The sequence below is a fragment of the Streptomyces sp. NPDC096048 genome (assembly GCF_044763415.1).
GTDB lineage: Bacteria > Actinomycetota > Actinomycetes > Streptomycetales > Streptomycetaceae > Streptomyces.
Window position 1 is genome coordinate 57672 of sequence record NZ_JBIWGG010000017.1, and the last position, 56387, is coordinate 114058.

52 protein-coding genes and 2 pseudogenes (2 of these 54 cut by a window edge) are annotated in these 56387 nt (G+C 70.7%); 20 read left to right on the top strand and 34 right to left on the bottom strand.

All coding sequences use genetic code 11. The features are described from left to right. Positions 1 to 45, top strand: the end of a protein-coding gene (locus tag ACIQ6R_RS35110; RefSeq protein WP_404225911.1) for a tryptophan 2,3-dioxygenase. The gene continues 804 nt to the left of window position 1, outside the view; 45 of the gene's 849 nt are visible here — the last part of the coding sequence; its start codon lies off the left edge, out of view; the stop codon is at positions 43 to 45. Next, complete coding sequence (locus ACIQ6R_RS35115; RefSeq protein WP_404225912.1) at positions 35 to 871, top strand: alpha/beta hydrolase family protein; 837 nt, start codon at positions 35 to 37, stop codon at positions 869 to 871. The genes ACIQ6R_RS35110 and ACIQ6R_RS35115 overlap by 11 nt, the downstream gene beginning before the upstream one ends. A gap of 190 nt (positions 872 to 1061) precedes the next feature. Here the strand turns inward: ACIQ6R_RS35115 and ACIQ6R_RS35120 are convergent, their stop codons facing one another. After that, positions 1062 to 2264, bottom strand: coding sequence for an ABC transporter substrate-binding protein (locus ACIQ6R_RS35120; protein ID WP_404225913.1), 1203 nt, complete (start codon positions 2262 to 2264; stop codon positions 1062 to 1064). Positions 2265 to 2757: 493 nt separating this feature from the next. On the opposite strand from ACIQ6R_RS35120, the gene ACIQ6R_RS35125 reads away from it, so the two are divergent. Beyond that, a complete protein-coding gene (locus tag ACIQ6R_RS35125) occupies positions 2758 to 2979 on the top strand; it encodes a hypothetical protein (protein WP_404225915.1) in 222 nt (73 codons plus the stop codon). A gap of 147 nt (positions 2980 to 3126) precedes the next feature. Here the strand turns inward: ACIQ6R_RS35125 and ACIQ6R_RS35130 are convergent, their stop codons facing one another. Beyond that, positions 3127 to 3693, bottom strand: a complete 567-nt coding sequence (locus ACIQ6R_RS35130; protein ID WP_404225916.1) for a hypothetical protein — start codon at positions 3691 to 3693, stop codon at positions 3127 to 3129. A gap of 471 nt (positions 3694 to 4164) precedes the next feature. On the opposite strand from ACIQ6R_RS35130, the gene ACIQ6R_RS35135 reads away from it, so the two are divergent. The 4 genes from ACIQ6R_RS35135 to ACIQ6R_RS35150 all read left to right on the top strand — a co-directional run bounded on the left by ACIQ6R_RS35135 (position 4165) and on the right by ACIQ6R_RS35150 (position 9172). Continuing rightward, a complete protein-coding gene (locus ACIQ6R_RS35135; protein WP_404186116.1) occupies positions 4165 to 4584 on the top strand; it encodes a PRC-barrel domain-containing protein in 420 nt (139 codons plus the stop codon). Between the two features lie 111 nt (positions 4585 to 4695). Next, positions 4696 to 6171 carry a phosphatase PAP2 family protein gene (locus ACIQ6R_RS35140; RefSeq protein ID WP_404225919.1) on the top strand — a complete coding sequence of 492 codons (1476 nt, stop codon included), beginning with the start codon at positions 4696 to 4698 and terminating at the stop codon, positions 6169 to 6171. Between the two features lie 125 nt (positions 6172 to 6296). Further along, positions 6297 to 6953: an alpha/beta fold hydrolase gene (locus tag ACIQ6R_RS35145; protein ID WP_404225920.1), complete on the top strand. Its 657-nt coding sequence runs from the start codon at positions 6297 to 6299 to the stop codon at positions 6951 to 6953. Positions 6954 to 7339: 386 nt separating this feature from the next. Next, entirely contained in the window at positions 7340 to 9172 is a 1833-nt protein-coding gene (locus ACIQ6R_RS35150) for a cholesterol oxidase substrate-binding domain-containing protein (RefSeq protein WP_404225921.1), read from the top strand. A gap of 235 nt (positions 9173 to 9407) precedes the next feature. On the opposite strand, the gene ACIQ6R_RS35155 is transcribed toward ACIQ6R_RS35150, so the two are convergent. The 6 genes from ACIQ6R_RS35155 to ACIQ6R_RS35180 form a co-directional block, all read right to left on the bottom strand. Beyond that, positions 9408 to 10130 (bottom strand): DJ-1/PfpI family protein, encoded by a 723-nt coding sequence (locus tag ACIQ6R_RS35155; RefSeq protein WP_404186124.1) that lies wholly within the window; start codon positions 10128 to 10130, stop codon positions 9408 to 9410. 40 nt (positions 10131 to 10170) lie between these two features. Next, on the bottom strand, positions 10171 to 10779 hold the full coding sequence (locus tag ACIQ6R_RS35160) for a DJ-1/PfpI family protein (protein WP_404225923.1): 609 nt from the start codon (positions 10777 to 10779) through the stop codon (positions 10171 to 10173). A gap of 82 nt (positions 10780 to 10861) precedes the next feature. Further along, entirely contained in the window at positions 10862 to 11488 is a 627-nt protein-coding gene (locus ACIQ6R_RS35165; protein WP_404225924.1) for a DJ-1/PfpI family protein, read from the bottom strand. 153 nt (positions 11489 to 11641) lie between these two features. Further along, a complete protein-coding gene (locus ACIQ6R_RS35170) occupies positions 11642 to 12589 on the bottom strand; it encodes a GlxA family transcriptional regulator (RefSeq protein WP_404225926.1) in 948 nt (315 codons plus the stop codon). A 632-nt stretch (positions 12590 to 13221) separates the two neighbouring features. After that, positions 13222 to 16461 (bottom strand): glycosyl hydrolase 115 family protein, encoded by a 3240-nt coding sequence (locus ACIQ6R_RS35175; protein ID WP_404225927.1) that lies wholly within the window; start codon positions 16459 to 16461, stop codon positions 13222 to 13224. Between the two features lie 102 nt (positions 16462 to 16563). Beyond that, the gene (locus tag ACIQ6R_RS35180) at positions 16564 to 17874 is read right to left on the bottom strand and encodes an SGNH/GDSL hydrolase family protein (protein ID WP_404225930.1); all 1311 of its coding nucleotides are present in this window, start codon (positions 17872 to 17874) and stop codon (positions 16564 to 16566) included. Between the two features lie 457 nt (positions 17875 to 18331). Here ACIQ6R_RS35180 and ACIQ6R_RS35185 point away from each other — a divergent pair, with 457 nt between their 5' ends. Further along, the gene (locus tag ACIQ6R_RS35185) at positions 18332 to 19468 is read left to right on the top strand and encodes an endo-1,4-beta-xylanase (protein ID WP_404225931.1); all 1137 of its coding nucleotides are present in this window, start codon (positions 18332 to 18334) and stop codon (positions 19466 to 19468) included. A gap of 296 nt (positions 19469 to 19764) precedes the next feature. Here the strand turns inward: ACIQ6R_RS35185 and ACIQ6R_RS35190 are convergent, their stop codons facing one another. Continuing rightward, positions 19765 to 21126 carry an MFS transporter gene (locus tag ACIQ6R_RS35190; protein ID WP_404225933.1) on the bottom strand — a complete coding sequence of 454 codons (1362 nt, stop codon included), beginning with the start codon at positions 21124 to 21126 and terminating at the stop codon, positions 19765 to 19767. 126 nt (positions 21127 to 21252) lie between these two features. Between ACIQ6R_RS35190 and ACIQ6R_RS35195 the strand changes: the two genes are divergently transcribed. Next, positions 21253 to 21867, top strand: a complete 615-nt coding sequence (locus ACIQ6R_RS35195; protein WP_404225935.1) for a helix-turn-helix domain-containing protein — start codon at positions 21253 to 21255, stop codon at positions 21865 to 21867. A gap of 690 nt (positions 21868 to 22557) precedes the next feature. Here ACIQ6R_RS35195 and ACIQ6R_RS35200 read toward each other — a convergent pair. From ACIQ6R_RS35200 to ACIQ6R_RS35245, 10 genes are all read right to left on the bottom strand, one after another. After that, entirely contained in the window at positions 22558 to 24243 is a 1686-nt protein-coding gene (locus ACIQ6R_RS35200) for a ribonuclease J (RefSeq protein ID WP_404225936.1), read from the bottom strand. A 380-nt stretch (positions 24244 to 24623) separates the two neighbouring features. Then, the gene (locus tag ACIQ6R_RS35205) at positions 24624 to 25283 is read right to left on the bottom strand and encodes a DUF5825 family protein (protein ID WP_404225937.1); all 660 of its coding nucleotides are present in this window, start codon (positions 25281 to 25283) and stop codon (positions 24624 to 24626) included. 89 nt (positions 25284 to 25372) lie between these two features. Continuing rightward, complete coding sequence (locus ACIQ6R_RS35210) at positions 25373 to 27322, bottom strand: RiPP maturation radical SAM C-methyltransferase (RefSeq protein WP_404225939.1); 1950 nt, start codon at positions 27320 to 27322, stop codon at positions 25373 to 25375. Between the two features lie 103 nt (positions 27323 to 27425). Next, entirely contained in the window at positions 27426 to 27548 is a 123-nt protein-coding gene (locus ACIQ6R_RS35215; RefSeq protein ID WP_266720057.1) for a hypothetical protein, read from the bottom strand. 77 nt (positions 27549 to 27625) lie between these two features. Further along, the gene (locus ACIQ6R_RS35220) at positions 27626 to 29476 is read right to left on the bottom strand and encodes an alpha/beta fold hydrolase (protein ID WP_404225941.1); all 1851 of its coding nucleotides are present in this window, start codon (positions 29474 to 29476) and stop codon (positions 27626 to 27628) included. Beyond that, positions 29469 to 30731, bottom strand: coding sequence for an MFS transporter (locus tag ACIQ6R_RS35225; RefSeq protein ID WP_404225943.1), 1263 nt, complete (start codon positions 30729 to 30731; stop codon positions 29469 to 29471). Before ACIQ6R_RS35225 ends, ACIQ6R_RS35220 begins: the two co-directional genes overlap by 8 nt. A 1068-nt stretch (positions 30732 to 31799) precedes the next feature. Continuing rightward, positions 31800 to 32447 carry a hypothetical protein gene (locus ACIQ6R_RS35230; RefSeq protein ID WP_404225945.1) on the bottom strand — a complete coding sequence of 216 codons (648 nt, stop codon included), beginning with the start codon at positions 32445 to 32447 and terminating at the stop codon, positions 31800 to 31802. 684 nt (positions 32448 to 33131) lie between these two features. Then, on the bottom strand, positions 33132 to 33569 hold the full coding sequence (locus ACIQ6R_RS35235; RefSeq protein WP_404225946.1) for a cytidine deaminase: 438 nt from the start codon (positions 33567 to 33569) through the stop codon (positions 33132 to 33134). 174 nt (positions 33570 to 33743) lie between these two features. After that, the gene (locus ACIQ6R_RS35240) at positions 33744 to 35132 is read right to left on the bottom strand and encodes a membrane-associated oxidoreductase (protein WP_404225948.1); all 1389 of its coding nucleotides are present in this window, start codon (positions 35130 to 35132) and stop codon (positions 33744 to 33746) included. A gap of 807 nt (positions 35133 to 35939) precedes the next feature. Beyond that, positions 35940 to 36305: a hypothetical protein gene (locus tag ACIQ6R_RS35245; RefSeq protein ID WP_404225949.1), complete on the bottom strand. Its 366-nt coding sequence runs from the start codon at positions 36303 to 36305 to the stop codon at positions 35940 to 35942. A gap of 364 nt (positions 36306 to 36669) precedes the next feature. Here ACIQ6R_RS35245 and ACIQ6R_RS35250 point away from each other — a divergent pair, with 364 nt between their 5' ends. The 5 genes and pseudogenes from ACIQ6R_RS35250 to ACIQ6R_RS35270 all read left to right on the top strand — a co-directional run bounded on the left by ACIQ6R_RS35250 (position 36670) and on the right by ACIQ6R_RS35270 (position 40077). Continuing rightward, positions 36670 to 36936, top strand: coding sequence for a hypothetical protein (locus tag ACIQ6R_RS35250; RefSeq protein WP_404225950.1), 267 nt, complete (start codon positions 36670 to 36672; stop codon positions 36934 to 36936). Between the two features lie 333 nt (positions 36937 to 37269). Continuing rightward, positions 37270 to 37734, top strand: coding sequence for a hypothetical protein (locus ACIQ6R_RS35255; RefSeq protein WP_404225952.1), 465 nt, complete (start codon positions 37270 to 37272; stop codon positions 37732 to 37734). Between the two features lie 547 nt (positions 37735 to 38281). Then, positions 38282 to 38785, top strand: coding sequence for an N-acetyltransferase (locus ACIQ6R_RS35260; protein WP_404225953.1), 504 nt, complete (start codon positions 38282 to 38284; stop codon positions 38783 to 38785). 29 nt (positions 38786 to 38814) lie between these two features. After that, positions 38815 to 39496: pseudogene (locus ACIQ6R_RS35265) on the top strand (lantibiotic dehydratase). A gap of 131 nt (positions 39497 to 39627) precedes the next feature. Further along, on the top strand, positions 39628 to 40077 hold the full coding sequence (locus ACIQ6R_RS35270) for a spore-associated protein (RefSeq protein ID WP_404225955.1): 450 nt from the start codon (positions 39628 to 39630) through the stop codon (positions 40075 to 40077). A gap of 255 nt (positions 40078 to 40332) precedes the next feature. Here the strand turns inward: ACIQ6R_RS35270 and ACIQ6R_RS35275 are convergent, their stop codons facing one another. From ACIQ6R_RS35275 to ACIQ6R_RS35310, 8 genes are all read right to left on the bottom strand, one after another. Continuing rightward, positions 40333 to 40458 carry a hypothetical protein gene (locus ACIQ6R_RS35275; protein WP_404225957.1) on the bottom strand — a complete coding sequence of 42 codons (126 nt, stop codon included), beginning with the start codon at positions 40456 to 40458 and terminating at the stop codon, positions 40333 to 40335. A 714-nt stretch (positions 40459 to 41172) separates the two neighbouring features. Next, positions 41173 to 41607: a DUF3040 domain-containing protein gene (locus ACIQ6R_RS35280; RefSeq protein ID WP_404225959.1), complete on the bottom strand. Its 435-nt coding sequence runs from the start codon at positions 41605 to 41607 to the stop codon at positions 41173 to 41175. 5 nt (positions 41608 to 41612) lie between these two features. Then, complete coding sequence (locus ACIQ6R_RS35285) at positions 41613 to 41903, bottom strand: hypothetical protein (protein ID WP_404225961.1); 291 nt, start codon at positions 41901 to 41903, stop codon at positions 41613 to 41615. A 137-nt stretch (positions 41904 to 42040) separates the two neighbouring features. Next, positions 42041 to 42331, bottom strand: coding sequence for a PRC-barrel domain-containing protein (locus ACIQ6R_RS35290; protein WP_404225963.1), 291 nt, complete (start codon positions 42329 to 42331; stop codon positions 42041 to 42043). 137 nt (positions 42332 to 42468) lie between these two features. Then, positions 42469 to 42966, bottom strand: coding sequence for an Asp23/Gls24 family envelope stress response protein (locus tag ACIQ6R_RS35295; protein WP_404225965.1), 498 nt, complete (start codon positions 42964 to 42966; stop codon positions 42469 to 42471). Between the two features lie 96 nt (positions 42967 to 43062). Beyond that, positions 43063 to 44415 (bottom strand): SGNH/GDSL hydrolase family protein, encoded by a 1353-nt coding sequence (locus tag ACIQ6R_RS35300; protein ID WP_404225967.1) that lies wholly within the window; start codon positions 44413 to 44415, stop codon positions 43063 to 43065. Positions 44416 to 44471: 56 nt separating this feature from the next. Next, a complete protein-coding gene (locus ACIQ6R_RS35305) occupies positions 44472 to 45176 on the bottom strand; it encodes a copper chaperone PCu(A)C (protein ID WP_404225969.1) in 705 nt (234 codons plus the stop codon). A gap of 208 nt (positions 45177 to 45384) precedes the next feature. Continuing rightward, positions 45385 to 46152 (bottom strand): universal stress protein, encoded by a 768-nt coding sequence (locus ACIQ6R_RS35310; protein ID WP_404225971.1) that lies wholly within the window; start codon positions 46150 to 46152, stop codon positions 45385 to 45387. A 72-nt stretch (positions 46153 to 46224) separates the two neighbouring features. Between ACIQ6R_RS35310 and ACIQ6R_RS35315 the strand changes: the two genes are divergently transcribed. Further along, positions 46225 to 46686: a nuclear transport factor 2 family protein gene (locus ACIQ6R_RS35315; RefSeq protein ID WP_404225973.1), complete on the top strand. Its 462-nt coding sequence runs from the start codon at positions 46225 to 46227 to the stop codon at positions 46684 to 46686. 821 nt (positions 46687 to 47507) lie between these two features. Here ACIQ6R_RS35315 and ACIQ6R_RS35320 read toward each other — a convergent pair. From ACIQ6R_RS35320 to ACIQ6R_RS35330, 3 genes and pseudogenes are all read right to left on the bottom strand, one after another. Beyond that, positions 47508 to 47636, bottom strand: coding sequence for a hypothetical protein (locus ACIQ6R_RS35320; RefSeq protein WP_404225975.1), 129 nt, complete (start codon positions 47634 to 47636; stop codon positions 47508 to 47510). 153 nt (positions 47637 to 47789) lie between these two features. Then, a pseudogene (locus ACIQ6R_RS35325) lies at positions 47790 to 47948 on the bottom strand (aminoglycoside phosphotransferase family protein); the annotation flags it as partial. A gap of 346 nt (positions 47949 to 48294) precedes the next feature. Then, on the bottom strand, positions 48295 to 48897 hold the full coding sequence (locus ACIQ6R_RS35330) for a TetR/AcrR family transcriptional regulator (RefSeq protein WP_404225977.1): 603 nt from the start codon (positions 48895 to 48897) through the stop codon (positions 48295 to 48297). A gap of 157 nt (positions 48898 to 49054) precedes the next feature. On the opposite strand from ACIQ6R_RS35330, the gene ACIQ6R_RS35335 reads away from it, so the two are divergent. Both ACIQ6R_RS35335 and ACIQ6R_RS35340 read left to right on the top strand, forming a co-directional pair. After that, complete coding sequence (locus tag ACIQ6R_RS35335) at positions 49055 to 49672, top strand: flavodoxin family protein (RefSeq protein WP_404225979.1); 618 nt, start codon at positions 49055 to 49057, stop codon at positions 49670 to 49672. After that, positions 49669 to 50754 (top strand): NAD(P)H-dependent flavin oxidoreductase, encoded by a 1086-nt coding sequence (locus ACIQ6R_RS35340; protein WP_404225981.1) that lies wholly within the window; start codon positions 49669 to 49671, stop codon positions 50752 to 50754. The genes ACIQ6R_RS35335 and ACIQ6R_RS35340 overlap by 4 nt, the downstream gene beginning before the upstream one ends. Here the strand turns inward: ACIQ6R_RS35340 and ACIQ6R_RS35345 are convergent. The 3 genes from ACIQ6R_RS35345 to ACIQ6R_RS35355 form a co-directional block, all read right to left on the bottom strand. Then, positions 50700 to 51044 carry a hypothetical protein gene (locus ACIQ6R_RS35345; RefSeq protein WP_404225983.1) on the bottom strand — a complete coding sequence of 115 codons (345 nt, stop codon included), beginning with the start codon at positions 51042 to 51044 and terminating at the stop codon, positions 50700 to 50702. The genes ACIQ6R_RS35340 and ACIQ6R_RS35345 overlap by 55 nt on opposite strands. 137 nt (positions 51045 to 51181) lie before the next feature. After that, positions 51182 to 52291 carry a DNA alkylation repair protein gene (locus ACIQ6R_RS35350; protein WP_404225985.1) on the bottom strand — a complete coding sequence of 370 codons (1110 nt, stop codon included), beginning with the start codon at positions 52289 to 52291 and terminating at the stop codon, positions 51182 to 51184. Positions 52292 to 52368: 77 nt separating this feature from the next. Continuing rightward, positions 52369 to 52668, bottom strand: a complete 300-nt coding sequence (locus ACIQ6R_RS35355) for a hypothetical protein (protein ID WP_404225987.1) — start codon at positions 52666 to 52668, stop codon at positions 52369 to 52371. A 106-nt stretch (positions 52669 to 52774) separates the two neighbouring features. On the opposite strand from ACIQ6R_RS35355, the gene ACIQ6R_RS35360 reads away from it, so the two are divergent. Further along, positions 52775 to 53317, top strand: coding sequence for a CGNR zinc finger domain-containing protein (locus ACIQ6R_RS35360; RefSeq protein ID WP_404225989.1), 543 nt, complete (start codon positions 52775 to 52777; stop codon positions 53315 to 53317). A gap of 343 nt (positions 53318 to 53660) precedes the next feature. On the opposite strand, the gene ACIQ6R_RS35365 is transcribed toward ACIQ6R_RS35360, so the two are convergent. Continuing rightward, positions 53661 to 54137 (bottom strand): hypothetical protein, encoded by a 477-nt coding sequence (locus ACIQ6R_RS35365; RefSeq protein WP_404225991.1) that lies wholly within the window; start codon positions 54135 to 54137, stop codon positions 53661 to 53663. 733 nt (positions 54138 to 54870) lie between these two features. Between ACIQ6R_RS35365 and ACIQ6R_RS35370 the strand changes: the two genes are divergently transcribed. Together ACIQ6R_RS35370 and ACIQ6R_RS35375 are read left to right on the top strand one after the other, a co-directional pair. Continuing rightward, positions 54871 to 55668, top strand: coding sequence for a pyridoxal phosphate-dependent aminotransferase (locus tag ACIQ6R_RS35370; protein WP_404225993.1), 798 nt, complete (start codon positions 54871 to 54873; stop codon positions 55666 to 55668). Between the two features lie 108 nt (positions 55669 to 55776). After that, positions 55777 to 56387: the start of an alpha/beta hydrolase family protein gene (locus ACIQ6R_RS35375; RefSeq protein ID WP_404225995.1), read on the top strand. 817 nt of this gene lie beyond the right edge of the window; 611 of the gene's 1428 nt are visible here — the first part of the coding sequence; it begins with the start codon at positions 55777 to 55779; the stop codon falls past the right edge of the window.

The following is a 56387-nucleotide window of genomic DNA, read 5'->3' on the forward strand; positions in this document are numbered from 1 at the left end:
AAACCGGTCTTCCCGGAACTGTGGGAGGTACGCGGTGGTGTCTAGGGAGATCTCCGCCTTCGCGGCGGAGGAGGAGAAGCGGGTCCTGAGCCTGAAACCGGTGCTGGCACCGGTCCACGGCCGCTACGGCGACCACCGGCACCAGTCCTACGACGCCTGGCCGGCCGACGACCCCGGCGCCCCGCTGGTGATCCTGCTGCACGGCGGCTACTGGCGCTACGACCGCATGCACCTGACCCCCTTCGCGGCCTTCCTCGCCCAGCAGGGCTTCGACGTGCTGCTGCCGGGATTCCGCCGCTCCGGCGGGGCCGGGGGCTATCCGGAGACCTTCGACGACGTCGCCCGGATCGTGGACATCCTGCCCGAGGGCCGGCCCTACCTCCTGGCCGGCCACTGCTCCGGCGGCCACCTGGCGTTGTGGTGCGCGGCCCGCGGTCTGCTGCCCGAGGACTCCCGATGGCACACCACCGCCCTCCCCACGGGCGTGCTGGCCCTCGCCCCGATCACCGACCTCGCCGCCACCCGCCGCGACGGCCTCAGCGACGACGCCGCCCTGCAACTCCTCGGCGGACCCGAGGCGTTCGAGCGGCGACTGCCCGGCGTGGACCCGCTGACGATGCTGCGCGGGGCGGGCACCACCGGCGTACCCACGGTGCTGCTGCACGGCGCCGCCGACGAGGAGGTCCCGCTCACCCAGTTCGCCGACTACGCCGCCGTCCACGAGGACCTCAGGACGGTCGTGCTGCCCGGCACCGGCCACTACACGCTCATCGAACCCGGCGCGCCCGGCGCCCACGCGGTCGCCGACACGCTCCGGGAGATGTCCGCCGCCTTCGGCACCGACCCGGGGGGCAGTCACGAGTTCCGCTGACACGGCGTCCTGTCGACGGGCACGCCGGCCCGGTGTGGCGATCTTGGTGTGGCTGGTGTGATCACGGCGACGGAGCTGTCCCGGGCAGCCCCGTTCACCGGACTGAGTGGTCGTCGACCGCCTCGGGCCGACGCTCGCGCTCCGGCCCCGCAAGCGGTTCGTGCGGTGCGCCGGTGTGCGCCGGGCGCGGTCAGGTCGTGACGAGATCGCCGGTGGGGCGGAGTCCTGGTGTCCTGCCCGGGTGGACGACGGCCAGTTCGTAGTCATGGCGTGTGCCGGGCTGCCATTGTCCGCCGGCCAAGGACACGGTGGCGATGTTGGGTACCGGGCCCGTGGTCCAGTCCAGAGGCCCCGCGATGGTCTCCAGGCGGCTGGTGCTCAGGGCTGCGGCGACCGACCGGCGGTCGGTGGGGTCGTCGGCGGTCGTCAGGGCGTGCGCCGCGACCTCGAAGAGGGCGTGGGCGAGACCGAGGGGCTGCAGCCACTGTCGGCCGGTCGTCTGTTCGTACGTCTCGGCGAGCTGCGTGGCAGTGGTGCCGTCGAGGGAGGAGCGGTAGGGGTGCGAGGGCGTCCAGTACACGAGCGTGGCGACGTTGGCCTGGGCGGACCGACTCCCGCCGACGGGAGCGGACGGCGGGTAGGCCAGCCAGCGCGAGCAGGTGATCAGGCGGGGCTGCCAGCCGGCCTCGGCGGCCTGGGCGCGGAAGAGGGCCAGGTCCCGGCCGGTGGCCGCGCTGGTGACGATGTCGGCACCGGCCTCGCGAAAGTGGGCGATGTGCCGGTCGAGACCGACGGCCGGTTCCGGGTAGGGCCCGGGGTCGAGCAACTGGTGCCCCCGTGCGCGGGCGGCCGGTGCGAAACCGTGCTCGGGGTGGCGTGACCAGGCTCCCTGCGGACCGGCGTTCCACAGGCAGCCGACCGTCCGACCTTCCGCACCGCCGACCTGCTCCCACAGGTCGGCGAAGGTTTCGGCGATGTCGTCCAGGCCCCAGCAGAAGTGGTACGTCCAGTCGAAGCCGTGCACCGCGCCCGCGTCTCGCCCGTGGTAGTAGACCTGCCAGGGGAAGGTGCTCGACAGGCACGGCACACCGACGCTCTCGCAGGCGTCCGCGACGGCGGGCAGGACCTGCGTGCCGGCCAGCGTCACGATGATCGACGCGTCCTCGTCCTCGACGAGTTCCTTCACCGCCTCACGGGCCCCGTCGGCGGTGGAACGACTGTCCCGTCCCGCCAGCCTGATCGGAAGGCCGTGACGACCGCGCGCAGCCAGCTTCGGCGCCAACAGTGTCATGACGAAGTCCAGTGGATCACCCAGACTCGTCAGCCGTCCTGTGCGGGCGACCACCACCCCCACCGTGAGGACCTGCTCTCGGACACCAGGCGACTCGCTCATCCCGCTCCCTTGTTACCGATGATCCGCTCAAGGACGTCGGCGGCTCACCGCGTCACTCCGAAGACGACTTGCCTGCCGCGGCCCCACGTCCGTCCGCTCACTCACTCCCCACCGATCGGCCCACGCAAGAGGCCCGAACGGGTGAGAGGCAGCCGAAAGGCGGTACCGCGTCCGAAGCCCGCGGCCGGCGCGCATCGCGACATCGGCCGACCGAGAGCGCCACCCCGTCGCGAAGGGAGACGGCCCGCTGACCGGCTGCTGGCCCGCTGGGCCCACGGAAGCGTCAGGACCACGTGCGGCCCAGCGGCTCCCGGCAGAGGGCCGCCCCGACGGACGGCTGATGGCGTAACCGCGGTTTCCACAACCGCGGTTTCCGGCCTTCCTGGCGAAAGTGAGGAGAGGAGGCCGGGGAACGGGCAGACGAAGAGTCATGATGGAGACACAAGTTCGGCACAATGAACGGAAAGCGAAGGAAACCCGTGCCCGGGGCACCATGTCGATCTGGCAGTGGGCCCGGTGGGCGGCTCTCTTCCTCGCGGTCGGCTGGGCGCTGAACTCGGTCGTCAGGCTGGTCGAGGGCGCGCGAGGACAAGAGCTGTGGTGGCCTCTGCTCAGTACCGTCATCTGGGCGGGGGTGACGGTGCACGGCTTCGTGACCTACCGCCGGATCAGGACCACGACGCTGCCGGCCATCACCGGCCGGCCCAGGGCATGACTGTTCCTCCCCAGCAGTGAGACCGGGGCCGACGGTCAGGCCGCGACGTGAGGCGGGCCTCCTGCGACCGTGTCCGGTGTCGACCGGAACCCGCACACGCCGGGGTTCAGGGCGCAGTCGAGCAGATCGCGCCGCGTCGGGGCCCGACTACGTCGTCGAAGAGCGGCGGTTCGCCCGCGCGGCGACGACGATGCCCGCGAGGACGGACCCACCGGTGCCCACCGCGAGATCGACCAGGGTGTCCGTGTAACCGACCGGGATGCGAGCTTCGAAGACCTGGGTGGCGAGGCCTTCGTACAACTCCCAGAGGACAGCGACGACGGCGCCCACCCCGGCCGTGATCAGCGGGACGGCGGCTCGACGCAGCGCCCGGTCCCCGGGAGCGGGCAACAGCCGCCAGCGGGCCAGCAGCAGGTGCAGAGCGACGGCCACCACGCCGGGGGTCACCGAGTGCACGAGCGTGTCGTACCAGTCGGCCACCCGGTACCAGCGGCCTACCGCCGACCAGGTCGCCCAGGTCAGCACGGCACACACCAGCAGGTCGACGCCGGCCGGAAGCAGGGTGACGCGGGGCACGAGGACGACCAGGAAGAGCATGGACAGCATCACCGCCCCGTCATGGGCGGTCAGGGCCACCGCCACGGCGCTGAACAGCACCAGCACACGGACCGCGTCGGCGGTGAGCCGAAGAGGACGAGAGTCAACAGCCGCCATCGGTGCCGAGTCCCCCGTCGCCCGGACGCCACGCCCGTACACAGTGAGACGACGGCGAGTGCGGTCCCCAGCGTAGGCAGCGGCCACCACTGGACCCGGAGCGTGTCACGCATCGGCCTGCGACACGCGGGCCGGACATCCGGACCGGTGCGAGCGGCTCGCCGGCCGGCGATGGTCGCGTGGACCGCCCGCAGGAGCGGCCCCGCCGACCCTGCCGCGGAATCGGAAGCAGCCGGAGGTCAGCGCGCGGACGAAGAGGTTGCCGACCGAGCGCCCCTTCTCCACGAGCCACGCGAACACGCCACGCCCGCGTTCGTGCCGACCGGATCGTGCTCCGACCCGGTGGCGGTGCCGTGCCGGTATTCGGGCCGCGGACACGCATGACCCGGGCGGGGGAGGGAACCGGGACGCGAATGGCAGAGCGGGGCCCGAGAGCCCGCCGTTCTGCGTGTCGTGACGTTGGGAGAAATCATGAAGTCCGGCGACATCCCGGTCCTGGCCAGGCTTTCCGAATCGCCGCAGGTCATCCCCGCCGCCCATGAGGACATCCGGGGCCGCAAGGTGACCGACCGCTCCGGGAACGAACTCGGCAAGGTCGGCGACCTGATCGTCGACGAGGGGGAACGCAAAGTCCGCTTCCTCCTCCTGGAACACGGCGGCTTCCTGGGCATCGGGGAGAAGGAGAGCTACGTCCCCGTCGACGCCGTGGCCGACGTGAGCGAGGACGTGGTGCGCATCGACCGCACCCGGGACGAGGTGGCGGAGGCCCCCGAATACGACCCCGAACTCGTCGACCAGGACGTGTTCTACGACCGCCTCTACACCCACTACGGTTACGTCCCCTTCTGGGCCGTCGGCTATGTCCCGCCGGGCTTTCCCTACCGTCCCTGAGCACCGTCCCGCCGTCGCGGGGGAGTACGGCACAGGACGGTGACGGCGTCCGCCGGCCCGTCGGTCCGCCCGACGGTCCGACTCGGTGAGCGTCTCCGGAAGGAGTGGCAGATGCCTGAGGGGCGAACGGCGACGCGTCCGGCCACCGGGGTGGCGATGCTGTTGCCTGCCGCCACGGGTTTCGTGCTCTTGCTCTTCCTGGTGCGCGGCGAGTGGGGGCCTTTGCGGCGGACGGACCAGGCGGTGGCCGACGGCCTCAACGACGCCGTGGCCGGCCACGCGTTGGCGGTGCGGGTGCTGCGAGTGATCACCGAACTCGGAGGGAGCCCGGCCCTGGCCTGGGTGACCAGCGTCGGGGTCGTGTGGCTGTTGCTGCGGCGTCAGGTACGGGCGGCCCTGTACGTGGTGGTGGCCGCGGTGGGCGCCTGGATCCTGATCTCGGTGGTCAAGGCGCTGGTGGGCCGGCTCCGTCCGGTCGTCGACGAGCCCCTGGCCGCCCCGTCCGGACTGAGCTTTCCCAGCGGTCACGCCCTGAGTTCCCTGGTGTCCTACGGGGTCGTGCTGCTGGTCTTCCTGCCCGTGATGAGAAGGACGGCGCGCCGGGCCGCCACCACCGTCGCGGTCGTGGTTGTCGTCCTGGTCGGGTTCACCCGGATGGCGCTCGGGGTGCACTACCTCAGCGACGTCGTCGCGGGCTGGCTGCTGGGTGCCGTCTGGCTGGCGGTGTCCGCTGTGGCGTTCCGGCACTGGTCGGGTGACCGCCTGTTCGGACACCCGCTGCCGCGGTCCGCCCGGGGCGGCGAGGTCGAACGCGCCCGCGTACCGGCCGGGCTGCCGGTCCTCGGCTCGGCAGCGGAACTGCGCCCGGTTCCCGAGCGCCACCGTCCCGTCCTGCCGCGTCCACTGGTGGCCGCGGCGGAGCTGACAGTGGTCTGGCTGCTGACTCTCGGCACCCTCTACGGGCTGGGAATGCTGGTCGAGGGCGCCGGAGCGGGCTCGGAACCTCCGGGCTGGGACCGGTCCGTGGTGCACCATCTGGTGGATGTGCGCACGCCATGGCTGAACGACGTCGCCTCGGCCCTTCGGCTCCTCGGCGGCACTCTGGGGATCACCGCCGCGGTGGCGGTCGTCGGCCCGCTCGCGGTCGCCGTCACCCGGAGTTGGCGGCCCTTCGCGCTGCTGGCCCTTGCCCTGGTGGGGCAGGTCACCCTGTTCCTCGTCACCGTGGCACTGGTGGCCCGCGACCGGCCGGACGTACCGCACCTCAGCCCCGATCTGCCGCCCACCGCGAGCTTCCCGTCCGGTCACGTCACCGCCACCCTCGCCCTCACCGCCTGTACGGCGATCATCGTCTTCAGGGCCACCGGCCACACGGGGTGGCGCGTCACGTCCGTAGTCCTGGCCGCAGTGATCACGACCGCGGTCGCCGTCGAACGGACGTACGAGGGTGCTCACTACCCGACCGACGTCCTGGCCTCACTGCTCCTGGCCGGGCCGTGGACCGCGGCCTGCTGGTGGATCACCCGCCCCGCGCCCCGGGCCGGAGCCGCGGCACAGGGCGACACGAGCCCGGCAGGACACCGGTGAGCCGCCCGGTGACGGTGGGCCGCGGCGCGAGCGACCTCAGCGCGAGCACGGCACTTCCGGCGCGGCGGACCAGGCCGGTACGGCGCCTGTACGCCGCGGGACCGGTGGGGAGCGGCCGCTCGCCCGTGGTCTGGATTCCGGGGCTGGGAGCGGTGAACGCTCTGCTGCCCACCTTCGGCCGGTGCGCCGAGCACACCACCTGCCACCTGCTCGACCTCCCCGGCTTCACGACCCCCGGGAGCCGAGCCCGCGTCCCGCCCCTGGTCGGCACGCTCGCCGAGACCGTGGCGAACTGGCTCACCCACGTCCCCGACGGCCCCGTCGTGCTGGCCGGGCATTCCACCGGCGCCCAGGTGGCGCTGCGCGCAGCGGCCCGCGCCCCCGGCCGGGTGAGCGCTCTGGTCCTGCTCGGACTGACCTTCCCCTCCCACCTGCGCCACACCGGGCCCTTGCTCCGGGCAGCGACCCGCACCGCCGTGCGGGAACCCGCCGGACTGCTCGGGGCCGTCGTACCGGACTACTTCAGGGCCGGCCCGCTGCGCCTGATCCGATATCTGAAATCGGCCCTCGGCGACCGTCCGGAGGAGACCCTGCCGGGGCTCGGCTGTCCCGTTCTGCTGGCCGCCGGTGCACACGATCCACTGGCGCCGCCCGACTGGATCGAACACGCGGCGCGGCAGACGCCGTCCGGCCGGGCGGTGACCCTGCCCGGAGCCCACGGCTTCCCCTACAGCCACCCGGAGTCGACGGCCGCGCTCGTCCTCGGGGCGACGGTCAGCTGATACGGGCCGCACGCACCCGGGGTGCCGTCTCCACCCCTGCCCCGCGTCAAGCCGTCGCCGACGCCGGGAGCGGGAGAGGAACGCGATCGCGGGACGAGGAAGGCACCCGCGCAGTCGTCGTACGGCCGCGCCCGGACTGGTCACCGGCCGAGATCGCCCTCACTCCCTTCCCCGGCCGAGGTGGGCGGTGGGGTCCGGCCCGCGAAGGTCATGGCCGCATTCGGTTCGGCATTCTCAGAAGAGGGGTGTTCGCGCGCATCTCACTCGATCGTGTGGATCAAACGACCATATGCCTACGTGACTTCCGGTCACCGGTTAGCGTGTGTGCCCGGTCGACCCGCCGGGGCCGCTCCGGGGCGAGGCGGGACCAGGGGAGGTTCTCGGGGATGACGGACGACTGCGCGGATCAGGGAGGCGGCCTGTCGCGGCGCAGGCTGCTCGCCTCGTCCATCGCCGTGGGCGGCGGGGGCTGGCTGTTGCGCGGGGTCGTCCGGCCGGACAGTGCCTACGCCGGCACCCCGTCACCGCCCGGCTTCCCGTCCGGGCTCGACGTCTATCGGCGTGTCTACGAGAACTGGGCCGGTGAGATCCGCGCCGACCAGTTGTGGACGTGCGCGCCGAGCACCCCGCAGGACCTGCTCGACGTCGTGAACTGGGCCTACGGTGCCGGCTGGACGGTACGCGCGCAGGGCAAGCGGCATGGCTGGGCTCCGCTCACGGTGGCCGACGGCACACCCGCCGCGGCCCGGGTCGTCCTGGTGGACACCACCGCACACCTCACCGGAATGTCGCTGGAGCGGCAGGACGCCGACGGGTCGGCTCTGGTCCGGGTCCAAACCGGGGCCCTGCTGGAGAGGCTGCTCGCGTTCGCCGGCGAGCACGGATACGGGGTCGTCGCCGCGCCGGCACCCGGAGAACTGTCCGTCGGCGGCGCGCTGGCCATCGGAGCGCACGGTACGGCCGTCCCCGCCACCGGTGAGAGCCTGTCACCCGGTCACGGCTACGGCTCGTTGAGCAACCTGGTCACCGAGCTGACCGCGGTCGTCTGGGACGACGGCGCCGGGCGGTACATCCTGCGGACGGTCGGCCGGGCCGAGCCCGACTGCGACGCGCTCCTCACCCACCTCGGCCGTTCGCTCGTCACCGAGGTCGTGCTGCGCATGGGCACCGACCACAACCTGCGCTGCCGGTCCTTCCTGGACATCCCCGCCACCGAACTGTTCGCCGCCCCCGGGGCACCGGCCGGCACCAGGACTCTGGCCGGCTTCGTGGACAGCACCGGCCGGGCGGAGGCGATCTGGTTCGCGTTCACGGACAAGCCCTGGCTGAAGGTCTGGAGCGTCGCCCCCGACCGGCCGTTCGCCTCCCGGGCGGTCGACGGGCCGTACAACTACCCGTTCTCCGACTCGCTTCCGGAGCCGGTGGCCAGGCTCGCCGGAACACTCGTCTCGGGAGCCTGGGCGAGCGCCCCGCTCTTCGGACAGGTCCAGTACCTGCTGGCCAAGGTCGCGTTGACCGGTGACATCACCGACGTCCTGCTGTCGAAGACCCTCGTGCGGGATGTGCTGACCGGCGACGTGCTCACCCACCTGCTGGCGGGCGGGCTGCGCTCGGACCTGTGGGGAGCCTCCCGCAACCTGCTGGAGTACGTGCGGCCCACCACGCTGCGCGAGACGGCCAACGGCTATGCCGTCCTCACCCGCCGCGCCGATCTGCAGTGGGTGGTCAGCCGGTTCGCCGACTTCTACCGCACGCTGCTCGCCGAGTACGCGGCACGAGGCGAGTACCCGGTCAACGGACAGGTGGAGATCAGGGTGACCGGCCTGGAGGATCCGTCCGTGTGCGGCGTCCCCGGAGCCCGGCCACCGCTGCTGTCCGCCCTGCGGCCGCGCCCGGACCGGCAGGACGTCGACACCGCCGTGTGGATCGACGTCCTTTCCCTGCCGACCACACCCGCCCTGCACCGCTTCTACCGTGACATCGAGCAGTTCCTCCTGGCCATGGACGGGGACCGGGCGACCGTACGTGTGGAGTGGTCGAAGGGCTGGGCCTACACCGACACCGCCGCGTGGTCCGACCCGGACGTCCTCACGCGGGCCGTCCCCGCGTCCCTGCGCGCCGGAGGCGGCCCGGGCTGGGACGAGGCGGTCGAAACCCTGAACCGGCTCGATCCCCACCACGTGGTCTCCAGCCCTTTCCTCGACGCGCTGCTGCGCTGAAACGGGCCGACGGGGCGGGCAGCGATCGCGACGGAACCCGCTCGGAGCGAGAGTCGAGACCTCGGCGAACGGCTCCCGCGGCTGACCGATCGGCTCCGAGGCGCGGGCGCTGCCGGCGTACCGCGGGCCCACGGCCCCCGATGCCCAGCACTCCGTCTGGGGCAGGACGCGGAGCAGGCACGCCCTGTGCCACGGGAAGAGACGGGTATGACCTCGCAGCGCCGCGCGGATGCCGTCAAGGGGTCCAGACGGTGCCGCGGGCCTCATACTCCAGCATGGCTTCCAGACCGAGGGCGGCGTCGACGCCCAATTCGCGGCGGACCAGCCACAGGGCGAGATCAAGGCCGGAGGTGACGCCGCCGGCGGTGACCAGATCACCGTCGTCGACGACCCGCGCCTTCTTCAGCACGCCGCCCTGTTCGGCGAGATCGGCCTGTGCCCGGTGGTGAGTGGTGCAGGGGCGGCCGCGGGTGAGACCGGCGGCGGACAAGAGCATCACTCCGGTGCACAGGCCGGCGATGGTCAGTCCCGGGCGGCGGGCGGCGGCCAGGGCCCGGGGCAGGGTGCCCCGGCTGATCTCGGCCCGGACCCCCGGGTCCTCGCGGCGGGCGTAGCCGCCTCCGGGCACGACGAGGAGGTCCGCCTCCTCGGGGGCCCAGCGGTGGTCGACGCGGAGCCGGGTGCCGAAGGCGGCGGTGACGGCACGGGGACCGTCGAGGGCGACGTAACGCACCTCGACGTCGCGTTCGGTGAAGTGGTCGGAGGCCGAGAGCACTTCGTAGGGCGCGGCCAGGTCGAGTTCCTCGACGCCCTGGAACAGGACTACCTGGACGCGCAAGGGGGCCCGGCGCCCGGAAGCGGACGGCGTGGCGGCTCCGGCCGAGGTGGTGGGGACGCCGGTCGCCAGGCCTGCGGCGGAGAGGGCGGTCGCGGTGCGCAGCAGGGTGCGTCGGTTCACGGGAGCTCCTGTTCTTCTTCGTGTTCGCGAGTCGCGGTGGTCAGTGGCCGAGCGGTTCGTCCGCGAGGTAGGGCGGGGCAGGGTCGTACTGGATCTCCCGGCGCACCGCCCGGGCGTGCTCGCGGCCGTGCAGGTGCCCCACGAGCCACAGCGCGCTGTCGATGCCGGCGGAGACCCCCTGACTGGTCAGCAGCCGGCCGTCCACGACGTACCGGGCGTCGGACACGACGGTGACGTCACCACGTGCCCTCAGCGCCTCCTCGTACCGCCAGTGAGTGGCGACCCGACGGCCGCGCGCCGGGCCTGCGGCGTGCAGGAGAAACGCACCGGTGCAGACGCCGACGACCCATTCGGCCCGTGCTGCCTGAGAGCCGACCCATGCGGTGACGCGCGCCTGGTGCGGTTCGGTCTCGCGGGCGCCGGAGCCTCCGGGGACAAGGAGTACGTCGATCGGGGGGTGGTCGTCCAGAGTGTGGTCCGGCAGGACCCGCATCCCCTTGGCACAGTGGACGGGACCGGGGCGTTCGGCGAGGAGCAGGGCGCGGTCCGCCCCTTCCCGCAGGGCGGCGGAGGCGGTGAGGACCTCCCAGGGTCCGGCGAAGTCGAGTTCCTCCGCCGTGTCGAAGAGGAGGATGCCGTAGGTGGTCATGGGAAAGCCGTTCGTGTCGGGTGTGGTGCGTACCACTGGTGGGAGAGGAGGAGAGACGGCGGTGTTTCGGACGCCGCCCCGGTCAGGCGGAGTTCACGACGCCCCGGCGCTGGTACTCGAGGACCTCCTCGACGAACAGGGCCGTGTCGGCTCCGAAGAACCGTTCGCTCAGCCAGATCCCCAGGTCGATGCCCGAGGTGACGCCTCCGCAGGTGACGAGGTCGCCGTCGTCGACGACCCGGCCGCCGACCACGTGACCTCCCTGGGAGCGAAGCTCCTCCTGGGCGATGTGGTGGGTGGTGCAGCGGCGTCCGGCCGTCAGTCCGGCGGCGGACAGCAGCATCGTGCCCGTGCACACCGCCCCCATGACGAGACCGTCCCGCCGGGCGGCCGCGAGTGCCCGGGGCAGGGTGCCGCGCCGGATCTGCCGCTGGAGGCCGGAGCCCTCGCCGTAGCCTCCGCCGGGAACGACGATCACGTCGGCGGAGCGCGGGGACCAGGTGTCCCGGCAGACGATCTCCATGCCGGCCGAGGTCGTCACCCGGCGGGCTCCGTCCGCCGTGACGAAGGACTGCACGAGGTGTTCCTCGCCGAGGATGCCGAACACCTCGACGTGGCCGGCGAAGTCCTGCTCCTCCACGCCGTCGTAGAGGACGGTATGGACGCGCAGAGGGCGCGCGGGGCGCGGACGTACGGACGGGGAAGGCATGAGAGGGCCTCCGTGAGGAGCTGAGGAACGTGTGCCTCGCGGACCGGGCCGTGAGGCGGTGACGCGTTCAGTCTTCCGGCGGCCGCTGCCGGGCGACACCGGCACGCGTGCCCCTGGTGCGCAAGATACGGCCAACCCGGATCCGCGACTTCGTCAGCGACGGAAAGCGGACCTGTACGCCGACGGTGTCGTACCGACCTGCCGGGCGAAATGATGGCGGAGCGTCTCGACCGCCCCGAACCCGGTCGCCTCCGCGACCCGCGCCAAGGGCAGTTCCGTCGTCTCCAGGAGCTCTCTGGCGCGTTGTACGCGCTGCGCGACCAGCCAGCGCAGCGGCGTGGTGCCCGTCTGGGCACGGAAGTGCCGCGCCAGGCTGCGCCGGCTCATCATCGCGTGCGCCGCGATGTCGGCCAGGGAGAGCGGCTCGCCAAGCTTGCCGCGCATCCACTGCAACGTCTCGCCGAGGTCGGCCGAATCCGTCTCGGGCGAGCGGTATTCGATGTACTGCGCTTGACCGCCGGTGCGTTGGGGCGGCATCACCAGCATGCGCGCAGCGCTCGCGGCGGCAGCGGCGCCATGGTCACGGCGTATCAGGTGCAGGCAGAGGTCCAGGCCCGCGGCGATGCCGGCCGACGTGAGCACCCGCCCCTCGTCCACGTAGAGCACGGAGGGGTCCACGTCGACCCCCGGGAAGCGCTCGGCCAACGCGTCGGCGAACCGCCAGTGCGTCGTGGCCCGTCGGCCTTCGAGCAGCCCGGCGTGCGCGAGGGCGAAGGCACCGGTGCAGATCGAGGCGATACGCGCTCCGCCCTCCGCAGCCTCCCGCAGCAGCCGCAGGGCCCGTGGATCCGGGGTGCGTTCGGCGGGGATCCCGGGCACGATGACCGTGTCCGCACCGAGAACGTCGTCCCAGCCGTACGAGGAGGAGACGCGGAAGGGCGCCGTGGGTCCGGCCGTCGCCGCCGTGTCGTGACCGACGCAGACACGGATCTCGTAGGCCTGCGATCCGCCGGGATCGGTGACGAGCGCGAACACCTGGCAGGGTATGGCGAGATCGAAGGCCGACACCCCGTCGAGCGCGAGAACCGCAACGATGTGCATACGCCCGAGATTACGTGTCCCCCCGCACGCTTCGGTGCCGCACCAGAGGACGGAGCCACGTCGCTCTCGCACGCCCCGCCGTCCGGCAGCCGACACGGATCCCGGTGTGTTCGAGGATGTGCTCGACCTCCGCGAAACCGGTCGACCGTACGACGGCGGCGAGCCAGTCTCGCGGTATCCGTACCGGGGGACTCGTGGCGGCGCCAGCGGCGGCACAGTAGGCAGCGGCAACGGCCGTCCGCGTGGCAACGGTACCGGTGGAGCCGCGCCCCCGGGCCCGCTGGCGGCCTCGCAGTCGATGCCGCCGACCGACCGCACATGGCCGGGAGACCCGACCCGGACCCACACCCGTTACTCCACCGCTCCACACGCCGGCGTTCAACTGGCGCAGAGACAGTACTCCGATGCCGTGCTGCTCTCGGGTCGGGAAGGCGCCGCCGCGCTGTTCGACGCGATGGGCGACGGCTCGTTCCGCACCGCCGATGATGCTGCGGTGGACCGTGACCGGGCGGTGGTCGGCGCCGTCCGCGCCGATGTAGCGCTGGACGAACTGCTCGGGCTGGTCGGAGTCGACCTGGACGGTGGACGGGGTGGACCCCCGGCCCTGCGCCTCGGCGCCGTTCGCCGCGCCGTCAGCGGCGGTCGGCCCGGTGGCTTTCCGGCGGGCCCAGGTAGCTCGGTTTCAGCCCGCCCGTGTCGACGACGAGCCTTTGCACCACCACCGTGGGGTCCACCATCCACAACTTCAGGGTGTGGGTGCCCGGCCCCGACACCGTGTGCTCGGTCACCGTGAGGTTGGCGTTGTCCGAGGTGTTCCGTTCCCATTGCTTGTTCATCGTCGTGTCGTCGGCGCCCGTGACCCGGGTGACGTTCACCGTCGTAGGCGCAGCGCCGTCGAACGACACCGCGTACCGAAGGCCCTCCGTCGGCAGCACGTTGTTGCGCGGCGACAGGTACACCAGCACCCGCACCGTCCCCGGGTCCGTCGTCAGCGTCACCTCGTACTCCAGGCGCGGGCCGTTCCCGCCCGGCGCGCGGCTCGGCGCCGTCACCGGCCACGGTGTCACGCCCGACCCCGTCCGCCCGATGTCCGGCATCTCCCGCCAGGTCACCCCGCCGGTCTCCACCGCGCGCGTGGCGTGCGCCGCCTCCATCGCCACGTACCCCGAGGCCTCCACGAACCCACGGCGCCCCCCGCGCGCCCCCAGCCGCGGGTTGTCCACGCGCGCCGTCACCCGCACCGCCCGGCCACCCGGTCCCCGCACCGTGAGCGGCACCTCGGTGGTCCCGCGCGGCGCACGCCGCCAGTCCACCCGCACCGTCGCCCGCACCTGGTGCGTCACCCGGCCCCGCGCGCGGTCCACCGTCAGCCACTCCACCGGCGACTCGATCCGGTACGCGAACGGCTCCCGGCCCCGGTTGAACACCTCGACGTACGGATCGGGCGCGGTCCCGTACGGGCTCAGTGCCGGCAGCACCGCGGGCGCGTCCGAAGCGGGCCACCACGCGTCCGAGCCGTCGAGCCCTACGCCCATCTCCGCCCCCGGCGGGACCTCGACACGCTGGACCGCCGGAAACACCTCGTCCGGCAGCGCCACGTGGTCCGGTGTCTGCGGCTGCTGCCAGGCCGCGTCCGGGCCGTACCGCGCCACATCTCCATAGCCGATTTTCGGCTGGGTCTGGAAGCCCCTCCACTTCCCCCCGGCCAGTTCGTTGTTGTAGTGGTCCGACAGAGCCTGGTCGTCGGCGAAGCGCGCATCGGTGACGTCTGCCAGCGCGTTCACCGCCGCCCGGCCCTGCGTCGCGTAGTGCAGGTTGGTGAACTCCGCCTCGCGCAGCGCGTACAGGTTCGCCGTCGCCTTCACCTGGTAGAGCGCGAGCTGGAAGTACGCGTCCTGCCGCTCGGCCGGGAGCAGCGCCCCGATCCGCTCGGCGCGCCCGGCGAGCCGCCGCCACTCGTCGGTGACGCGCTCCAGCTCCCGGTAGTGGTTGAGGTGGTACGGGCTCTGCCGGTCGTCGTAAACCACCGCGGAGGAGTCGGTGGCCGGGTCCTTCGCCGGGTCGAGACTGATCCGGCGGTTCAGCAGTTCGGGTTTGCGGCGCGCCTGGAGCACACCGTACGTGTGCAGCACCCTGGCGATCGCGGCGGCGTACCGGGGGCCGAAGTTCTCCTCCGCGTAGGCCCGTTCCCACTCCTCCAGGCGCTCCAGCGGCCAGCGGTCCGGGTCCCACGCGTAGTCGAGGAAGAACTGGAGCGGCAGCTCGTGGTTCTTCATGTCGCCGACGTTGACCACCCACAGCCGCTCCACACCGTACGTGTACGCGAGGTGGAGCTGCTCCCAGGTGGAGGTGAGGTTGGTGGTGTCCACCCACTTGTAGTTCCGGCCGCCGCCGACGTAGTCGAAGTGGTAGTAGAGGCCGTAACCGCCCGCGCGGGGCTCCATCGACCGGTCCGGGAGCTTGCGCATGTTGCCCCAGTTGTCGTCGCAGAAGATCACCGTGACGTCGTCGGGCGGACGCAGGCCCTCGTCCCAGTACCGCTGGACCTCCTTGTAGAGCGTCTGCACCTGGGGTATCGCGGTGAGCCGGTCGGCCCCGGCCTCCTCGGCGAGGATGCGGCGCTGGGCGGCGAGGATGGACTCCATCAGCTCGATGCCGTCGCCGTCGGGCAGGCTGACGTCGCCGTTGCCGCGCATGCCGAGTGTGACCACGCCTTCGAAGTCCTGTTCCACCATGCGGCGGACGCCGTCGCGCCAGTACGCCTCGATGGCGGCGCGGTTGCGGCGGTAGCTCCACTCGCCGGTGCCGCCGTACGGGTCGCGGCCCGGGACGGTGATGTTCCCGGTGGCGTCGCGCCGCGCGGCGACGGCGTGGCGGTTCCACTCCTCGATGCCGCGCATCATCGGCGCCTCGTGGGAGGTGCCCATGACGATGCCGTAGCGCTTGGCGGTCGCGTGGTTCTCCGGATCGTCCTCGGCGAAGGCCCGGCCCCACACGGCGGGCCACAGGTAGTTGGCCTTCAGCCGCAGCATGACCTCGAAGATCTTCTCCCAGAACCTGCTGTTGAAGCCGTTCGGGTACCCGGGCGCGAGGCCGGGGCCGAAGTACGCCGGGGCCCACGTCCCGAGTGCCGGGTTCTCGTCGTTGATGAAGAAGCCGCGGTACTTCACCGCCGGAGTGCCCTGCGTGTGGCGGCCGGGTAGCACGTACAGCTCGTCGTGGCGGTGCGGGGGCACGTCGTCCCAGAAGTGCCACGGCGACACCCCGATCTGCCGCGACACCTCGTACGCTCCGAAGATCGTTCCGCGCTGGTCGCTGCCCGCGACGACGAGGGCGCGCCGCACGCCCGGCAGCGGATCGCGCACGACCTGCTGGAGAGACGTCTCCCATTTTCCCCCGATGCCGGACACGTCCAGTTTCCCGGCCTCGACCAGGCCGTCGAGCAGCGGGCTGCGGCCCAGCGTGCCCACGAGCACGATGTCCCGCGACCTCACCCCCGGCAGGCCGTGTGCGACGGCGGGTTCCGTGCCGGTCACCCGGCCGATGTCCGTCCGCAGATCCCCGACGACCCGCACCACGCCGGGGTGGTCGCCTTCATCGACCACGAGCGGTGCCGCCCGTCCGCCCGCCACCAGTGGAAAGGCGCCCCGGACGGGGGTGAAGGACACGAACCGGCGGGAGGGGCCGGAGCCGGGCCCCGGTCTACCGGCGGCGGCTCCCGGCCCGAACGGCGATGCCGGGGCGGCGGCCGCGACGGGGGAGGGGGCGGCGACGGTGGCCACCGCGGTGGCTACGGCCGCCGCCAGCACCGAGCGCCGACGGGGAGACGGGGACGGGGAAGCGGGGGTGCCGCCTCCGAAAGACCTGCTCATACTCGACCTCCGGAACGGAACGATCGGGACAGGGCGTGAAGTGTGAAACAAGGGGTGGGAGGGGGCGGGAGAGTGCGCGCGGGGGCGACGCGGGGGCGTTGCCTAGCCGCGGGCGTCCCGGAACAGCCGGACGGGCACCGCGTCGGCCAGCAGACCGTAGCCGTGCGGGTTCAGGTGCAGGTGGTCGCCCCCGTCGGCGGCGGGCAGCAGCCGCTCCCCAGCGGCCGGGTCCCGCACCGCCGCGTCGAAGTCGATCACCGCGTCGAACCGGCCGCTGTCACGGATCCACGCGTTCACCGTCCGCCGGGCCTCCTCCCGCAGCCCTTCCGCGTCGTCGTACGTCTCGTTGCCGCCGAACGGCGGCAGGGTCGCCCCGTACACCTCGATGCCGTGGGCGTGCGCGCGTACGACGATCTGCTCGTACGCCGCGATCAACCGCGCCGCGACGTCCTTCTGCGCGGCGGGCGTGGCCGGCGCCGTACCGATGTCGTTGACCCCCTCGAAGACGACGAGCCACTTCACACCACTCTGCGCCAGCACGTCACGGTCGAGGCGGGCGAGCAGGTTCGGACCCAGACCGTCGTTCAGTACCCGGTTGCCGCCCGCCGCCTGGTTGAGGACGGCGGTGTCAGCCGTGCCGCCGGACCGTGACAGCAGACGGTCGAGGAACTGGTCGGGCCAGCGGTTGTTCATGTTGGTGGTCGAGCCCCGCCCGTCGGTCAGCGAGTCCCCGACGACCGCGACAGCGGCCGTGCGCGCCGGCGCCCACGTCTCGATCCCGCTCAGGAGGTACCAGTGGTCGGTGGGCGTGGCCCCCGCCAGGTCCACGGCATCGACGTGGTCACCGGCCAGGAGGTGGGACGTGGTCCGCGACCCGGGGTGCGAGGTGATGTCGCGCGACGCCTGGCCCTCGGCCAGGTACGTCGTCACCGTGAGGTTGCTCCCCGCCGCCACGTGGAACGGCAGCGGGTCGGACACGGCCTGCGCACCCACCGGCACGGTCGTCGACGCACCGCCTTGGAAGGTGACCGTGCGGGCGGAACCGGGCTCGATCCCGGCGGCCCCGGCCCGGCCGTCGACCGGGCGTGCCACCGACGCCGAGGTGATCGGCAGGGGAGCGCCGCCGAAGGCGTTGGAGAAGCGCAGCCGGATCCGCTCCCCGCCGACCGTGACCCGCACCGTCTGGCGCAGGGTGCTGTCGACGAGGACGGCGTCCTCCTGGGTGAACGGCGGCGGCGGCATGTTGCCGGGTTCCGTCAACTGCGGCATGGCCGCCCAGGTGTTCACCCAGTGCCGCCCTTTCCGGGCGGAGTTCTCCGCGTCGGCCGCGCCCGCCGCTCCGCCGGTGGAGGCGGCGGTCAGGAGTGAGATCGCAAGCAGGCCCCAGGCGGTGAGACTGCTGATCCATGACATTCTTCGCACGGCGGTGCCGTCCCTTCATGGCGCCGACCATCAGCGGCGCAGCCCCGTGAACGGCACAGCCGGGTACGACGACGAGGCTTCCCGAAAAGGTGCGTCCACGCGGTCTTCCATGGAGCGACGACGACGTTAGGCAACCGACTTTCGGGGCGTCAAGACGTGTGCCCGCCGAAACATTTCGGTACTTGGGTCCTGCCGTCGAAAGCCACAGGGCAAGCTGACTGAAAGCCCTCACCGCAGCAACCAACTACTCGATACGCCCTCTGTTGAGGTTGACTGACCGCGCTTCAAGCCGCTCTGCGGCGAACGCTTCCGCGGGAACGGTGCTTCTGGCGGTGCGTCCGTGTGTACGGGTATTGACCTCGCCTCCGGCAGGCGCTTAGCTTCCGGTGCTGCAAAAATTTCGATTCGACTACCGAATCTTTCGAGGGTACGGAATGAGGTTTTCCGCATGAGGCGTCTCCGCTTCGTCACCGTGGCCCTGGCCACCACCGCCCTGTCGCTGCCGGTCGCGGCCGGCGTGGCCGGGGCCGACCCGGCGGCCGACCGGCGATCCGCTCCGCACTCCAACGCCAGGTTCGACCGACTGCGCGACGCCGCCCCCGAGGACTTCTTCGTGGGCACCGCCGTGGCAGGCGGCGGTCACCACTTGGAGCAGGACTACCCGGACCCGTTCACCTCGGACCGCGAGTACCGGAAGATCCTCGGGCGCCAGTTCAGCTCGGTTTCGCCCGAGAACCAGATGAAGTGGGAGTTCGTCCACCCGGAGCGGAACCGATACGACTTCGAGGCCGCGGACGCCATCGTCGGTTTCGCCGAGCGGCACGGCCAGGTCGTGCGGGGACACACACTGCTGTGGCACAGCCAGAACCCGCAGTGGTTGGAGCAGGGCGAGTTCTCGAAGGAGGAACTGCGCGCGATCCTGCGCGAGCACATCACCACCGTCGTCGGCCGGTACGCCGGCAGGATCCAGCAGTGGGACGTCGCGAACGAGATCTTCGACGACCGGGGAGAGCTGCGTACACAGGACAACATCTGGATCCGCGAACTCGGCCCGGGCATCGTCGCCGACGCCTTCCGCTGGGCGCACGAGGCCGACCCGAAGGCGAAGCTGTTCTTCAACGACTACGGTGTCGAGAGCGTCAACGCCAAGAGCGATGCCTACTACGCCCTCACGCGGGACCTGATCCGGCAGGGGGTGCCCGTGCACGGGTTCTCCGTGCAGGCCCACCTGAGCACGCGGTACGGCTTCCCGGGGGATCTGGAGGCGAACCTGCGGCGGTTCGACGCGCTGCGTCTGGAGACGGCCGTCACCGAACTGGACGTACGGGTGGACCTGCCGGAGAGCGGCAGGCCCACCGGCGCGCAGCAGAAGCAGCAGGCCGACTACTATCAGCGAGCGCTGTCGGCGTGTCTGGCCGTCGAGGACTGCAACTCGTTCACGATCTGGGGCTTCACCGACAAGTACTCATGGGTGCCGGTGTTCTTCCAGGGGGAGGGGGCCGCGACGGTCATGACCGAGGACTTCGGCCGCAAGCCCGCCTTCCACGCCCTGCGGTCCACGCTGCGAGCGGCGCGGGGAGACTGATCCCTTTGGTCCGCCGCCAGGGTTCACCACCGTTCGGGCCGTGGTCGAGTGCTCCATGATGACGATGTCCCGGTGACTGGCGTGCGCCAAGGACGCCAGGCACCGGAATCGATCACTCTGTGCACGGGCTCTCGGCGGCGACATGAGCGATGGAGCGACTTCGGCAGCGCTCGACGAGGCGGTGGCCCCCTTCGACGGACGACGGACGACGGACGACGGACGACGGTGCGGCCGGGCGCACGGCGGCCGCGCTGCGGTGAGACGCGTGGCTCATCGCGCGTGTGGGGAGGCGGCGCCTAGGAGGCCTCCCTCGGTCGTGACACGTGGGCGACGAGGAGAATCAGCACACCGCAGGTGGCGACCAGGACCCAGCCCGGGCGGAACGCGTCTGCGAGCCCCCTCGGACCGGCGGTTGCGGCCAGGCCACCGGCGAGAGCGATGCCGACGGCGGAACCGAGTTGCCGTGCGGTGGAAGTGATCGCCCCGGCCACACCGGCACGGGAGGGTGGCAGTCCATTGACCGCGGTGTTGGTGATCGGGGCGTTGGCGAAGCCGAACCCGACGCCGATGAGCGAGTATGCGGCCAGAAGCAGGATCACGCTCGTGTGCGGAGTGAGCCGGACCAGGCAGAGCCCGCCGGCCGTGATGAAACCGCCGGCGAGGAGCAGCGGCAGCCGCGGTCCCGTGCGGCCGACCATGCGGCCGGACCAGGGGGCGCAGACGGTCGCTCCGACGGCCAGGGGCAAGGTCGCCACTCCGGCGGCCAGCGGCGTCCATTCCCGAGTGTGCTGGAGGTAGAGGGTGTTCATGAGCAGCGTCATGGTCAGAGCGACGAAGACCGCCACCGCGCCCACGACGGCACCGCTGAAGGCCGGGCGCCCGAAGAGCCGCGGATCCATCAGCGGCTCACGTCGGCGGAACTCGACCCACACGAACATGGCCGCCGCCACAGCAGCCCCCGCGTAGCCCGCCAGCGCCGCAGGCGACGCCCAGCCGATGTGGGGCCCTTCGATCAGGACGCCGACCACGACCGCGAGGACCACGGTCAGCAGGACCTGGCCGGGCAGGTCGAGACGCCGCGCCCGCGGTGCCCGGGATTCCGGCACGAAGACCGCAACGAGCAGCAGAGCGGCCGCGATGACCGGTGCGTTGATCCAGAACAGCGCCCGCCAGCCGAGCCCCGAGAGCAGCGCACCGCCCGCGACGGGACCAGCGGCCATGCTCAGGCCGAACACGGACGCCCAGATGCCGATCGCCTGCGCCCGTTCCTTCGGGTCCGGCATCGCGTTCACCACGATCGCGAGCGCCACGGGGCTGAGCATCGAGGCACCGACGCCCTGCAGGGCGCGCGCCGCGATGAGTACGCCCGCCGACGGGGCGAGCGCGCAGACCAGCGATGCCGCACCGAACACGGCCAGCCCGCACTGGAACACCCGGCGGCGTCCGAAGCGATCCGCCAGTGCGCCGGAGGAGATCAGCAGACTGGCCAGGACGAGGGTGTAGGCGTCCACGATCCATTCGAGACCGCGCGTGCCGACAGCCAGGCCCCGCCCGATGGCGGGCAGACCCACATTGACGATGGTGGTGTCCAGGCCCACCAGGAACATGCTCAGGCAGCAGACCGCCAGTACCGTCCAGCGTCTGCGCGCACTCAGCATGGGTGGAACAAGGTGTGTCGTCGCGGTCACGGTCTACCTCTGAAGTCCGGGAACAGTGTCCGGCAAGGTTCAGCCCGAACGGCAGCCGCAGCCCATGAGTTTTGCGAACACTGCAAAAATGTCCCCATGAACACAGGAACCGGGGACACGGAGCTGGAACAGATCCTCGACGGCATCGGGCCCCGGCTGCGCACGCTGCGCCGGGAAAGGGGACTCACGCTCGAGGCACTCGCGGCCACGACCGGGATCTCGGTCAGCACACTGTCCCGGGTGGAGTCGGGCAAACGGCGCCCGACTCTGGACCTGCTCATCCCGCTGGCACGGGCCCACCACGTCGCACTCGACCAACTGGTGGCGGCGCCCGCCAGCGGCGACCCCCGGGTGCACCTCCGGCCCCTGCGCAAGCAGCGCGGCAGCGTCCTCGTACCGCTGACGCAGTACCCGGGCCGAGTGCAGGTCTTCAAGCAGATACTGGCCCCCCGCCAGCCGGAACTGGTCACCCACGAGGGCTACGAATGGCTCTATGTCCTCGCCGGTCGGCTACGCCTCATCCTCGGGACGCAGGACTTCACGCTGCGGCCCGGCGAAGTGGTCGAGTTCGACACCACCGAGCCCCACTGGTTCGGCCCCGCGGACACGAACACCGTGGAGATCCTGCACCTGTTCGGTCCCCGAGGAGACCAGGCGATCGTCCGCGTGAGACCGTCCACAACGGATCCGCTCTCGCCGACCGGAACGTGATTGTTGAGTCCCGAGGAACGCTGCCTGCAGCCCGGTCACATGCGTCTCGTGCGTGAGCGCGCTGGTGACGGATCCGCCGCGTGCGGCGAGGCGGTGAAGGAACGTGGCCGCGTTCTGCGCGAGATTGACCGACGACAGGCCCCGTGTACCACCGAACCGACCTTGCCGGCTTCTACGTAGCCGGCGGCACCAGCGGCAATCAGTTCAAGAACGCCCCTCCGGCAGGCCGCCTCATGACCCCACCCTGATCCACGGTGTCGAAGGCGGGCACGACCACGACCGCAGTGCGCTCCCGCCCACCTGCGAACACACCGCCGGCAATCGACCTCGGTGCCTTCTCACGCCGACGTCGGCCAGCCGCCTCCACAGGCACAGTCCTTGGCTGACGCCGGGCCGCGACCCGCCGGGCCGACACGCGCCTCGACGGCCGGCGCGACGAAAACCGGCTTGAGCACTTCCTGACACACCTGGTCAACGGGGCGACCGGCTTCGAGCACCGGCCGGCGACCTGCGGTGCCGAGGACGCCGCCCGGCAAGCCAGGGTCGTCCTTGGAAGCGCAGGCACCGAAACGCCCGAGGGACCGCTGATGCCCGATGTCGTGACTGGGGCGCCGTCTTCGTCCGCCGGTAGACGCGGGCGTGAAGCCGTCTCCGCTGCCGGCAGGGCAGGAGTGGGGGCGGGGGTGACGGTCAGGCGTCGATGATGACGGGGATGATGAGGGGCCGACGGCGGTAGGTCCGGAAGGCCCAGTTCGCCACGGCACGGGCGATGAGCTGTTCCAGCTGGTGTGCGTCGCCGACTCCTTCCTGGGCCGCGGTCGCCAGAGTCTTCTCGATGACAGGGACGACCGGTTCGAAGGTGGTGTCGTCGTGGACGAACCCGCGGGCCAGGAAGTCGGGTGTCTCGGCGAGGGCGCCGGTGTCGGCGTCGACGATGGCCACCACGGTGACCACGCCTTCCTCCGCGAGGGTGACGCGGTCCTTGAGGGACGCCTCGGTGGCCCCGCCGACCTCCATGCCGTCCACGTAGACGTTACCCGCGGGCACCTTGCCGGTGATCGATGCCCGCCCGTCCACGAGGTCGACGACCACGCCGTCTTCGGCGATGACCACCCGCTCGGGATCGACCCCCGTTCGGATGGCAAGGTCGGCGTTGGCCCGCAGGTGGCGCCATTCGCCGTGCACCGGCATGACGTTGCGGGGCTTGACGATGTTGTAGCAGTACACGAGTTCACCGGCGCTGGCGTGCCCGGAGACGTGCACCTTGGCGTTGTCCTTGTGGACGACATGGGCGCCCCACCGGGTCAGCCCGTTGATCACCCGGTAGATGGCGTTCTCGTTGCCGGGGATCAGGGAACTGGCGAGCAGGACGGTGTCGCCCTTGCCGATGCGGATCATGTGGTCGCGGTTGGCCATCCGGGACAGAGCCGCCATCGGCTCGCCCTGGGACCCGGTACACACGAGGGCGATCTTGTGGTCGGGGAGCTTCTCGAGTTCCTTGGTACTGACGACCACGCCGCTGGGAACCTTCAGGTAACCGAGGTCGCGGGCGATGCCCATGTTGCGGACCATGGAGCGGCCCACGAAGGCGACCTTGCGGCCGTGCTGGTGCGCGGCGTCCAGGACCTGCTGGATGCGGTGTACATGACTGGCGAAGCTGGAGACGATCACCCGGCGCGGGGCGGTGCGCATGACCTGCTCGATCGCCGGATTCAGGTCGCGCTCGGAGGTGGTGAAGCCAGGGACCTCGGCATTGGTGGAGTCCGTGAGGAAGAGATCGACGCCTTCCTCGCCGAGGCGGGCGAAGGAGCGCAGGTCGGTGATGCGGTTGTCCAGCGGGAACTGGTCCATCTTGAAGTCACCCGTGTGCAGCACCATTCCGGCACCCGTGCGGATCGCGACGGCGAGACTGTCCGGGATGGAGTGGTTGACCGCGACGAACTCGCAGTCGAAGGGGCCGAAGCGGCGTCGGTCCCCCTCGCGGACCCGCACCGTACGCGGTCGGATGCCGTGCTCCTTGAGCTTGGCCTCCAGGAACGCCAGGGTCAGCTTCGAGCCCACGACGGGGATGTCGGAACGCTCCCGCAGCAGGTACGGCACGCCACCGATGTGGTCCTCGTGGCCGTGGGTGAGCACCACGGCAACGATGTCCGCCAGGCGATCACGGAACGAGGTGAAGTCCGGCAGGATCACGTCCACGCCGGGCTGGGTCTCTTCGGGGAACAGCACGCCGCAGTCGACGATGAGCAGCTTGCCGGCGTGCTCGAAGACGGTCATGTTGCGGCCGATCTCACCCAGACCGCCCAGGGCGACGACCCTCAGCCCTCCTTCGGGCAGGGGAGGGGCGGCTTTCAGTTCAGGATGCGGATGACTCATGTTTCGACGTTACCGGAGAGTCCGCGGAGGTGATCCACTGGCTGCCCGACCGGCCGGCTCGACACAGTGCGCGGCTGCGCTGTTCAGGGGGTGGCACGGGCTGTTACGGCAGCGTTTGTGATCATTGCTGGGATCCGCACTCCTCTGCCCGTGCTCCGTCCCTCCGACCGGCGAGTGACCCTCTGAAGGCTCACCCGTCCTCGCGCTCGCGTCGGCGGGCCGGGCGCGCGGGCCCGGCCCGCCGACGCGGCCGCGGCTGCTTCGCGCACCGGCGGCGACCTGCGCGCCGCGCGCGAACTTCGTCGTGACCTGTTCGGCGGCCGCCGCTGACCACACGTGGCGAACGCCGCCCCTCCCGCCGGAGTGTGAGACCCGCGGCCTCACACGGCCATGGCTTCCTGGAGCCAGCGGGAGACTCGATAGGGCAGCCACCAGGCCAGCTCACCGACGCGCAGGACGAGGTGTTCGGCCGTGAACTCCTCCAGCACGTCGGCGGGTACCTCGGTGTGGTGCACGCCCGGGGCGAGAAGGGCGATGGCCTCCCGGTAGCGCGGTTCGTCGGCGGTGAAGCGGCGCAGGTCTCCCCAGCGCCGGTCGCGGATCTGGACGAACCCGGGCCCCTGGCGCCAGACGAGCTTGCACAGGTAGTGCCGGGTCCGCCAGGCGTGCAACGCGTCCTCGGCCTCTTCCAGGCCGGCGATCGTGCGAGGCGGTTGCAGGTGGGAGAGGACCTTCCACTGGTGATCCGACTCCTGGGGCGACAGATGGAGGTCCCAGTCGACCGAGACGGCCCGGGCGGTGAGGTCACGGACCAGGCACAGGCGGTCGACGGCCCGCCGATGCGTCACGGGATCGTCGACGGACAGGTCGACCGCCGTGTCCAGTTCGGCGTGACGTACGCCGAGGGCCCAGAGACGGTCGGCGTCCTGGGGCACCGGAGTCACCGGCAGGCGGCCCAGTGACATGCCCGGCAGGTCACGGGCTTGATGGTCGAGGTCGCGCCAGGCACGTAGCGCGAGGTCCGGTGCGGTGGCTGTCATCTGCGGTCCTTCGTTCCGGGGCGGGACGGGGCAGGACGGGGCGGGGCGTCGGGAGGCCGGGAGGCGGGAGGCGGAGGAGGGGACGGCGCTCAGGCCATGGCGTGCGCGGGCCCGGCGTCGGCGCCGGTCGGGGCCGCGGTCTCGTCGCGGGCGTGGGTGTGCCGCATGTAGTCCAGGCGCAGCAGGTCCTGGTTCACGGCGGCTGGGGCGATGTGCACGTACTGGCCCGCGTCGGTGAACACCATGCCGTGCTCGATCCACTCCTCCAGCAGGGTCTCGATGTCGTGGGGCGTGCAGCGCGTGCCCCAGGAGGACGCGGACGACGTCAGCTTGCGGTGCAGCGCCACGGCGGTGTGCGGTTGGTCCAGTAGCCGGAAGAGCGCGGTCTTGAGCGGGTCGGTGAGTTCCATGGTCCGCCAGTCGAAGGGCGGCCGCCGGCTGACCAGCACGATCCGGTCGCCCAGGTCCGTGTGGGTCAGGCGGGCGTCGGCGTGGTGCTTCTTCCACGCGGCGATGGCGTCGTTGAGGAGCTTCACCGTCGGCTCGGTGATACCGCGTTCCGGTGCCTGGAAGACGTAGGCAAGGTCGTGCAGTTCCGCCTCGGGCAGGTCGTAGGTGAACAGGTAGTGCTCCTCGGGCCGCAGTCCGGTGAAGCCCAGTTCGGGGCGCTTGAAGTACGGGCTGAAGCGCTCGATGGCGATGCGCGCGGACAGGTCGACGGGCGGGTTGAGGTGCTCCAGGGCGGGCAGTTGGTGGATGACGGGTTCGTAGTCCTGCGCGGTCTCGCCGGGGAATCCGTGCAGGTAGTTCCACGACACCGACAGACCGGTCTCCGCCGCGTCGCGGAGCATACGGACGTTCTGGCAGCCGCTGACGCCCTTGTCCATGAGGTCGAGGACGCGGCTGTTGAGGCTCTCGATGCCGGGCTGGACGTAGACCAGGCCGGCGTCGGCCAGAAGCCTCAGCTGTGGGCGCCGCATGTTGGCCTTGATCTCGATGTGCATGCGCAGGTCGTAGCCGCTGTCGATGATGCGGGGCAGGACGGTGGTCAGGTAGCGCATGTCGAGGATGTTGTCGACGAGGTACATGTCGAGCACCCGGTGGCGTTCGGCCAGGTCCATGATCTCGCGGTAGAAGGTGTCCGGGCTCTTGCTGCGGAACTCCATGAAGGAACCGTTGAGTCCGCAGAAGGTGCAGTGGTGCTTCTCTCCCCACCAGCAGCCGCGGGCGCCCTCGACGACCAGCTTCGGTTCGACCCAGTTGCGTGCCACGGACGCCGCGAGTCGTTCGAAGTAACCGCTGTAGTCGGGGGGAAGGATCGCCGCCGGCGGCAGTGGTCCGGACGGCATGAGGTTGGCGGTGTGCGCGGAGTCCGCCGTGCGGTGGCACAGGCCCGGTATCGAGGCGGCGGCTGCCGGGGCGCCGTCGCGCAGCGCGGTCAGCAGCCGGGGGAAGGCGTCCTCGCCCTCTCCGCGGACCACGTAGTCCACGAAGGGGAAGTTCCGGTGGACGGCGGCGCCCTGCTCGGCGTCGCAGTTGGCGCCGCCCAGCACGGTCACGATGCCGGGTGCGAGGCGCTTGATGTGCCGGGCGGCGGCCAGCGCGGCGGTGTTCTGCTGGAAGGTGGACGTGAACCCGACCACGTCGGGCTGCAGATCGACGACACGGCGGGCCGTCTCGTCGACGAACTCCGGCACGATCCGGTGCAGTTCCCGGGTCATTCGCATCCGGGAGCGGCGCAGCTTCGGTGTCATCACCTCGACGAACTCCGGCTCCCGCCACTCGGGGTCGTCGTAGAGGGCTGAGGAGAAGACCCAGTCACCGCAGCCGAGGAAGTAGGAGGAGAGGGCGTAGTAGTCGTAGTCCTCGGCCGTGAACTCCGTACGGCCGGTGATCCAGTCGGTGAACTCCAGGTTGGCGTGCAGCACCTCGCACGTGGCGCCCTCGACGCGTTCGTCGACGCTTCGTTTCAGGATGCCGAGCGCCAGTGAGGGCAGGTCGATCGGTGACCAGGGCATGTTGACGAGAAGTACGCGCACGGTGGACTCCTTGGGCGCGGGCGGCCGACGCGGTGGGAAGCACGACGGAGGTACGGAGGGAGCCCGGCCGGCCCGCGTCAGGTCGGGCCGGCCGGGCGGTGCGTCACTCCTCGTCGTCGCTCTCGGCGGCGTTGCGGAACGGGATGGTGATGGTGATGCCGATGCCGGGCTTGCGGTTCTCCTCGTCGCCGGCGAGCGGGTCGTTGTGGATGATGTCCTTCTGCACGGTCGTCCTCCTTCTCGGTTGCACGGAGTGTTCTTCGAGCGGGTGGTTCTGTGCACGACCCGGTCCCGCTGTGTCTGTCAGCGGGGCCGGGGTCCTCCCGGGCGTTCCGGGGGACGTGAGGGGGCGGCGGCCTGCCGCGCGGGCAGGTGCGCCTGCAGGAAGGCCAGGGAGCGGCGCAGTACCGCCACATGTGCCGCGCCGTCGTAGCCGTCGTGTCCGGTGTCGAGCCACATCTGGTCGTGGTCGACGTCCGCGGCGGACAGCGCGGCGAGGTAGCTGCGGATCTGCTCGGGCGGGCACTTTACGTCCCGGTCCGCGCCGACCACGAGCAGGGGCGCCCTGACCTGCGCCGCGAAGGTGAGCGGTGAGCTGTCGGAGTACCGCTGCGGTACCTGTTCCGGGGTGCCGCCGAACCAGCGGACGTCCAGGGCACGCAGCGCCGGCGTGGTCGTCCGGTGGGCGGCCACCCAGTCGGCGACGGGTTTCACCGCGATACCGGCCTGCCACACCTGCGGGCGGGTGCCGAGGGCGAGCAGGACCAGATAGGCGCCCCAGGACACCCCCCACAGGGCCGTGGCCCGGTGGTCGACGAGTCCGCGCCGGACGAGGTCGGCCCGTACGGCGGCCAGATCGGCCACCTGGGGGTGGCCGACAGGCGCCCCCACGGCTCGCCGCCAGCGGGGGCCGTAGCCGGTGGAGCCGTGGTAGTTGACGCGTGCCACGGCATAGCCGGAGGCCACCAGCGAGTGCACCGTGGCGTCGTAGGCGTCCCGGTCGTGGTCGGCGGGCCCCCCGTGCACCAGGAACACGGCCGGCGGGGGAGTGACACCGGCCGCGGCACGCGGGCCGCCGGCACGGCCTTCTGCGTCGGTGAGCCGGCCGTCACCGGGACGCGGCAGGCTGAGCAGGGTGTGGACCGGGCCGTCGGGTGTGGGGGTCCACAGGTCGGTGTGCTGCCCGGGTACCCGCGGCAGCGGGCCGGGGGCAGGCAGGGCCACACCGTCGGTCGTGCGCAGGACGGGCGGGTGGGCGGTGTCGGTCCACAGGTAGTGCAGCCCGCCGCCCGGACGCGGTGCCGCGTCCAGCAGGCTCCCGGCCGGAGTGGGGATCAGACGGCGGGTGTGGGAGCGCATAGACACCCGGTGCAGCAGGGAACGGCCTTGGCGCTCCTGGCGTACGAGCACCTCGTCGCCGTCGGGATACCAGCGCGCCGTCACCTCGGTGTCGAAACGGCACCAGGAGTGTGTGCGCAGTCCGCGGCACGCCGTCCACGTCGCCAGTTCGTAGTGGTCGTCGCCCTCGTGCACCAGCAGTAGTTCGGATCGGCCCGGCCGTGGCGAGAAGCCCCGGCACCACAATCTGCCGCCGGGGCCGTCCGGGCCGGGCAGTGTCGCGACGATCCGGCCGCCGGGGGTGACGACGGCGACGACCGGCGTGCCGTCGGCCACTGTCACCAGGGCCACCAGATCGCCTTCCGGGGTGACGCCGCCGAGGCTGCCCTCCTCCGCGACGCGGAAGACCTCGCGCGGGACGCGGCCCCGTCGGCCCATGAGCAGGCTCGTGCCGCCGTCCGGCAGCCCCAGTGCCGCGGCGGCCGTCCCGTCGTCGGTCACGGCCAGGCCGCGCGGTCGCCCGGTCGGTGCCCCGGGCAGGCCGGGCAGCCGGGGCCCTCCGGTGAACGGCTGGAACCACCAGTGTCCTTGGCCGTCGGCGTCCTCGTCGAACCACCACACGTACGCTTCGGCGTCGATCGCACAGTGCACCGTGCCCCCGGGGCGGTCGGTGACCTGCCGCGCCGTGCGGGTGGCCGCGTCCCACGCGAACACCTCGCAGCGGCCGTCGGCGTCCGCCGTCAGCACCATGCGGAGTCCGTCCCGAGGGCACACCTCCGGCAGGGCGCCGAGGAAGACCTGGAAGGCGTCACCCATCGTCGCCCCCGCGCCCGGCGACGGCCGCGGCGCCCGCACGTAGGACACCGGGGGCCCGGACCTGCGTGTACACGGCCAGCATCAGGAACAGTACGGTGCACAGCAGCGCGGGAGTGCGGAAACTCCAGGTGGTCATCAGCACCGCGGTGAGGGCCGGCGCCCCGGCCGCGGCCAGTGCGGACACCGAGCCGATCACGCTCGCGGTCCGCGACTGCACAGCCGTCGGAGTACACGCGATGGCGACGCTGGACAGGACCACGGTGACCAGCGGTACCAGCAGGGACAGCCCGGCGAACGCCATTCCCCAGCCGAGCGCACCGTCCGCCCACAGCAGGGAACCGCACGAGACGGGCAGCAGCCAGGCTGTCAGGGTCAGCAGCCGTGTCGCCCCGAGCCGCCGTACGGCGTGGGCCGCCGTCAGCGAGCCCAGGAGACCGGCGGCTCCGGCCCCGGCGAGGACCAGGCCGGCCGCGGCGCTGTGCGCGTCGGAGCCGAGCCGGAACAAGGCGGTGTAGAACAGCAGTGTCAGCGCGCCCCCGGCGGTCGAAGTCCAGACCAGGACGAGCCGCAGGACCGGTGATCCGGCGACGGTGACCACCCCGGCCTTCGCGGAGCCGAGCAGTCCGGTCCGTTTCTTGCGCGGACGGGGACCGGTGCCGGGGGCTGCGCCACGCTCTGCGGCAGGTGCGTCCAGCGGTGTGCGGATGGCCCGCACGCCCAGTGCGGTCGCCGCGTAGGAGAGCGCGTCGGCCAGGAAGGGCAGAGGGCGGGCGAGCTGGAAGAGGACGCCGCCGAGCGCCGGGCCCACGATGAGCGCGACCTGGTCGCCGACCTGCATGCCGGCTGCCGCGCGGGGCAATTCCGCGGTGGCGGCCAGCTGTGCCAGGGCACCGCGTGACGCGGCGTCGTAGACCACGGCGCACAAACGTTCCGTCAGAGCCAGCGCCACGACGACCCATAACGCGGGGCGGCCCAGGCAGAACAGGGCCAGCACCCCCGTTCCCAGCGCCGCGAGCGCCGCCGATCCCGTCATCAGCCTTCGCCGTCGGCCCCGGTCCGCGGGTACCGCGACGAGCGGTCCGAGGACGACTCCGGTCAGTGCGGCCGCGCTCGCGAGCGAGCCTGCGGTGCCGGGGCTGTGCCCGAGTTCCAGGAGCAGCAGCGGGAGAACCAGTCCGGACGTCTGGCTGCCGAGCCCGTCGACTCCGTTGACCCACCACAGAATCCTGAGGTCCCGGTGTGCCCGGCCGGGCACACCGTCGTGCTGGTCCGCCCGTGCCGTGCCGCGTTTCCGCCCGGCGGTGGGGCCGTGCTCGTCATGCGGCGGGGCGGGACGGCCGGAAGGCCGGCGGATCGGTGACGCGTCGACGTTCCCCCACCTCCCCACCGGCCTGGAGGCCACCCCGTACGGTGGCCCCCTCGTGTAGAAAATGTGCGCGAAGCGTGAAACCGGACGGGAGCCTAGTCAGCGCCGGACGTTGGCGACAAGAGGCCCACAGCGCGCAATCGTTGGCCGAATCGGCTGAAGATGGCCGAGGAACGGCTGGTCAGGAGCGTGCGGTCGTGCCCGGGCCCGCGCCATGGGTGCCGACCCGGAGGTAAGTCCTCGATCGGTCGGTTCGCCTTCACGTTCGCACAGGCGAGGTGTTGTGTTCGTGTGGTCCTACCGGGTCGGGCGGATTGCCGACGTGAGGCGGTAGGTGTTCCCGCTCACCGTTTCCCGTGTCGGAGGCGGGGTGTCGGCCGGTCCCCCGATGGTTGCACCGCCGAAGTCGACCACGCGCGGGCGATGGGGCGGGGGCTTGCTCCGCGCCCTCGGCGGTGACTGCGGCGGTCAGTCCTGGCTTGCGGGTGTGTGGCGGGCTCGCGCGTCCATTGGCTGACAATCCTTGCTGCCCGAGGTTCCCTCCGAGATGTGAGGAGGGCGGGGGACAGCGGCCCCATGATCTCCAGATCGCCCCGCCGAAGGTCGAGTCCAGCCGCCGACCGACACGCTCGACCGCTTCACCGAGCTGGTCCGTGTCGGACAGGAACGACAGCCGCTGCGCCCTCGCAGATCCGACAGCCACGCGGTTCACGGCAGCGAGGTGGACGGCAAGACCCGGGCTCGGCAACCACTGCAACCGCAGATGGCGGTGCCCGCCGATAGCGGGTGCGCCGCCCGATAGCTCAATGCCCGGTTGCGGCCTGCCTGTCCATTCGCGCCCGTCCCGACGGCCCTCGGCGGAGCTACGGGGGAGGCGCCGAAGGCACCACCCGGATCGCGGTGCCTTCAGCCGTGCCCGTCGTGCCTACGGCAAGCGTGAGGTGCGCCTGACCGGGGTCAGGCGTTCACGAGGAGCCTTCCACCGAGGCCGCTGCACTGGTTCGCACTGCCCGTGGTGGCGCGGAACCCGGGCGGGATGGGCGAGGTGGGGCACACGTAAAGGCCGGCACGGGCGAGCTTGTGGTACCAGGAGCCGATACCGCCGCACCCGTACTTGTCATGGCCGGTCACGACATACCCCGACACGATCGGAGAACCCGCGCAGGTCCAGATGCCGTCCTTGGCGAGCTTGTGGTACCAGGAGCCGATGCCGCCGCACCCGTACTTGTCATGGCCGGTGATGACGTACCCGGGCACGATCGGTGAGCCCGAGCACGTCCAGATCCCGTCGCGGATAAGTTGGTGGTACCAGGAGCCGATGCCGCTGCAACCGTATTTGTTGTGGCCGGTGATGACGTACCCGGCCACGATCGGTGAGCCCGAGCAGGTCCAGATCTTGTCGTGGGCCGGTTCCTGGTACCACGAACCCCTGCCGTTGCAGCCGGCACGGTTGAGCGAGGTGATGACGTATCCGGGGGGAACCGGCTCCCCGCCACAGGACCACCCGCCTGCCGCGGCCTGAGAGGAAGCGGCTTCGGCACCGCTTGCCGTGGTGACGGACGTGCCGGTGAGGACGGCCGCGAGCATCGCGACCGTTCCGACCATCGCGGCGAACCTGGTCCGGAGGACCGCCGTCGCCGTACGCATTCGCAGTCGTAAGTGACTGTTCATTTGACACCCATTCTGGACAGGCTCGTGTGCCCGGCCTTGTCGGCCGAGAGCACCTGGCAGCGAAACAGGGGGGACTCTACCGAGCACCGGTGAACGCAGTGCCGCTGTGGGGAAACCCGCGACCACGGTTGTCCAAAACAGATACCGACCTGGTCGGCTTCGGCGCACACGAGAACGCAGGCAGCCCTCGCGCACCCGGCCGCCCGGGGCGCGGGGCTCCCCAGCCAGGTGCGCGAGCTGTCACGGCTGGAGTCTGTCGCCGAAAGACCTTCGATCGGGATCCACGGCGTACACGCTCCGGAACCCTCCGCCCGTCTGCTTCGCGACCACGAGTCACACCCGCGCCCCGATACTCGGGGGCCAGTCCACCCGGAGCGGCTCCGGCGAAAGCCGTTGCACGCAATGATCGACGCTTTCACCACCGCGGGGTGTGGCTTGTCCGTCGTCAGTGAGCCGTAGCCTCCCCCAGTCGCCCGGGCACTGCTTTCCGACGGCTTCGAAGACCTTTCGACCAAGCCATGTCTCCTGTTCTTCGTCGTCGAGGCGCTGCCGTCGGTCACCGGCCGGAGCAGCGAGTGCCGCGTCAGGCAACGGGCGTCCTGTTTCCGCCTGGTGGTGTCAGCTCGTACTGACTGGTGCAGCCTGCTCGGCGTCGAGCTGGTGGTCAGCCCAGACGTAGCTCTCGGGGAGCAGGTCGGTGATGGAGACGGCTCGGACACGGTCGCCTGTGCCGACGATGACGTTGATGGCCGGGAAGTAGTCGAGAAGGACCTGACGGCACCGGCCGCACGGGGGAACCACTCCCCGGTCGCGGTCGCCCACGGCGACGATGGTGTCCAGGTCGTAGGCGTCCTGGGCTGCCGCCGCGCCGATGAGGACCAGCTCGGCGCAAGGGCCTCCGGTGAAGTGGTAGGCGTTCACGGCGGTGACGATACGGCCGTCCCGGGCGCGGGCCGCGGCGGCCATGGTGTGGTTGTCACCCCGGCAGTGCGTGCGCGCGACATCGGCCGCGGCCTGGATGAGTTCGTGGTCGACGCTGTGGGTCCGCCTGGTCATCTTCCCCGCCTTCGTGTGGTGTCAGGCGACCCTGGCCCGAGTGACGATGGCGCGCAAGCCAATATCGGTGGTCTGTTTGTTGTCGCCTGATGATGTAGCGGCGGATCATGCTGCCCTGGGCCTCGTGGCCGGCACCGCTGCACGTCCGTGGCGTCCACCGAGGGAACCCCTCGATCATTGTCGCTTGAGACTACGCGCGACCCCGGCCGCGACGGTCGTGGCGAAGACCCATCCCGCTGCTACGAGAAGGGCGGCCAGCCACTGGTGAGCACCGGTGGGCGCGAACGCCTTCTCCTGGCCGAAGTCGATGACCGGAAGCAGTAGATCCGCCGTGTAGACGACGGCGTTGAACTGCGGTCCCTTGCCCGGGTCGGACTGTGGCGGCTCGTGGAGTCCGTAGGTGACCACTCCGAGCAGCAGCAACGCCAGCAGCCAAGTCACCGCGCGGGCGGGCCGGAAGCCGTAGCCGACAGTCACGTCCTGGACGTGCCCCCACAGCCTGGCGGGCCAGGGCAGGGTGCGTCGGTGTCTGCGCTGTGCGGCCAGCAGGACGGTCCGTGCCTCACCGTCCTCCCCGGCGCCGCGGTACGTGACGGCGAGTTGTTCGTAGCTGTGCGGTGCATAGCCGTCCTGGTCGCGCTCCAGCAGGGGCAGCCGCTGGGCTGCGGGCAGCCTGGGCGAGAGGAACTCGTAGACGAGTCCCTCCAGCCGTACCGTCTCGGGCCACACCGACGGATGGGCCTCGATCGCTCTGAACGTGGAATGGTGCAGCCTGACGTCGCCCTTGATGGGCTCCGCGTCGCGGAAGGTGAGCTGGCGGGCCTCGCAGCTACTGAGGCCCAGCGCGACTCCTCCGGGATTGTGCAGCCGCGCCTCGATGAAGGAGATCCAGCCACCGGCCCTTGTGCCGGTGAGCCGGACCTTGCCATCGGCGTTGAGGCCACCCGCGTTGAGGAGGGTACCGAGGCTGAGACCGGGCGCGTCGAGCGCATGGCCTCCCGGATTGTGCAGCCGGGCGTCCTCAAGATCGAGGGCGCAGGCCACCTGGGCCGCCTCGAGTACGACCTGACCCTGTGCCACCAGGCGCGGGGCGTTGATGTCACCCTCGACGCGAGCGTGCCCGAGCCGGACTGGGCCGGACACCCGGCAGTCGGCGAGCAGCAGGTCGCCCTCGACGTGCAATGCCGTAGCGGTGAGGCCGGGCATCCGTGACGCGCGCAGGTCGAGCGCCCGTATGCGGGCTCCGCGCAGATCGGGCGTGCTCTCCAGGTCACAGTCGGCGAGCTGGACCGGATAAGGGATCTCGGCGTACGCGAGGTCGAGTCGGCCGGTGACGGTCGCGCCGGTGAGGCGCAGCGCGGGTATCTCGCCGTCCTCTTCCGGGCCGGAAAGCAACAACCCGCGCAGCACGCCGGCTCGTACGGGCGGCCCCATGGTGTCCGGACCGTGGGCGATATCCGGGCGGGCCGGGGCGCCGTGATCCTGGCGCGCGTCCACCGGTTCGCCCCGTGCGAAGGCGTGACGGATCCGGGACTCGAGGGGGGTCAGGTTGGCGATATCCACGCGTGGGACGGTACCCGCCACGCCTACCTGGTCCGACAGTTGCCTCACGACTGCGGTCGCTCACTGGCCTCGAACTCGGCAACCCGCGCTTCCAGTTGCCGGATCCGCTCGTCCGCCCCTGGCGACGGACTCCCGTGGGCGGTCCGGGCCGGCGGCCCGTCGTCCCGCGCGGCGTCCGGGCCGCCGCCGTCGGCGCTCGCGGTCCCGCTGCACCCTGTTCCGCAGGGTTTTCCGGTTGATCCCCAGGTCGGTGGCGACACTCTTGCGGGTCTCCCCGGGCCCGGACTCGAACAGGGCCACGGCACCGGCCCGCAACTCGTCCGAGCAGTAGTCCTCCATCGCCACCGGCGCTCTTCACGCCTACTCCGGACCAAGCAGAACCAGCACATGTCAACCATTGATGTTGGCTCCCCCGTTGAGCAGGGCAGGCACCCTGGGATCGGCACCCGCCTTCGGCGCGGCCGTGGAGCCGGGTCCTTCCGACACGCCCTCATCGACGAGACCATCGAGGGAGAGGAGTCGACCACCGCGGCCATCACGGAGCTGCCGGTCAGCCTCATCAACGACAATCCTGATCACAGGGGTCGCCGGATCGTTCTCCTGCCGGGCGGGCGCGACCAGGACGGCTGGCGGCGGCCCTGCACCCGCGAGGAAGCTGGCTGTCAGGGGCACACCGGCATGGCCGCCGCCGTGGCGTGCACCGCAGCCACCTGACACCTGACACGGAGACCGCCGTTCGCCTCGTACCGTACGGCCGAGGAGACGGGCGCGCGGCGTGCAGGGTGCGCGCGGCTTCGGCGCAGTACGTCAGTGGTCGGGCGGCCGCTCATCGCCGGGGCCGTGGCGCTCGGAAGCCCCGGATGGACGCAGGAGAAGGGCGCTGGCCACGGCGAGAAGCAGCAGCACGGCCCCGGAGGCCGCCTGGTTGACACGGATCACGACGTCGGTGTCGCCGCCTTCGTACGTACCGAGAAGGGCGGCGACGAGGAGCCCCACGCCGACGACCGCGACCAGCAGGTCGGACCGAAGGCCGCGTGGACGGGACAGCCGGACGATCGCCGTGATGACCACGATGATGGCCGCCCCCGTCTCGATGAGGTGCGGGGCGCGGTACTCGACGGGATACGAAATCATCCAGAAACCGACGAACAGCCACACACCGGTGAGCAGCATGAGCAGACTCAGAAGCTGGTCGCGAAGGACGAGGGGCGGAACGCCGAAGGACGGCCGTGCAGGATCACGTGATCTGAGGAGGGAGCGTTTGTTTCTTATCTTCTCCGGATAGCCACCCTCGTCCCTTTCAACCTCGCATGCGAATAGCCCTGGAATCGCCGTGGCGATGCACTCTGTGGTGCCCGTACGCATCGGCCGGCCAGCGATATGACCCGAATCTCCGTCGGCACCGGCTCCCAACTGCCGATGACTCCGCGCACCCGCGGTTCTCCCCGCCGGTCCTCGGCGGAACGAAGCCCCGGGCGATTTCATCAGCGCCAGTGCTCGACAAAGCGTCCGTGGTCGGCACGACCAGGTGTGCGTGATGTTCCGGGAGAAGATCGGCACCAGCACCGCCATGCGGGTGCTCGCACTGCCCATACCTGCGGATTGCACCTGGGCTGCCCAGCTCCTGCAGGCGAGTCTGGGCGGCGACCGCAGCGAGGCCGCGCACGCGCTCGCCGCGGCGCTCCGGGAGTCCGAGGTGTTCAGGGAACGGGGCCACGGCCAGGCGGGGCCCCGACCGACACATCGGAACGCACCGGCCCCTCTGCCCGTGCAGAACCTCGGCCACCTCGGTGAATCACGCTGACCGCACCGGATCACGCGTGCTGTGACGGGCGTGGCACGCGTGATCCGGTGCACCCGGCACTGGAAGCTCACAGTGGGCGACGGACAGCCGGGGCGCCCCGGGCGCCGCGGCGGTGGCTCGCACGCCGATCGGATCATCGCCTGACCTCCGGGCCCCACAGCCTGACCGCAGGCGTGCAGCGGCTGCCGTCCACTCCGTCTCTCCGGGCATCAGGGAGGGGGCCCAAATGGCGGACTGCTCCGGCTTTGCGTCTCCGCGCAGCAGGTTTGCGCTCGCCAAGCGCGGGTTAGTGCCCTGTCTTAGTCAGAAGGCGAGCGTAAGGGAGCCGACGTCGTGTCCAAATCTACGAAGACGCATCGCAGCCGCGTTCTTTTCCTGTCGGCGATGCTGCTCGGCGGGGTGATCGTCGGCGGATGCGGCGACGGCGACACGGCGGGAGACGAGCAGGGTGCCGACGTGGAAGAAATCCAGGAGACGAGCTTCTGGAGTGATGTAGACAAGTGGGTCGGTAAGAAGGTCACGGTCAGCGCAGACGTGAACGAGGTACTCAACCAGCACTCCTTCACCTTGACCGGTCACCCCGAATCGGACGTGGACGAAGTGCTCGTCGTTTCGGCGACCACCGCCGACGTCACGGAAGGGCAGACCGTGAAGGTCACCGGCACCGTCAAAGCGGGCTTCAACGCCGAGGCGGTGAAGAAGGATCTGGGCGTGAACTGGAACGACCCCCTCTACAAAGACTGGATCGACGAGCACTACCTCGTCGCCTCGTCCGTCGACACCACGGTGAACGGCTGATCGATCCACCAGCCGGCCGCAGCCGGACAGCGATGCACCTTGCAGCCAGCAGCGGTCGTCCGCCATCGGACCGTTCCGCACGTCGCCCGGGTATCAGCACTGCACATTCCTACCGGTGCTCAGCCAGGCTCGTGAGCCGATGCGGCGAAGCGGTGGCCAGGGCGTTCACTGGGTCGCACTCTGGCCCTCGTACAGGCCACCTCGCCGCCGCACGTGGCCACCGACCCAACTGCTCACCACGCCGAGAGAATGAATCCGTGCTTACGCAGGTCTTGTAGGCGCAGAGGACAGCTCGGGCTCCGCACACGGTCGCGGGCGGCCCGCCCACCTTCGCCGAGGAAGTGATCGTCGTGAGCGCCAGCCGCCCGGAAGACGAGTACGAAAAGCTCGGATCAGAAGCCGTTGCCATACTGATCTTGAAGTCTGTCGATCGATCGGGAATCTCGATCGAGTGATCAAAGGCCTTGCCCGGTATGAGAGCGGGGCCTGGCGGTATGCGGGGAAATTCAGGGGAGCGGATGGCCGCGCGCTGCTACGGTCGGGCGCCATGAGCTGGCTTCCCGAAGACTTCGTCCACCCCGTCCTGGTACCGCTGCCGGGCGGTGGTCATCACCTGCGGCCGATCCGGGAGACGGACACCCCGCTCGACTATCCGGCTGTGATGGGCTCACGCGAGCGGCTGTGGACCATCTTCGGCCCGGCCTGGGGCTGGCCTGCGGCCACTATGACCTACGAGGCCGACCAGGCCGACCTGCTGCGGCACGAGAAGGAGATGGTCGCGCACCAGTCCTTCAACTACGCGCTGTTCGACGCGGCGGAGACAGTTCTGCTCGGCTGTGTCTACATCGACCCGCCGGAGAGGGTCGGCGCGGACGGCGATATCTCCTGGTGGGTGGTGGACGAGCTGGTGGGCAGCAAGGTCGAGCAGGCTCTCGACGCGCTGGTGCCGCAGTGGATCGCCGACGACTGGCCGTTCGAGCAGCCGCGCTTCCTCGGCCGTGAGATCTCCTGGTCGGACTGGCTCGCCCTGCCGGAGCATCCCGGCACGTAGGTGGTTGTCACCTGTACCCATCTCGAAGACTGTCGGTCGAACGGGAGTCTCGATCGGGTGACCGCGGTGGTTTCCGCGCGGGGCAGCAAGGCCTTACGGCCGCCGACGGCAACACCGTGACCGCCCAGCCTTCCTTTCCGCCGCTCCTGCCGGAGAGCGCCCACGTCGCGCGGGCCCCGCGGATCCTGCCGACCGTGATCAGCCTCCAGGAACACCGCGTCCCCGCCGACGACGTCCTCAGACCCGCGGACTCGGCGGTGCGACGGCCGCCGCATGTATCCGGTCCTCCCGAAGCGTGGCCGGCGCGTCGAGTCCGTCGGGACGCACGCGCTGAACCTCCACAGGCACACTCCGCCGCTCGTGCGGTTCCTCGCCGAGTCGCCCCGCGTCCGGAGCGCGCAGGTCACCGCGTTCGACGGGGCGCCCTGGCGGCGATGCCGTTCCTGCCGCGCCCGCGGTACGGGCGCACCCGTGTTCGTTCCGGCCCGCTGGTGACGTGAGGCGTCCGAGCTGTCTGGCCGCGCCCAACCCCGGACCGAATGGGACGCCGCCCTCACCGACTGGCGGGCACGGCGGCGGCTGCCTCGGCGGGTCCACCTCGTGAAGGACGACCGGCGCCTCTTCCTCGACCTCGACGAGGCCGGCCACCGGACGCTGCTGCTGGGTGCGCATGCGGCTCCAAGGACGCACCGCCACGGAAGGGAGCCCTGACCACTCCAATCGAACACCTGTCTGTCGCGGGTGAATTGACGGCGAAGATGCGTCCGGAGCACAACCAATCCCCGCTGTCCGTGGTCACACCAGCCAGGAGGAAACAACTCCTACGACTGCAAGGGGGAAATATGCGCATCACGCGTTCCGTCCTGTCCACCACCGCCGTGACGGCCTTGGTCTTGGGCACCGCGACGGTGCTCGCCGCACCCGCGTCCGCCGCTCCCAACACCACGCCTCAGAAGGTCTGCGGAAGCGGCTACAAGACCGTCAACTCCGCCGCCGTCGGCTCGGGCGGCACCGTCTACCTCACCTACAACGCCGCCACCGGCAAGAACTGCGTCGCGACCATCCGCAGTACTCCGGGCACCGCGACGGACATGTCCGCGTGGATCTACGTGCCCGACACCGAGGCGTACGACGAGGACTACGGGCGGTACACCTCGTACGCCGGCCCCACCTATGTCTATGGCAAGGCCCACTGCGTGGACTGGGGCGGCAGCATCGGCAATGTCAGCGTCCAGATCACCGGCTCCAACTGCGCCGCCCTCGCCGAACACCGGGTCACCACGATCCGGTGATCCACCACTCATGACGGCCATCCTCCGGCGGTGACCGGAACGGGCGGTCTGCCGCGTCCGGCGACGCGGCAGACCGCCCGCAGTCGTCACTGGCCGCCGTCGGATCGGCCGAACCAGAGCGGGCCGCCTACTGTGCCGAGCCGGCCGGGCCAGCACTGCCGCGAGGGTACCCTCGAAGTCAGGGTGCGGCGTCCTCGGCCGGAGTGTCACGCCCGCGTCCGCCCCTGCCCCACCGCCCACGGCGGGGGAGGGGCGCTACCCGACGGGCTCGTACGTCACCTGCTGGTCCGGGCAGCCGCCCGCCAACTCCCGCAGCGCCGCCACGAGGTACGTGACGCACTCACAGTGTGCGGCCGGGCCCATCGCACCCTGGGAGAACACCGCCCTTGACCCCTGCCACCGCCCCGGGCGGGCCTGGACGCCGTCATCCTCGACTACACGGCGTCATCTACCTGCGACCCACCACCGACCAGTGGCTCCGCCTGGCCCACACCGCCCCGTGGCCCGACGACGACCTCCCCGCCTTCCAGAACGCCGTCTGGAACGCCCGCTCCGCCTACGACGCCGGCCAGCTCAGCGACCTCGCGTACTGGGCAACGATCGACGGCCGGGAAACGTGCGGGACCTGCCGTCGCTGCGGGACATACCACTGGCTGCCTTTCGCCCAGAGGGATGAGATCAGCATGAGGTCAGACGGCCCCGAGGAGGCGTTCCAGGCGGCTCGTGGCGGTGACCACGCCGAGAAGGCGGACCGGCTTCCCGGCAGGCTTCTCGATCACCGCGATGAGGGGGCTGCGGCTGCGTGCCATCAGCTCCGCCTCTTGGATGGCTGTCCAGTCCGGTGGTGCCGTCGGCAGGAAGGGCCGCCGGCCGGGGAGGCGGTCGGCGTGCCTCGTCGATCACTGCGGCCAGGCTGGCGTCCTTGCACGTAGCCGGGCACGACCGTTGCGACCACCTGGCAGGCGGGCAAGGCCGCGAACGGCTGCCCCTTGGGCGTCGGCGGCCAGGAGACTGGGCGGCCGCCGTTCCACGATCAGGCGCACCGCGGCGATGGCCTCGGCGTCCTTGGACAGCGAGACGGCCGGCTCGGCGAGATCACGCGCGCACGGCTGCCCCCGGGCATGTTGTCGGGCGGGAGGGTCCATCGCGGCGGCTCGGGTCCGGCAGGCGTCGGCACGGCTCGGTCCGCGAGCGCCGCTGGGTGGAGTACAGGGACACGGCCGGAGCCAGGCCCTGCGGCGGTCCCGGTTGCTTGTCGGTCTGGTCCGGATTGCTGTTGAGCAACGCGGTGATGAAGAGGCCCAGGATGGCGATGGCGAACACGGTGAAGGCGATCGGCCACCAACGGTGCCGGTTGTCTTCTTCCTGCCGACCGTCGGTTTCCGGCTCGCTGCCGGATATCTCCTCGCGGGGGTTGTCGGGGAACTGCTGGTTGAGGGCTTCCATGGTCTCGGCCAGCGAGGGATCGTCCTTGGCGAGTCGCCGTTCGAGCTGGGCCAGGATCCGTCCGACGTTCATCTCGGGGCTCATGTCCGTCACCTCGATTCTTGCATGAGAGGCCCTGCCCCGGCCTTCTCCTGCAACTGCCGGAACATGCCGACGCGGCGGAAGATCTCCATCGGCAACGGGAAGAGGAGAGTGCAGTTCCGTTCGGCGGATATCTCCGCCATGGTGGACAGGATCCGCAGGTGGAGGGCGGCGGGATGGCCTTCGAGGCGGTCGGCCGCGTCGGCCAAGGCCTCGGCGGCCTCGTACGCGCCCTTGCACTCACCATAGCCGTGACCGGAAGCGAGCCCGTCGTATGCCGATCGGCGTACCGCTCTCACACGCGCTCGGCGCGCTACTCAGAGCGAGGAAACGGCCAGCGGGGGTAGACATGCCGGGCCCCCAGAAGGGCGGGTGGTCGTAGTGGGCGTAGAGGCGGTCGTAGTACTCGCCCCTCTGCACGAGTTCCGGGTCGTACTCAGGTGCGTCGACCACCTGGTCCCGAGTGCGGTCGATGCGGACCTGGTCCTCGCTCACGCCTGCCACGGCGTCGACGGGGATGTAACTCTTCTCCTTCCCGACGTCCAGGAACCCGCCGTGCTCCAGCAGAACGAACCGAATCCTGGTCGATGATCAGATCGCCGACCTTGCCCAGTTCGTTGCCGGAGCGGTCGGTGACTTCACGGCCCCGGATGTCATCGTCGGCGGATGGGATCGCGTGATCGGAGTCGGAAAGCTTGGTTAGTACGTGAATGTCGCCGGATTCCACGATGCCTCCCTCGCAGGGGCGCGAGACGTTCGTGGTAGCCGGGTCCCCCCCCCGGCTTGGGCCTCCGGTTTCCCACGGCTGGGCATCCGATGCGGGTTCCCAGTGGCCGGGGCCCTTCGGCGTCAGAGGTGCGACGATCAGGCCACGCGCCCGCCGCCCTGTTCGGACTCCTCCTCTTCGTCGGGGAGGTGGACGTCGTGGACCGCGATGTTCACCTCCACGACTTCCAGGCCGGTCATGCCCTCCACCGCCTGGATGACGTTGGCGCGCACGTCCCCGGCGGTGTCGATGACGGAGGCGCCATACTCGATGACGATGTCCAGGTCTACAGCCGCCTGACGCTCGCCGACCTCCACACTGACCCCTCGGGTGATGTCGCTGCCGCCCCCAGGAACGCGTCCCTTCACTGCCCCGAACGCCCTGGCCATCCCCCCGCCGAGGTTGTGGATCTCGGGAATCTCACGGGCCGCCATGCCCGCGATCTTGGCTACGACCTTGTCCGCGACCGTGGTGTCTCCGCGTATCCCCGGAGGGGCGTCGGTGCCCCTCCGGCCTTTCAGAGTCGTCCCCTTCTCGCCCGTTTCGTTACGGGATCTCGTCGTTGTGTTGCCGGTGCGGCCCACGGTCTCTGACATCGCAGTCACCTCGCGCTCAGTGGGTTTGCGAGCGTTGCCATCCCTTTCCACGCTAGACCAGTCGGGCATAACGGTAAAAGATGGCCAGATGGGCGGTCAGTTCTCGCCGGTGGATAGGGCTTTCTGGTCGGCGAGGGCGATGGCCAGGGACCCGGCAGCCGTCGGGTGGAGCGGGGCATGGTCCGCCGGCCCTTGGACGTACGGCTGGGCGCTGCACAGCCTGTGCCCTTCGAAGTCCGGCTTCACCGGCGTGAAGCCGGCGGTCTTGGCTCCTTGCCGCAGTACGGCGTTGAGGGCGGCCAGGCGTGAGCGCAGAACCTCTGCCTTCTGCCGGGTGAGACCTTCGTCCTCAAGGCAGCTGACGTCTGCGCCGAAGGGGTCGTAGTACTCGTTGACCAATACCTCCGGGTGCTGGGGGAGGGCGGCCAGGATGCGCAGGAGCCTGCGGTAGTCGAGTGCGAAGCGGGCGAGCCTGTCCTGGAAGTACGCCGTTGAGGCGCGGTCGTCGCACGATGGAGAGATCGCGCAGAGCTGGACCAGGTCCGACCAGCGCACATCGTTGGCTCCGACGCTGACCAGGACGACGGACGCTTCGTCGGCTCGCTGTGCCTGGGCGATCTGTGGCGGGGCGATCTGTTCGCCGAGGATCTGTACGCCGAGGATGCCGTCGCGGACCGTGGCGCCGGAACAGGCGAGGTTGAGTACGCTCCAGTCGTTGGCGCGGGCAAGCGCCTGTGGGTAGGAGTCCGCACTGCGGTCACATGCCCGGTCGAGGTCGCTGGGGTCGGGCAGAGGCCGGTTGCCGCTTCCCGCGGCGGTCGAGTCTCCCAGGGCTACCGCCCGTACGTTGTCCAGCGGCGGGCCTTCAGCCCGGGGGACCGGGTCCGGCGGACTGTCGCCCACCAGATCCCGCAGCGACCGTACCTCGCGCAGCGCCTGCGGGGTGCCGGAGGCCAGCAGGTAGAAGCCGACGGCGTTGACCGCGGTCACCAGGGCCAGGCCGCCGGCCAGGACGAGAACGGTCCGGCCCGGCGGCATGCGGCGCAGGCCCGTCCAGGCGGCCAGGGGGAGGAGAACCAGCCCGGCGGCCATCGCGGTCTCCCACGCGCCGTAGCGCACCCAACCCGATGCCAGCTTCCGGCCCACCTCCAGGGTGAGCCGTTCGTGATCGCCGGACCGCAGGAGACGTGCCACCTCGGCGTCCTCTCTGATACGGGTCAGCTCCAGCCGGGGCCTGATCGGTCCAACGAAATGCGCTTGGGTCGGGATCGTCTGGCCGAAGAGATCGAGCTGGCCGGGGCCGGACAGGCTCCAGCCGAGCGGCGCGGCGCCCACGCGCACCGTCTGGCCGGCCGCGGACACCGGCTGCAGCGGGGTGATCAGCACGGCCAGCCACACCGCCGCCAGCGCCAGCGCCGAGAGCCCCAAGGCGTACGCAGTGGCGATCATCAGCCGGCGCCGCCCTCGTCTAGGCTCGTGCCGTGTCGGTCGGTGCCGCCTCAGTCTCACCGGTTCGGCTTCCGTGTTCTTGGCGCGGTGCGGGCACGGGGGCCCTGGTCCACGCGGCGGCCGGGGAACGAGCAGTGATCAAGAACTTGCTTGGCGGCATGCGCGGTTGCCCGCTTGCCCGACCCCTGTGCCCATCGCTCCAGTGCAGTCGTCATTCCGGTGAGGGGGGAAGTCAGTCCCGGTGCGTCGGTGGCGTCGCCGTCGACGTAGGTAGGGATCTGGGAGCGCACCTGCAGGGCGATCTCACCGGCGCGTTCGAAGCGCAGAGTGATCCACACGTGGTCCCCGCCCCGGATCTGCTGGCTCAGGTCTCTGAGCAGCAGGTGTGCGTGGCCTTTATCCAGCGTGACGAGCTTGCCGGAGGGAAGCTCGACCGGCCCTCGTACCGCGCCGTTGGCGTCCACGATGTCGACGGACCGTGCGACGGTCGTCTCCGCTCCGAGCAGCCTGTCGGTGTCTTGTCCCTGATTGAAGAACCAGGTGTACAAGGGCGCGTCGTCCCCCTTCTCCCGCGGGCCATCGGGAAGTTCGGCGATGTGGGCGTAACGGATCAGGACCGGCCCGAGACGGGCGTTGGCGTCCGGTGGGTTGTAGCAGTTCCCCTCACCGCCGCACCCTGTCGCGCCCAAGACGACGGTGGGACAGCCCACGACAAGAAACGTGGCTGCCCTGTGCCGCGGTCTCGACGTGCTCATGTTCATGACCATGCCGTTTCTCTCCGAGTCCTGGTGACACACGGGCCGCCGTTCATACGCATGCCACGCAAACCGCTGCCGCGTGTCAGTTCCTGGACCAATCGGGGGACGTGGCACGCAGAGCGAGCTGTAGAGGTGAGAAGGGGGGGAGCTGACCAGCGGGATACAGGTCTTCAAGGAGTCTTTGAGGGCACTCCGGCCGGGAGTGAGGTCATCAGTCAGCCGCAGCGGGGACGACGGCGACGGGGCAGTGGGCCGTGTGCAGGAATTCGCTGCTCACTGAGCCGAGGAGCAGCCGGCGCAGGCCGGTGCGGCCGCGTGAGCCGACCACCAGCAGATTGGCCTCCTGCGACAACTCCGTCAGGCGCGTCGCCGGACGCGCCCACTCGATGTGCAGTTCGACCGGCACCTGCGGATGCTGTCCACGAAGCTCAGCGATCCGTTCCTCAACCAGTGCCCGAGCGCTGTCCTCGGTTTCGCACACCTCGCGTTCTGCTGCGGTGACGCTGCCTGGACCGGGCAGCAGCGTGGTCCGGTGCAGGGCATGCACGACGCGCAGGTGGGCTGAGCGGCGGTCGGCCTCCGCGAAGGCGAACTCCATCGTCTCCTGTGAGTAGTGCACGAGGTCGGCGCCGGTCACGACGCGCTCTGGTGCGGGGCCGCGGTGCGAGCCGGGACGCGTCACCAGCACGGGGCACCGGGAGTGCGTGGCGGCCTGAAGGCTCACCGAGCCGAGAGCCAGACGCGGAAAGCCGGCTGCGCCGCGATGCGCCAGCACCAGCAGGCACGCCTCCGTAGAGCGCTCCACGAGCGTCGAGGTGGGACCACGGAAGGGCAGTTCCCCCGCGACGGCCAGATCAGGGAACGCGGAGCGGGCCACGGCCTCGAACCGGTCCACCACTGCTGCGCGGTACACCCTGGGCAGCGACGCCGCCATCATCATCCCCCTCGCCCGTTTCCTGCCGTCCCGGCTGATGGACACCGTCCTCGCAATGAGCCACCGGTCCCGGAACCCGAAACCCGCGCCCGCACCCGAGTCCGCAGAAAGCGCTTCATGACCACGCTCGCCGACCGCCTCGAACTGATCGAGCTGATGGGCCGCTACGCCGACATCGCCGACCTCAAGGACTTCAACAGCCTCCCCGCCCTTGTCTACACAGGCTCCGTGCCCCTCGACTTCTTCTCGGTCATCGGCCTGCCGCCCATGGCCGTGCCGCTCGACGGGTACGTCCAGGTGCTGGGCCAAACCTTCGCCCCCTTCTCCGCCACTCACCACACCATCACAGGTCACGTCGTCGAGATCGACGGCGACCGCGCGACCCTTCATGCGCACGCCCGCGCCGAATACTGGGTTCCGGACGAACGGGCAGGCGGCGGGCCGGACCGATGGCTGGTCGTCGGCTTCTACGACAACGAGGCCGTCCGGACACCGCACGGCTGGCGCCTCAGCAGCGTCAAACTCACCGCCACGCACCAGGAGAACGCCCACCTGTCAGGGTCTACCCCAGTCATATGAGCATGCCAGCCAGCTCCTGGCGCCACTTACACGGCTCACACGGTGTGCCTTTTCAGAGTGGCCACTGATCGAGTGATGGTTGAGCCGGGGCACGCTAGTTGTCACACAGGCAGGCTTGCTGTCGCTGTGGCCGAGGCTGCATGCGTTGGACTCGACCAGCTGAACACCGATGTCATCGAAGCTGGTTGAGACAGCCAGGGGTTGTCAGTGGCTGGTGAGAGGATCACCGGCATGGTTTTCGTACGTACTACTCCGCCGCGGCCCGTGGACGTGTCCGTGGTCTTTCCCGAGCTGGCGCCGTTGGCACGTCCTGCGATTCGGCTGCACCCTCGTCCCGGGTCGCCTTCGGTCGAGGAGAGCTCGGTCGGCGGGCCGTTGCTGTGGCCGGCTGAGGAGCCATGGCCGCACTGCGAAGCCTCGCACCTGCACCGTGACAGTGGGTACCGCCAGTCGCCGGCCGAAGTGCGGCTCATAAGGCGCATGCGGGCCCGGTGGCACGGTGATCACGATGGTCCTGGGACAACGCCCGAGGAGGAGGCGATCAAGGAACGGAACGCGGCGAGGCTCGCGGAGCGCCTCGACGCAGGCCCTCCGTTGCCCGCGGACAGCCCGGTCCCGATGCTGCCCGTGGCCCAGCTGTATCTGCGCGACATACCCCTGTTGCGGCCGCCCGGACAGGACGATCTGCTCCAGGTTCTGTGGTGTCCCTACGATCACGATCCGAATTGGAAGCCGTCGACCGCGCTGTTCTGGCGGTCCGCCGCCGAGGTCCTTGACATCCTCGCCACACCGCCCGAGCCGTACGAGGTGAACTATGAGGGTTATGTGCCGGAACCGTGCGTGCTGGCACCGGAGGCGATCACCGAGTACCCCGCCAGCCTTGATCTGAGCCCGCAGGTGCTGCTGATGGTGGAGGACTGGAGCAGATGGCGGGCAGCCGGTGCCGACATGGACAGCTCCTACGCGGACTGTCCGCGGGACTTCTACGACGTTCATCTGGCTGACGCGCCCGGCTGGAAGGTCGGTGGCTGGCCTCCGTGGGGCCGCACCGATCCCAACCCCCGATACTGCACTGTCTGTGATGTACAGATGCTCCCGCTGCTTCGGATGGCGGCATCCGCCGCGGCCCACGCCTCTGGCGACCCGGTCGACGGCTCACCGAGACGGCCGAGCACCGTCCCGGGGACAGCGGCGATCGCGAGCACGGGCGGCTTGCGCCACAGGACCTCCGGAGTCGGGACCGGCACCAAGGCCATCGCCTCGCGCGGGATTACGAAGCACTCCCCGAGAGAGCGAGGGCAATGAACCACGGGGCGATGGCTAACAAAATGGCCCGCCAACTGACCGGAGAATCTACACCAACCTGGCGAATCGAAACGGACATCCCACGTACATCCGGGTGAACCTTGATCAGATGCTCTCTTGGCGTCCGCCTGGACTCAGGCCCACAAGGCGCGGCCGCTGTGTCGACGGCAGGGTGGTGCGATGTTCCCAGCAGGAGGCACCGGCCATGGCGGCCCGCCGGGATGCGCGGCGCGGGCAGCCGGTCCGCAGCCCCTGACTCTCCTGCGCGACGGGTATGGATCATCCCCTGTGCGCCGGGGTTGTCTACGGCCCTTCGCCACTGACGAGGAGCAGTGTGTGCGGCCAGAGGGTGTCGAGGACCGCGGGATCGTTCTTGAGTTTGGCGAACAGTACCAGCCCCTCCAGGTGGGCGATCACTGCGCGTGCGACCGACTGTTCGGCGTGCTCGCGAGGAATGCCGCCTTCGTCCGCGGCCTGGCCGAGCACGGCACCGATCAGCGCTGTCTGCTCGTCGAAGATCTCCTCCAGCCTGGCGCGAACGTCAGGTTCCTGAGTGCTGAGTTCGAGGGTGAGGTTCCCGAGCAGGCAGCCGTCGACCGTGCCGTAGGTCTCCTTCCTGTGCCGCTGGACCTGCGCCATGCCCTCCAGTAGCCGGCGGAGTCGGACCAGGGCGGGGTCCGGGCCGTCCAGCGCGAGGGTCCAGGCGCCGCGCTGGCCTTCCCAGTAGGCGTTGACCGCCTGGAGGGTGAGGTCCTGCTTCGAGGTGAAGAAGTGGTAGAAGCTGCCCTTCTTGACCTCTGCCGCGGCGCAGATCTCCGCCACTCCCAGGCTGCTGTACCCCCGGTGCTGCATGAGTTCGCCGGTGGCGTCGAGGAGCCGCTCGCGTGCGGTGCTGGTGCGTCCCATGGAGCAAGTATACGGTCGGTCAACTAATCCGAAGGTGCACTGAGTGGCGTAATAGTTGACCGGTCGTCTAGGGTGCTTTCCGGAGGCGGCCCGACACCCGCGTCCAGTTGACCTTTTGCTCCGATTCCGGGGTATACACCACCTCATGGAGGGCTACATGTCCGTACCCATCTCTGTCGTCATCGCCTATCACAGTGGATACGGGCACACGGCCCGGCAGGCGGCGGCCGTGGCGGAGGGCGCCGCGACGGTGCCCGGCGTCCTGGTCGATCTGCGGGATGTCTCCACGCTCGACGAGGGCCTGTGGGCGGCTCTGGCGGAGGCGGAGGCGATCGTCTTCGGCTCCCCTACGTACATGGGCGCCACCTCGGCCGTGTTCCAGCGCTTCGTGGAGGCTAGTGCCCCTATCTGGGCCGCGCGCGGCTGGCAGGGCAAGCTCGCCGCCGGGTTCACCAACTCGGCGGGGGTGAACGGCAACAAGGACAACGCGCTGCTGTCCATGACGGTCCTTGCGGCCCAGCACGGCATGAACTGGGTTCCGCTTGGCCTGATGCCCGGCTGGATCTACAGCTCCGGCGGCAGCCCCGAGGATCTGAACCGGCTGGGCTCGTTCGTGGGAGCCATGGCGCAGTCGCCCTCCGACCTCGGCCCGGAAGAGTCCCCTGCAGAGGCCGATCTGCGGACCGCGCGGCACCTTGGTGAGCATGTCGCCCGGACGGCGCTGCAGTTCGTGCACGGCCGCCAGGCCGCCGACGCTCCGGCGGTGACGGCATGAACGCCGGACGCCTCGGTGATCTGCTGGGCATCGCCCTTCCCGTCGTGCAGGGCCCGTTCGGCGGGGGCCTGTCCTCAGTCGCGCTGGCCGTGGCCGTGTCCGAGGGGGGAGGGCTGGGCTCCTACGGGGCGCACATCCTTGAACCGCAGGAGATCGCGGACCTCGTCGGAGAGCTGAAGGCCCGGACCAGCCGCCCGTTCGCGGTCAACCTCTGGGTCCCCCAGCAGGACGAGGCCGGACCATGGCCGGACCCTGCCGAACTGGCCCCGCACATCCGGCGGTTGCACCCGTACCATGAGGAACTCGGGCTGCCCGCGATGGCGGCCGAGGACGTCACGTCGGGACCGGACTTCGACGCGCAGGTGGACGCGCTTCTCGAAGCCGTGCCCCCGGTCATCAGCTTCGTGATGGGGATCCCGCCGCAGAAAGTGATGGACGAGGCCCGCCGCCGAGGCATCAAGGTGATCGGCACGGCGACCACCGTGGACGAGGCCGTCGCACTGGGGCGCGCCGGCGTTGACGCCGTTGTGGCCTCCGGCGCCGATGCCGGCGGCCACCGGGGCGCCTTCCTGCGGCCGATTCGTGAGTCGCTCGTGGGGACGTTCTCGCTCGTGCCCCAGGTCGCCGACGCCGTGAGCGTCCCCGTCATCGCAGCCGGCGGGATCGCCGACGGCCGGGGAATGGCCGCGGCGCTCGCCCTGGGCGCCGACGCCGTACAGATCGGCACCGCCTTCCTGGCCACCCGCGAATCGGGGGCGAGCGAAGCCCACAGGCGGGCGCTGAGCTCCCCCGAGGCGCGCACCACCGTCCTCACGCGCCTCTTCACGGGCCGTACCGCCCGAGGAATCGTGAACCGGTTCGTCCGTGACATGACTCCGTACGAGGAGACCGTGCCCGCGTACCCTGTGCAGAGCGCACTGATGCAGTCCATCCGCCGCGAAGCCGGTACCCAAGGGCGGGAGGATCTCAGCAGCCTGTGGGCCGGCCAGGCCGCGGCACTTGCCGGCGGCGCCCGCGGGGCGCGGGACTACCTCAGCGTCCTCATGGACGACTTCCGGGCACGGGGAGGCCAAGGAGCCTGACAGGTCGGGTCGTCGACGACGGCGGTGTTGGCGGGGACGATGACGGGCGGATCTTCGTGCCGCACCCAGCGGGTGGTGACGTAGGCGCGCTTGCCGACTCCCACGCATTTGGTAGCGAGGTTGCCGAAGCCGTCCGGCATGTTGAAGACCTCGGCCGGGGTGTTGTCCCCCGAGCGTCCCTGGACCGGCGCGTCGCCTTTGCCGCGCTCGTCATTGTACTGCTGGGAACAGCCGGTGCCCAGGCCGATGGCCGCGATCACCAGAATCACGCGCCGAAACGCAGGGGTCATGCCGTGCATCGTCGACCCTCTCGGACAGGGAACCGGGTGGGATGGAGGCGGGGGCGAGGAGAGCGGGTCGTTGCCCCGGGCGGGGCGCGAGTGGTGGCGGCGCTGACGCGCCTCGCACGGAAGACCTCTGGGGGCGTTCAGCCGGGGGCGGCTTCCGGTGGGATGTGGAGGGTGAAGGTGCAGGAGCCGTAGGGCCGACCGTTGACCTGGAGTTGTACGCGGTGCGCGCCGGGGTGGTGTCGGCGTGTGCTGAGTGGCCGGAGCGGGTGGCGGCGGACACCCGAGAGGCGTTCGCCGGGGAAGAGGTCGCGGCTGGTGAGTTTGAAGACCTTGGGGGAGAGGCTGCCGTTCGCCTTTCGGTAGTGGACGACGTAGTCGATGACGAGTCGCGCGGTACGGGACCCCGTGTTGGTCACCTCGTAGTCGAAGACGAGGTCCCCACCCAGATGCACGTGGGCTGTGTGAATGTCGGGGCCGACGACCCGGACACGGACGTCGGGGTCGTGGCCGAGGAGGTTCAGCGCGGCACGGTCGCCGGCCTTGACGAGGGTCCGCAGGCCGTGCCGGACCAAAGCCGGTGTGGTGGGGGCGGGCTCGGCGAGCCAGCGGGCGGCGGTGGCGACGGCCGTGCCGGGGTGGTCGTGGCTGATGTCGTTGAGGTGGTTGGCCACCGAGCGCCTGACGTACTCGCTCGGGTCTCGGTACAGCGCGTCCAGGACGGGCAGGGCGGGGGCCGGGTCCGTGACGAGCGCGGTGAGCCGGGGTGCCCATGGGAGGCGCGGGCGTGTGCCCTCGCTTGCGAGGCGTCGCACGTGGGGATCGGGGTGGCCGGTCCATGCCAGGGCCGGTCGCAGGGCCCGGTGAAGGTCCTCGCGGAGGAAGGGACGCACGGCCGTCTCCGCGGTGAGTCGCGGAGTGAGTGCGGCGAGCAGATCGAGGCCCGGTTCGAACACATGGCAGGCCAGAGCGCGTTCGGCGACCGCCGCGTTGACGGGGAAGGTCATCCAGCCGGTGAAGGCGGACCTGCTCAGCGCCGTGCGGACGACCTCGGCGAAGGCCGGGTAGGCGTCTGGGAGATCGGCGAGGACGGCTTCCTTCACTGTGGTGACGCGTCGGCTGAAAGGGAGGCCCTCCAGTAAGGCACCGCAGCCGCGGAGGGCCCCGACCGGTGCGGCGCTCGCTGCCGCCATGACGGAGGCCAGCAGGTCCGTGGTGCGAGGGTTGATCAGTTCGTCGGCCGTGGGCACGGCTTTCCCTTCTCGTCCGGCTGTGGCATCCGCGGCGTGTCGCTCCACGCGCCGGCAGGCCGCAGGTGCCGGTTCGGCTACTGGCGGCTGCTGTGCAGCACTTCGGCGTGCCGCATCTCGTGGACCTCGCCGATCAGGCGGAAGAAGTCCCCGGCGGCCGGATCCCCGGGCATCTCCTTCGCCGCGCGGGCAGCGGCCTCCGGGGAGGCCCAGAGGATGAGGTCGAGCAGGGAGCCGTCCTCACATCGGGCGAGGTGCGCGCCGAGGAAGTCGGACCCGTACCGCTCGCGTAGGACGGAGATCAGCCGGTCCCGGTGGGAGGCCAGCTGCTCGGGGTCGGCGCAGGCGAAGCGGACGTACTCGATGGTCATGCTCATGGAAACCCCTTCATTCTTCAACTCACGGTCTTGAGTCGCGAAATCCGTGAGTTGAAGCTATCACGGTTTTGATGCTGGGAATCCGTGGGTCCGGTAAGTTGACGGCATGACCCTCAAGAACCTGCGCGAGATGCCGTGGATCGGCGAGCGGCCGGCCCTCGACCTGGCCAACACGGTCGTCATCGGAGCCGGTCGCGCGGGCGGGGACGTCGACCTGCTGGCCGACCCGGAGCTCCTGGCGTCCTGGCGGGAGAAGACGCTGGACCGGGAATTCGCCGGCCTGCCCAAGGAGGATCTGGCGGAGCTGCGCGCCCCGGTCCGGGCCGTGCTGGAGGCGGCGGCGCGGCAGGCGCCGCTGCCGGAGCCGGCGAGGGTGCGACTCAACGCGCTGGCCGCACGGGCTCCGGTGACGTTCCGGGTCGACGGCACCGGTCGCCTCGCGGAGCAGGAGGCCGGCGGGCCGGTCGCGGGGTCGGTCGCCCGGCAGGCGCTCGTGCTGGCCGCCGGACCTGAGCAGGCGCGGTTGCGGCAGTGCCCGGCGCCGAGCTGTGGGATGTTCTTCCTCGCGCGCAGGCGAGACCAGGCGTGGTGTTCGATCGGGTGTGGCAACCGGGCGCGTGCCGCCCGTCGGGCGGGCGGCATCGACTGATCCTGCATCTGTCCCGCCGGTCGCCGGGCGCGCCACAACCGGCGCCGCGTGTTGTGGACGAGTTTGCCGACGGGCAGGGGCCCCTTGTCCGCTTGCTCAGGGCGTCTGAGACCTCCCGTTTGGCATATGTCACGGACTAGCTCGGCAAATGCGTGACCTATGCCCAGCCTCGGGGCTGCTGCCGTCCCGCTTTCCGGCAGTTAAGGGGCGCACGGATGAATGAGGAGGGGAGTCGGCGCTCACCGGCCGGCCGGGGGTGCACGTCGTGCCGACGGGGGTACCGGCGGCCCTGTGGTCGGCGGTCGGAGGGAGTTCGGCGGCGGTCAGGTGTGTGCGTCGCGCGTCAGGGGCCCGCGAAGAGCGTCAGTGCGGCCCGGGCGGCTCGTTCGAAGGCCTCCGTGCTGCCGCTCGCCCGGCACAGCACCTGCGCACCCTGGAGGAGGGCGACCAGCAAGGCGGCCTTCTCCTCCGCGTCGGTCGCCGCGAGTCCGGCCTGTCGCAGGTTCCGTTCGAGCTGTTCCGTCCAGAATGCGAAGGTCGCGGCAGCGGCGCGGCTCGCCGTTCTCCTCGTCTGCGGGAACGGCCACGGCGGCGACGGCGCATCCGGCGCCCTGCGCGGCAACTGGGCGACCGGTCGCGCGAACTCCAAGAAGGCCGCGGCGACATCCTTGGGGGCCGCCGCACCGAGCTCCGCCAGGTGGTCGCGTACCTCACGCCCGTGCTGCGCGGCGGCCCCCGCGGCCAACTGGTTCTTGCCGCCGGACATCGGCCTGGCGTCCGTCGAAGCGCGGGCGGACTTCATCGAGAAGGCCACCGACATCGTTACAAGGACATGACACCCGGTCACGACCGCGACGACATCCGCGTCAGCATCGTCAACGCCCCCCGACGGAGGCTGGGGTAGGGGCGGCCACGCATACACCGGGGAGCGCCTGGGGGAAGCCATCGCCCGGGCGGCCGCCGCGGCCGAGGCGTAGGCCTGACCGACCGGCAGCGCTCTGGCGGCCCGAGCCGTCCGCCCGTGGCACTCGGGCAGCCGGAGGCGAGGTGGGGGAAGCCGCCCCTGCTCGACAACCGCCGCCTCGTTCCGGCTTCTCGTGACGTGCACCGTGGACAGGTTGCGCGGCGCATGCGTTACTTCGCCATGCCCGACGTGGGGCTGATCGGGCGTCGACGACCTGGAGGAGGAACCGTGAGGGTTTCGCGTCTGCGGCACATACCCGGGATCGGCGTGGATGTGATCGGAGATGCGGCCGACGCCGCCAGGGACCCCGACATGCTGCGTCTGGAGAATCTGGACACCGACCTGCGTCCGCCCCGGATCGCGCTCGACACCACCCGCTCCGCCGTGGAGGACGACGCCGCCAACAGCTACCTGCCGTTCCAGGGGCACTGCGGGCTGCGGGAGGCCGCCGCCGCTCACGTCTCCCGGCTGTCAGGGATCCTCTACGATCCGGCCACCGAATGCGTGAGCGCCGCCGGAGGGCTCAACGCCCTGCTGAACGTGCTCCTGGCCACGGTGGAGCCCGGCCAGGAGGTCGTCGTCTGCGACGGTGTACGTCGGGCTCGTCAACCGGATCCGGTTGGTCGGAGGCGTCCCCCGCCATGTGCCGTGCGTCCCCGCGCCCGACGGCTGGCAGGTCGACCCCGAAGCGCTCGCCGCGGCTGTGGGGCCCGAGACCGCCGCGGTGCTGGCCATGACGCCGGCCATGCCGACCGGCGCGCTGCTCGGCCCGGCTCACTGGAACGCCCTCGCCCCGGTCCTGGAGAGGCACGACTGCTGGTTGATCCACAACGCGGCGATGGAACGCATCCTGTTCGACGGCCACCGCCCGGCACACCCGGCCGCACACCCAGGCCTCGCGGAGCGGACCATCACCGTCGGCTCCGCGTCGAAGGAGCTGCGTCTCATCGGCTGGCGGGTGGGCTGGACCGTGGGCCCCTCCCGGATCCTCTCCGACATCGCCCTGGTCGGAATGACCAACGTCGTGTGCCAGGTGGGAATCGCTCAGCGGGCCGTCGCTGCCGCGCTCGACGCGCCCGACGCCGACGAGGACGTCGCCGCGGCCACGCGGGTCTGGGAGCAGCGCCGCGACATCGTGCTGCGGCAGCTCGACGACTACCCGCTCGTACGCCCGCACGGCGGCTGGTCCCTCCTCCTCGACACCGCCGCCCTGGGCCTGACTCCCGGCGAGGCGTCCGAGCGCCTGTTCCGCCGCGGGCGGGTCGCGGCGACGCCGATGACGGGATGGGGGCCGGGCGGCGACAGGTACCTGCGACTGGTCTTCGCCAACGAACCCGCCGACCGTCTCGGCGGTCTGCGCGGACGCTTCCGTACGGCCTTCGGATGACGGTCACGTCAGACTCAGGTCGCACCGGGACGCGACCTGGGCTCGATGCGGCGGCTGTGGTGGTGTACCCAGCATGACGGTGTGACAGAAATACTGCCGTCTCTTCATATGTCCCTTCTGGAATCCGTCGTCGTGATGGGTGCCGTCGCCCTCGTGGCGGCACGCTGGCTGCCCCGACGGGCGCGGCGGCCGGTCGCGTTCGGTGCCGGAGCGGTGGTCGCGACGTCCGGCCCGGCGCTGGTGTGGGTGTCCGTGCGCTGGCAGATGGTGCCGGTGCTGGCCGGCGCCACACTCCTCCTGCCGTTCGCCGTCATGGCCGAGCTGCGGGCGCGTGGCGGCCGACCGCAGCGCAGGACCCGATGGTGGGTGGCTCTACCGGCGTCGCTGGTGTGTCTGTGTCTGATCGCGGTAGGTCCGGTCGCGGCGTGGGCTCTGCCCGTGCCGGCTTTCCCCGCCCTGTCGGGCCGCTTCGCCGTGGGCACCAGCGTGGTGCAGTGGACCGACACCGGCCGGCCCGAAGGCGCCACTCCCGACAAGGACGACCGGCGCACGGTCGTCGTGCAGGTGTGGTATCCGGCGCGAGATCCGTCGGCGGATGAGCGGCGTGCCGCGTACCTCGGACGCACGGGCCACGAGGCGGGCATCGTCTCAGAAGCCCTCGCCGACTACGTCGGCATGCCCGGTTTCATGCTCGACGGCCTGCCCCGCGCCCGCACCCA

Coding starts and splice junctions, on each gene's coding strand:
- ACIQ6R_RS35250 (WP_404225950.1), top strand. CDS start 36,670: ATGTTCCGGGAGAAGATCGGCACCAGCACCGCCATGCGGGTGCTCGCA.
- ACIQ6R_RS35140 (WP_404225919.1), top strand. CDS start 4,696: ATGCCTGAGGGGCGAACGGCGACGCGTCCGGCCACCGGGGTGGCGATG.
- ACIQ6R_RS35345 (WP_404225983.1), bottom strand. CDS start 51,044: ATGACCCCTGCGTTTCGGCGCGTGATTCTGGTGATCGCGGCCATCGGC.
- ACIQ6R_RS35205 (WP_404225937.1), bottom strand. CDS start 25,283: ATGACAGCCACCGCACCGGACCTCGCGCTACGTGCCTGGCGCGACCTC.
- ACIQ6R_RS35280 (WP_404225959.1), bottom strand. CDS start 41,607: ATGAGCCCCGAGATGAACGTCGGACGGATCCTGGCCCAGCTCGAACGG.
- ACIQ6R_RS35125 (WP_404225915.1), top strand. CDS start 2,758: ATGTCGATCTGGCAGTGGGCCCGGTGGGCGGCTCTCTTCCTCGCGGTC.
- ACIQ6R_RS35355 (WP_404225987.1), bottom strand. CDS start 52,668: ATGAGCATGACCATCGAGTACGTCCGCTTCGCCTGCGCCGACCCCGAG.
- ACIQ6R_RS35230 (WP_404225945.1), bottom strand. CDS start 32,447: ATGGTCGGAACGGTCGCGATGCTCGCGGCCGTCCTCACCGGCACGTCC.
- ACIQ6R_RS35165 (WP_404225924.1), bottom strand. CDS start 11,488: ATGCCTTCCCCGTCCGTACGTCCGCGCCCCGCGCGCCCTCTGCGCGTC.
- ACIQ6R_RS35305 (WP_404225969.1), bottom strand. CDS start 45,176: ATGAACATGAGCACGTCGAGACCGCGGCACAGGGCAGCCACGTTTCTT.
- ACIQ6R_RS35300 (WP_404225967.1), bottom strand. CDS start 44,415: ATGATCGCCACTGCGTACGCCTTGGGGCTCTCGGCGCTGGCGCTGGCG.
- ACIQ6R_RS35320 (WP_404225975.1), bottom strand. CDS start 47,636: ATGTCGGCACCGGCTGCCCGCCATCTGCTCCAGTCCTCCACCATCAGC.
- ACIQ6R_RS35315 (WP_404225973.1), top strand. CDS start 46,225: ATGACCACGCTCGCCGACCGCCTCGAACTGATCGAGCTGATGGGCCGC.
- ACIQ6R_RS35335 (WP_404225979.1), top strand. CDS start 49,055: ATGTCCGTACCCATCTCTGTCGTCATCGCCTATCACAGTGGATACGGG.
- ACIQ6R_RS35295 (WP_404225965.1), bottom strand. CDS start 42,966: ATGTCAGAGACCGTGGGCCGCACCGGCAACACAACGACGAGATCCCGT.
- ACIQ6R_RS35200 (WP_404225936.1), bottom strand. CDS start 24,243: ATGAGTCATCCGCATCCTGAACTGAAAGCCGCCCCTCCCCTGCCCGAA.
- ACIQ6R_RS35195 (WP_404225935.1), top strand. CDS start 21,253: ATGAACACAGGAACCGGGGACACGGAGCTGGAACAGATCCTCGACGGC.
- ACIQ6R_RS35175 (WP_404225927.1), bottom strand. CDS start 16,461: ATGAGCAGGTCTTTCGGAGGCGGCACCCCCGCTTCCCCGTCCCCGTCT.
- ACIQ6R_RS35340 (WP_404225981.1), top strand. CDS start 49,669: ATGAACGCCGGACGCCTCGGTGATCTGCTGGGCATCGCCCTTCCCGTC.
- ACIQ6R_RS35150 (WP_404225921.1), top strand. CDS start 7,340: ATGACGGACGACTGCGCGGATCAGGGAGGCGGCCTGTCGCGGCGCAGG.
- ACIQ6R_RS35220 (WP_404225941.1), bottom strand. CDS start 29,476: ATGGGTGACGCCTTCCAGGTCTTCCTCGGCGCCCTGCCGGAGGTGTGC.
- ACIQ6R_RS35120 (WP_404225913.1), bottom strand. CDS start 2,264: ATGAGCGAGTCGCCTGGTGTCCGAGAGCAGGTCCTCACGGTGGGGGTG.
- ACIQ6R_RS35180 (WP_404225930.1), bottom strand. CDS start 17,874: ATGTCATGGATCAGCAGTCTCACCGCCTGGGGCCTGCTTGCGATCTCA.
- ACIQ6R_RS35260 (WP_404225953.1), top strand. CDS start 38,282: ATGAGCTGGCTTCCCGAAGACTTCGTCCACCCCGTCCTGGTACCGCTG.
- ACIQ6R_RS35330 (WP_404225977.1), bottom strand. CDS start 48,897: ATGGGACGCACCAGCACCGCACGCGAGCGGCTCCTCGACGCCACCGGC.
- ACIQ6R_RS35270 (WP_404225955.1), top strand. CDS start 39,628: ATGCGCATCACGCGTTCCGTCCTGTCCACCACCGCCGTGACGGCCTTG.
- ACIQ6R_RS35245 (WP_404225949.1), bottom strand. CDS start 36,305: ATGCTGCTCACCGGTGTGTGGCTGTTCGTCGGTTTCTGGATGATTTCG.
- ACIQ6R_RS35190 (WP_404225933.1), bottom strand. CDS start 21,126: ATGCTGAGTGCGCGCAGACGCTGGACGGTACTGGCGGTCTGCTGCCTG.
- ACIQ6R_RS35130 (WP_404225916.1), bottom strand. CDS start 3,693: ATGGCGGCTGTTGACTCTCGTCCTCTTCGGCTCACCGCCGACGCGGTC.
- ACIQ6R_RS35365 (WP_404225991.1), bottom strand. CDS start 54,137: ATGTCGGTGGCCTTCTCGATGAAGTCCGCCCGCGCTTCGACGGACGCC.
- ACIQ6R_RS35160 (WP_404225923.1), bottom strand. CDS start 10,779: ATGACCACCTACGGCATCCTCCTCTTCGACACGGCGGAGGAACTCGAC.
- ACIQ6R_RS35360 (WP_404225989.1), top strand. CDS start 52,775: ATGACCCTCAAGAACCTGCGCGAGATGCCGTGGATCGGCGAGCGGCCG.
- ACIQ6R_RS35170 (WP_404225926.1), bottom strand. CDS start 12,589: ATGCACATCGTTGCGGTTCTCGCGCTCGACGGGGTGTCGGCCTTCGAT.
- ACIQ6R_RS35135 (WP_404186116.1), top strand. CDS start 4,165: ATGAAGTCCGGCGACATCCCGGTCCTGGCCAGGCTTTCCGAATCGCCG.
- ACIQ6R_RS35235 (WP_404225946.1), bottom strand. CDS start 33,569: ATGACCAGGCGGACCCACAGCGTCGACCACGAACTCATCCAGGCCGCG.
- ACIQ6R_RS35185 (WP_404225931.1), top strand. CDS start 18,332: ATGAGGCGTCTCCGCTTCGTCACCGTGGCCCTGGCCACCACCGCCCTG.